Here is a 57671-nt window from a genome sequence, read left to right as displayed (position 1 = left end):
CCGTATGAGGGAGACTAATGTCTTTAGTTACAATCATACTTCCTGCGTATAATGCTGAAAAGACGATTGCAAGAGCGATACAATCAGCGCTTTGCCAGGAGTATTCAGATTTAGAGGTAATTGTAATCGATGACGGTTCCTCTGATTCGACTCTGAACGTTTGCAATGCCTTAGCTGATAAAGACAATAGGCTCAAGGTCTTGCATATAAACAATAGTGGCCCAAGCGCGGCACGCAACTACGGGCTATCACAAGCCAATGGTGAATTCATTTGCTTCATGGACGCAGATGATGAAATGAGCCCTACGATGATTTCACAGTTGGTCTCCAATATGCAGGACGACACAGATTTAGTGGTATGCGGATACAAGGTCCGATCCAATAACGGAGATTACGCTTTCGAGCAAAAGCTTGACGACAAATCATATCCCAATAATCGCTTATATGAATTTATCGAAAACCTCCAAGAAGCAAAAGCGTTCAATCCTTTATGGAATAAAATATTCCGTCGCAGTATTATCAACGATAATAATATAAAAATGGATACAAACGTTGATATGGGAGAAGATTATCTATTCGTTGTAGATTACTGTGCACATGCAACATTAAGTTTAAAAACTATCGATAAATTATTATACTACTACCAATTATCGCCCAACGGATTACAAGTCACTGCAAATAAAGGTAATAATTATATTCGTAGAATCTCCCAATTAAATAGGTTAAAGAATATATTTGAATATAAAAACTATCCTGTAAATTCATTAAATGGCGAATATATGAGAACGACATATACTTCATTGATAGAAGATACAGAAATAAATAATATAATAACTTATATCCAACAAAACAAGTATTTAAAAACAGTTTTATCGCCATCTTGCCAAAATGGTTTTAAATATAAGACATTAGCATTTGTCTTATCGACTAAAAATTCTTTTGTTATTAAAACTCTAATAGGAGTATTCTCGGCAACAAAAAGGAAAAAGTTTAAATGGTAAAGAATGCATTGCAGAGAATAATAATTAACAGAAATATTGGTTTTACTGCAAGTAATTTACTTAACGTTGATATTGTTCCATTTTTTTCTACCTTTGCTTATGTTGCTTTAATATTCCCTGCTTTGCTGTATCCCTTATGGAATAATTCACTAGCTTGGCAGATGGCTGAGATTATTGCATTCTTGATGATGAGCATCATAATGCTAACCAATAAAACCAATGTAACTAATAATCATTTAATTTTGATTATTAGTTTACTCCCTATTCTTATTCATAGTTATTCTTTAAGAATCGGCGAATATGGTTTTACGCTGCTGTGGACAATTTGCGTTATATTAACTATCTTTATTTCTCGTTACGTGAATTCAGAATTCATCCTTAAATACATCGGAGCTTTTTCTTTTATATACGCTTTTTTTACAGTCATTTCAAATTTTGGTTTAGGGCCAATACTTTCTCCGTTGGCACGAATGTACGCTGGACCTATAACTCAAGGCACCATTCAAACCGCAGGATTAACGCAACACTATACTCATAATTCTCTATTTATTTGTTTATCTATAATTATATGGTTTTCTTTCTGCTGTTCGACAAATAAATTAAGATATTACTTGTTGACAATTATTTCAATATTAGCATTAATATTCACGACGAAACGAGGGCCGCTTCTGGCGATATCTTTATCGCTGCTTATTACCATGTATTTATGCTCAAAAGGATCATTGAGTAAGAAAATTATTCGTCTTCTCCCTCCCGCAATAGTTTCACTTATTGGTTTCCTTGTTGTTTATATTATTAAACCGAGCCTTTTTTCCAGATTTGAAAATAAAGACAATATCTTATCTAATAGACAATATTTATGGAATTATGCTTGGGAGTTTTTTAAAGAAAGTCCTTTAATCGGTAAAGGATGGGGATATTACTCACATAACTTTAGTTTCTCATTAAGCGGCGTTGAAGTATCTAATCTAAATGCTCATAACACATATTTACAATTATTAGCCGAAACAGGTATTTTAGGGGCAACTATATTCTTATGTTTGTTTGTCTTTGGTCTATCAAAAATATATAGTAGATTAATAACACTTGTCAATAGAGATGAGGAATGCAAAACGGAAATAGTTTTCTCTTTTGCATATCAAGTCTTCTTCTTAATACATGCAATAACAGAAAATGCACTTTACGATAGAGTTACTTTTCTTCCTTATATTCTCGCTTTAGCTTTTTGCTTAAATGGAAATAATCATGACTAGTTTGAAAAAGAACCTTGTTTATAATATGGCCTATCAGATATTGGTCATATTACTTCCGCTTATTACGGCTCCTTACGTTTCTAGAGTTCTCGGAGCTGCTGGCCTAGGTACGTATTCGTATGTGTATTCCATTTCATATTATTTTGGTCTTGTAGGCATGCTTGGTATTACGAACCACGGTAGCCGAAGCATCGCATTGTACCGAACGGACAAGGTTCAGACTGCGCAAACGTTTTGGAATATCTACGCGATTCAGTTTATCAGTACAGGAATCGCCGTTCTTTCATATACTATCTTTGCTTTTGTCTTATTTAATGGCAACAAGATAGTTGCCTATATTAATATTCTTTTTGTCATTTCGTATTTGCTTGATATTAATTGGCTATTCTTTGGTCTTGAGCAGTTCAAAATCACTGTCATCAGGAATACGATTATCAAAGTTGCGACCGCATGCTCAATTTTTATCTTCGTAAAAGATCGCAATGACTTATGGTTGTATACGCTGATTATGGCTCTGGGGGCTTCTCTAAGTCAAATCTATCTTTGGATGAATGTTCATAAGTTCGTTTCATTCTGCAAACCAGAATGGTCTGAAGTGAAAAAGAACATCAAGCCAGTAATAATATTATTCATACCTGCAATTGCCTATAGCATCTACAAAGTGTTAGACAAAATCATGCTTGGCGCCATGTCCGACATGACTCAAGTCGGTCTATTCGACAATGCTGAAAGAATTGTAAATATCCCCGTCAGCCTCATTACTGCCTTTGGCACGGTCATGTTGCCAAGAATTTCCAACCTTATCGCTGCCGGAGACTCTAACCAAATAAAGAAATACAACGCCATCTCGTTCCGCTACTTCACTATGCTCGTCTGTGGTGCGGCTTTTGGTCTTGCAGGAATCAGCAATATTCTTGCTCCCGTTTATTTTGGAGACGAATTCAAGGGAAGCTCACCTATTATATTTGGCTTAAGCTTTAGCCTCATTTTTATGATCTGGGCTAACATCATACGAACCCAATATTTGATTCCAAATAAAAAAGATATGCCATATGTCATCTCAACATTGTTTGGCGCAGCTTTTAATATTTCGGTCAACTTGCTCTTAATTCCTCATTTGCAGGCAATAGGCACAATGATTGGCACCATCCTAGCCGAGCTGTCTGTATTTTGCGTTCAATACTTATTCACCAGAAAAGACTTTCCAACTCTTCAATACCTGAAATCAGGAATCATATTCTTCCCAATAGGGGCATTAATGGGTATCATTGTCTGGATTGTCGGTCAGATTCTTGGCCCAACGATTATCACTCTGATTATTCAAATTATTCTTGGTGCATTCATCTACGGGATTGGGTCTCTGATTTATCTAATTGCAATCAAAGACGACATATTCATCTCTATGCTCAAAAAGACTTTTCATATTAATGCCAATTCACGCCTACCGAAGCATCGAGCTGTTTGATTTAAGTATCAACAAAAAGGAGAAATAATGTCTCGTAATGACAAAACCGCTACTATTACATTCCATAATTCTTACAACTGTGGATCCATGTTGCAAGCATTAGCTCTTCAAAAAGTTTTAGTTGACAAATATAGTGTCGATAATGAAATTCTTGATTTCTCTAATCAAGGACAAAAGGAAATGTACAGCACTTTTTGGAAAGTTACTGGCTTGAAGTCATTTATCAAGAATGCACTTTGGGCCACAGTTTATAAGCGTATCAAGCAGCAGGCTGTCGCATATGAAGCGTTTGAACACAAATATTTCCGTCTGTCACAGGATACCTACACTTCCAATAAAGAATTAACCGCCACTAATTCCAAGTATCAGAAATTCATCACTGGCAGTGATCAGGTATGGAACATTCGATGCATGGACGCTGATGACGCATATTATTTGAACTTTGTTTCTGATTTCAACAAACGATATGCATATGCCGTGAGCTTCGGCGCTAACAATCCATTTGCGGACAGCTCTCTTAAAGATCACTACCTTAATCTTGTCAATAAATTTGACAAGATTTCGGTTCGCGAGCAGAATGCAAAGAAATGGGTTTCCACAGCCACCGGCAGAGAGGTCTCACTCTGTGTGGACCCCACCATGTTACTTTCTCAAGAAGAATGGGAAAAAACAGTACAGCTCGGTAACGCCCCAATCATCCAGGGCGACTACATCTTCTATTATTGCTTCAGTATCTCACAAGAGATAGCATCCTTCCTCCACCAAGTATCCAAGAAAACCGGTATGCCGGTATACTTCTTTGAACCTAAGGAATGGGCTCTTCGCTGCTGCTGGAAGAACAAGATTCGTCTGGTAAAGAAGTATGGCCCGGAGGCCTTCTTGAATTACATGAAATACGCAAAGATGGTCTTCACCACTTCCTTCCATGGAACAGCTTTCTCAACGATTTTCCATAAGAACTTTTGGTACATCGATTCTGGACATAATGATTTATCCAAGGACGATCGTGCTGTATCGTTCCTCACCCAGCTTAAGCTCACAGATCGTTACAAAACAATTTCTTCACTTCTGCAGACAGATCTGTCACTAATTCCTGATTACACCCAACCAGATCAAGCGCTTGCAAAGCTCCGTGAAGAAGCTTTTGAATATATTGAAGGCATAGTAAATGACTGATAAATCCGATAAGCAGGCGTACCTGCTCATGGCACACAGCAATCTTGAGCAGCTTAACTTCCTGATTAGATCTTTAGATTCAGAATTCAGTGATATCTTTCTTCACCTCGATGCTAAATCTAAAATCAATCCGGATGAGATTGTTAGACCTGTTTCTTCCCAACTTTATTTCTGCGATCGAATCAATGTATATTGGGCGGAATATAGTCAAGTGCAATGTGAGTTAAATCTATTGCGCCTCGCTACTCGGATTGGTAAGTACAATTACTACCATCTGATATCTGGTATGGATTTCCCTTTGAAGAGCCAGAAGGAAATCCATACCATGTTAAGAAATCGAAACGATATCTTTATTCATTTCACTACACATAAAAATGTTGAACTAACCATACCTTTTGTACGGTACTACCATTTATTCCAAAAACAACTTTGTGTAGCAAATAGGGATCATACTTTTTCCATCTACAAAGTATTCGAAAAAATATCGATTTTAATCCAGCGATTAATTCATTTGAACCGTATTCCGACCGATATCGTGATTAAAAAAGGAGCGAATTGGTTCAGTATCCCTGACGATTTCGCAAGATACGTCCTTGACCATCAGGATTGCATAAAGAAGCTGTTTAATAATACTCGCAGCCCTGATGAATTCTTTATACAGACTCTTGCCTTCAACAATCCCGATTACAAGAGACGTATATACAGATTCAAAGAAGATGATTCATCTGAATCATGCCTGCGCCATATCGATTGGCTGAGGGGTAGTCCTTACACATTCACCATAAAGGATTATGACGAACTCGTTAACTGCGGCATGATTTTTGCTAGAAAATTTGATTTGAACAAAGACAGACAAATCATCATAAAACTCATGAGCCGTCTTTCTGACTAAAAACAGTCAACAAGCTTGAGGCATATGTAATAGATGACCGCAATGTGGCCTGTTTTTGCTTTATGCTTCCTCTCGCTGGATAGGGGATGATGGAGCATAGCAGGCCGCATCTATATCTAAAATTAAATCATCAGTACAGCTGGGCTCTCCACTTGGAATCCGAATTCTTCAACGACGAGAATCCGAATCCACCGCGCTTGAATGCCTCCACCCCACCTCGGTGGCCTCTTCTAGCACTTTCAAGGTCTGCGGCTTGTCCTGATGCAGAGGCTCATCACAGAACGGTTCTACATGGTCAACGTCTTTTTCCCCATCGCATCTCCTCTTCCGAAATGGGATTACGCCACGATTCTCGTGTCAAATGTAGCTATCTTCAATCGATCTTCGAGCAGCAACTTGTGAAGAAGATTCCTTCCATGCGCTTCGGGCACTATGGTCTTCCCGTATTCTGTCATCAGTCGAATGATTGCATCGTAGTTGGCGGGATGCGATTTCGTACCGAAGAAGGTCAGTTTAGTTTCTCCACCGTATAAGTCGATTTGGTCGAAAAGCGACTGAAAGTAGGAGTAATCAGCTTCTCCTAAGGAATGGCCGAAAAACTTGACTTCGGCTATGCCGTTGCCATTGTTTTGCGCATCAAATATCGAGCGTCCAGCCATTTCCCCTATCAAATACTGTCGTCGCAATTTCAGTACCCTGGCGGTTTTTGTAAACTGATAGACGCCGGGCTCGTCCATATGAGCCTGGCCATCAATGCCAAATATGACATGATATTCATAGCCTCCAGCGTTTTCATCTGAGAAGCGATCGACATCGCCATGTACATTTCGGTGATAGTAAATGGACTTTTCTTGCGGTCTTTGGAGCAGAGGGGTCGTGTAGTTAAAGGACAGAATGACGTTCGATTGCTCGTCAAGCGGAATGTCAGTTCCGGTTTCCGCCATTGACTCATAGATATTCCTGCTGCCAGCATCATATGAAGGATTGTCCTGAACTCGTATCAGGTATCGAGCGAAAGCATCTTCAATAACATGAAGTTCGTTCGCAAAAAAATCGAGTATTTTCACTCGGAGAATTTCTGCTGGATCTTCTGCGTCTTCATCATCCCAATCTGCCGAGGCATTGAATGAGTTTAGAGCAGAGAAATCTATGTCGCTCGAATTCTCATTAACATACTTCTGAATCTTTAAATATGCGTTGACAACCGACTCAGGGCGTGACGGCTTTATCGAGAGGCCAGTCCAGTAATCTAGCGCATCATCAAGGCTGATATTACCTTTCCCGATGACCCACTCTTTGATTGCGCTTTCCACGTCTTTCCAATCATCGAGTTTTTTCGATGTATCATGCCAAGCAATGAAGAGATAGTCCCACACGCAGGGATCCTTGACATCCACCTGATAGGTAATCCTTGGCATGATTGTCTTCTTGAAGCTCTCACGGTACTTCTCATATCGATCTCGGAAAAATGAGGGATAAGACGATGGGATACTCTGAGCCAAGTCGAACCCGTTACCCAAAACTATGATTTGCGAATACGCCAATTGGAATCCTTCCTATGGAACTCGAGCGAGCTCAAATCTCCTGAAATCTTTTACGCCGGGATGGAGCGAGCAGATTGACCTGCGTTCCCTACCGTCATACGCATCTTTCTGCCTCTATGTTACAGCTATAGTGCGAACAAATGTTCGAGTGCGTTATCGGTGAAGGGGACGTGCCTCTATAGGCTGAGATCAGAATTGCTTGCGTCGCAGGATTTTGAGGTAGTTCTTGCGAAAGTCACGTCGGCCCTTGAACATCTTCCGGTCGGTGGCAATATCTTCGTCGGCATCGAACTTCAGCACAGTCGATTTCAAAGGTTTCGGTGCGTTTATGATGATTGTCTTACTTTAGTAAAGTACACATTAGTAGTGTGTACTTTACTAAACTGTCGAGAACATTAAGAATCTGTTCTTCCAAGTTTTTGGTGGTGATATATTCCTTGTGAGATGCTTGTTTCCCAAGCAGACTGATGACTGGACATGTGTGTCTTTACGCCTAATCGTAGGGGGTTACCCCTTTGTAAGATATGGGCTATGTCTGAAGTACTTTTCTCTCCTCGTAACATTATTGTGACCGGTGGTTGTGGTTTCATCGGTTCGAATTTCGTGCATTATGTGTATAACAACCATCCTGACGTGCATGTGACGGTCCTGGATGCGTTGACGTATGCGGGTAATCTGGAGAATATCAAGTCGATTCTTGGTGATCGTGTTGAGTTCGTGCATGGCAACATCTGCGATGCGGAGCTGCTGGACAGGATTGTTCCGGGTCATGACGCGATCGTGCACTACGCCGCGGAATCCCATAACGATAATTCGATTGCGAATCCGGAGCCGTTCCTGAAGACCAACGTCGAGGGCACGTTCCGTCTCCTGGAGGCGGCCCGCAGGTACGGGGTGCGCTATCACCACGTCTCCACGGACGAGGTGTACGGCGACCTGGCGTTGGATGATCCGGCGAAGTTCACGGAGGAGACCCCGTACCATCCGTCCAGCCCGTACAGCTCCACCAAGGCCAGCTCCGACCTGCTGGTGCGCGCATGGCACCGCACGTTCGGCATCCGCGCCACGATCAGCAACTGCTCCAATAATTATGGTCCTTACCAGCATGTGGAGAAGTTCATCCCCCGTCAGATCACGAACATCCTGGAGGGGTTGAAGCCGAAATTGTACGGCAACGGTCTGAACGTGCGTGACTGGATTCATACGGACGACCATTCGACGGGCGTGTGGACGATCCTGACCAAGGGCCGTATCGGCGAGACGTATCTGATCGGCGCGAACGGCGAACGCAACAACATCACGGTTTTGCGCGACATCCTGACCGTGATGGGCAGGGATCCGGACGACTTCGACTGGGTGAGGGACCGTCCGGGCCATGACCGCCGTTACGCGATTGACTCGACCAAGCTGCAGACCGAACTCGGCTGGAGGCCGACCCATACGGATTTCCAGAAGGGTCTGGAGCAGACCATCGCCTGGTATACGGACAACCGTGCCTGGTGGGAGCCGGTCAAGGCCGCGACCGAGGCCAAGTACAAGCAGCAGGGACAGTGAAGGCAGGTTCTTGGTAGGTGAGTGGTGCTCTGCACTCACCTACCTGCGTGCGTCGGTTCTTGAAGCAGGAAGATGTTATGCCATTATTAACGGATTTGTATCTGGCCGAAGATGATTCTGAAGAGCAGGACTATCTCCGTTTGTGCGATGCGCCGCTTTCCCGGGACGTAATGGACTATCTTCATGCCGCGGAACCAACTTTTGAATGATGCCACTTGCCTTGCGGCGAAGATGTTTGAGGATTCGTGGTTTTTGGAACTCGGTAGAAAGGGAGTCGTAGGTTATGTCGTTTGAGTTTGAGAAGGATTTGAAGGTCACGGAGACGAATATTCCGGGTTTGCTGGTGTTTGATTTGCCGGTGCATGGGGATAATCGTGGTTGGTTCAAGGAGAACTGGCAGCGTGCGAAGATGACCGCGCTTGGTCTGCCTGATTTCGGTCCGGTGCAGAACAACATCAGCTTTAACGCGACCAAGGGCGTGACGCGCGGCATCCACGCCGAGCCTTGGGACAAGTACATCAGCATCGCTGCGGGTGAGATCTTCGGCGCGTGGGTGGATTTGCGTCCGGGTGAATCCTTCGGCCAGGTGTTCACGACGCGTCTGGATCCGTCGAAGGCGATTTATGTGCCGCGTGGTGTGGGCAACAGCTTCCAGGCGTTGCAGGACGGCACCGTGTACACGTACCTGGTGAACGCTCACTGGAGTCTGGAGCAGAAGAGGACGTACACGTTCGTGAACCTGGCCGACCCGGAGCTCGACATCCGGTGGCCGATCCCGTTGGAGGAATCCGAGCGTAGCGAGGCCGACCTCAATCATCCGATGCTGAAGGACGCGAAGCCGATGGCTCCGAAGCGCACCTTGGTGACGGGCTGCAACGGCCAGCTGGGCCACGCGATCCGCGCGTATGCCGAGGCCCATGACCTGCAGGGCTTTGAATACACGGATATCGATGAGTTCGATTTCTCCGATCCGAAGGCGTACGAGGCTTACGACTGGAGCCTGTACGGCACGATCATCAACGCAGGCGCGTACACGGCCGTGGACAGGGCCGAGACCGCGGAAGGCCGTCCGATTGCTTGGAAGGCCAATGCCCAAGGCCCGGCTTTGCTGGCCAAGGTGGCTGCGGAGCATCACATCACGCTCGTGCATGTGAGCTCCGATTACGTGTTCGACGGTGCTGCCGAACAGCATACGGAGACGGAAGCATTCGCTCCGCTGGGTGTGTACGGCCAGACCAAGGCCGCCGGCGACATCGCCGTCGGGAACGCTCCGGAGCACTACATCCTACGCTCCAGCTGGGTGATCGGTGAGGGGCATAATTTCGTGAAGACCATGATGATGCTCTCCGACCGCGTGGCCGACGAGAACGACAAGCTGGAGCAGGTGACCGTGGTGGACGACCAGTACGGGCGTCTCACCTTCACCAGGGACATGGCCGAGGCGATCTTCCATCTCCTGGACGCCCATGCCCCGTACGGCACGTACAACCTGACGGGTTCCGGTGCGGTGAAGTCCTGGGCTGACATCGCCCGTGAGGTGTTCGACCTGACGAACGGCAATGGTGGGAAGGTCAAGCCGATCAGCACCGCCGAGTATTTCGCGAACGCGACCAGCCCGGTGTCCCCGCGTCCCACGAACAGCGCCTTGGACCTGACCAAGATCGGCGAGGCCGGTTACACTCCCGCCGACTGGGAGGAAACCCTCAAGACGTATGTCGCCAAGGAACTTGACAAGTAATCGAGAGTAGTAAGGAATAGTCTCATGAAGGGCATTATTCTGGCTGGTGGTTCGGGTACTCGCTTGTATCCGTTGACGACGGTGACGTCGAAGCAGTTGCTGCCGGTGTATGACAAGCCGATGATCTACTACCCGCTGTCGGTACTCATGATGGCCGGTATTCGTGACATCCTGATCATCTCCACGCCGAAGGACCTGCCGAATTTCGAGAAGCTCCTGGGGGATGGCAGCCAGTATGGTGTGAGGTTCTCCTATGTGGTGCAGCCCAGTCCGGATGGTCTGGCGCAGGCGTTCCTGCTGGGCGAGGAGTTCATCGACGGCGAGCCATGCGCGCTGGTGTTGGGTGACAACATCTTCTACGGCAATGGTCTGGGCGCCACGCTGCGCAAGGCGAGGGCGAAGGCGGAGAACGGCGAGGGCGCTTCCGTGTTCGGCTATTACGTGGATGATCCGGAACGTTATGGCGTGGTGGAGTTCGATGCGGATAAGAAGGCCGTCTCCATCGAGGAGAAGCCGAAGAATCCGAAGTCGAACTACGCGGTGACGGGCCTCTACTTCTACGACGAGCGTGTGGTCGAGTTCGCCAAGCAGGTCAAGCCCTCCGCCCGTGGTGAGTTGGAGATCACCGACCTGAACAAGATGTACTTGGAGGATGGTTCCCTGAACGTGCGCACGCTCGGCCGCGGCTATGCGTGGCTGGACACGGGCACCATGGACTCCCTGTACGAGGCGGGCGAGTTCGTGCGCACCGTGCAGCGCGCGCAGGGCCTGCCGATCGCGGTGGCCGAGGAGATCGCCTACGAGAACGGGTGGATCAGCAAGGAGGAGCTCCTCGAATCCGCCGAACGTTACGGCAAGAGCCCATACGGCCAACACCTCAAAGACGTAGCAGACAACAAAATCATCGTGAAAACCAATCAGTGATGAACTATTGGTCTAAATGATGCGCCGGAATGGTTACATAAAACCATTCCGGCGCTTTTGTAAAAAAGAGCTGCTCGATTTCAGGCAGTCTTCTTGCGGCCGCGGCGCTTCATGGTGCCGGCGGTGGCAGAGGTGGAATCGAAGATCACGGTCTTGCTTTCCGGGTAAGCAGCACCATTTACGGAAGCATAGGATTCTTCGCCTTCCGGAGCTTCAGGCAGAGTGAAGAAAGCCTTCACTGCTTCCACCAGCGTAGCCTCCTTAAGGCTTACGGAAGCCGGCTTACCATCAGCCTTGCTGAACTTCAGAGCATTATCAGCCTTAGCAGTTGCCGGCGTCACAGCAATCTGCTTGGTCTTCTCGTTAATCAATACCTTTACAAAAGCAGGAGAACCCAAGACCTCGGCAGTGGCCTTGTTGAAACGAATAGCAGAATCAGTGACGGTCAATACGGTCTTGCCAACCGGCTTAACCAGCTGAACTTCTTCAAATCCTTGAAGCAGAGAAGCCATGATTATTCCTCCTGTATTTGCATGAAGTTTTCAATTTATATTTCAGGAGTAATTGTAGGGGAATTGTTGGATAAATATATGATTTCTTCTCTTGGTTTTTGCTCCCCTCAGTCAGCTTCGCTGACAGCTCCTCTCAAGGAAGGGGGGCCGAAGGACATGGCGGGTTAGGGACCAGATGAATAGGGGGAGGGCGGCGAAAGCGTAGCCTTCGAACTGGATATATAAATAAGCAAGCAATATGAGCCAGCAGATAGTCAGCTTATTCCAAGTGTGGAAACGATTAATGAATCGCAACGTAATAATAAGGAATAGTGCAAAACCAATAATGCCGAATTCAGTGATGAAATTAGTGTAAGCGCACATAGTCCAGACAGTGTCTGAGCTAATAGACGAATACCAGTTCGATGCGCCGGTTGAATCAGTGTGCATTGCCTGCAAAATATGGGTTGCCATCGCATTGCCTTGGTGCACAGCTGAAGCAATATTACCCGCGCCGTATCCGGTCAGCACAGTCCAAGGATGTTCTATGAGCCCGCATATAGGGCCTAAAGACTGCCAAAAGCGCGCAAAGAACGATCCATCGCCTTCCATGCCATTATGCAAAATAGAATCTAATCGTGAATTAGCCACAAAACTAATCGCAGCTAAAATGCCGGATCCAATGAACTGCATGATGCCGCGTTTGCGTGATTCCTTATTATGCCAATATGTTTCAATGCCGATAACCGTTACTAAAGCCACCAAAGAATCCAGCACAATACGCGTGCCAGAACCCATAAGCACACTGTCAGCAGCAAACACCACAATAAGATGCTTCAATCGTTGCGCAAAAATACGATCACGAATACGCATAAACCAAAACAGTGGCAACAAAATACCAAATAAATGCATGCCAATATAACTTGGCTCGGCAAATAGGAATTGTGGGCGGCCGGCATTACCTCCCCAGGCCACGCCTCCAGTAATATACGAGCGGTACATCAAGTGCCCAAAGAACCCTTGCACACTGCCCAAACGCAGGCGAATCGCCAACCATTGCACCATACCGATAGCAAATGCAAACCAATATGTAGCAATCAATACGCGTACAGATTCCTGCCAACTGAGCTTTTTATGCACAAAAGCAATATCAAGTGCAGCCAATGTAGCGGGCACGGCAATCACACCAGTTAGCGACATAACAACCGCATTATTATGCAATCCAAACACAGCCCAGCCAGGCATCGAAAGCAAAACAAGCACCACGGGTAGCAGCATGAATGGCGCATACCGGTGCATTGCCAAACGGAGCAGGCGAGGATTCGCTATGCAGTAAGCAACAAGCAGCCAAGGGCTAATCGGAGTCCAAAAAGGTTGGAAAAAACCAAGCACAGTGCCGTCTATCGGCAACGTCACTAACGCCAAAAAGAACAGGTAATCAGAGTAATCACATGGAGTGAATAATCGGGGGAGTTGCATCGGGGGAGTAAGCGCTGCTGTGGCACTGGCAATGCCAGAAGCGCTGATCTCGCCACGTGCGGGGTCGCTAGTCTCGGCTGTCTGCAGCCTACTTGCTTGCTGCATGGTTGGCTTTGCAACGATTGCCTCAGTTTCAGGCATGCTTGAATCGCTCACGAAATCCCCTCCTTGATGTGCTGTTGCGTACTCTACCAACACAATGTGCGAGCAATGTGCAAAAACCGTGGTGATATTTTTCGGACACGTCATAACCACGTTTTTCTTCAAAAGGGGGTACACGATGGCTGATAGGATTCATGGTGTTTGCAACCCATCAGGATGTGTAGAGGGAGAAGCGGTTGATTTCCGCAGAGAATAACGAACAACAAAATCAAAGCGTTGCGGACTCTGCCGCGGCGCAGGCCGAGAGCGGCATCACCATCATGGACTTGCTGCGAATCATTCGCAAGCATGTCATTTCCGTCATTGTGACATTCGTCGTGGTATTTGCCGCAGTGTGCGCATACACCCTGCTGACTCCGCCGAAGTACACGGCCACCTCGCAGGTGTTTGCGACGTTCAGCACGTCTTCAAGCTCGGACAGCTCTCAGGATGATTTCAACAGCCTGAACAGCGCGGGTTCATACATTTCCAACCAGATTAAGTCGTACCCGACTCTGGCCACCACCGAAGCCGTGCTTCAGCCGGTGATTGACCAGTTGGGATTGAACTCCACGGTTAGTCAGCTCGCAGCTCAGCTCACGGTTACCAACCCTACGGACACCGCATTCGTCAACATTTCAGTGGAAGATACCAACCCTAAGGAAGCCGCTGATATTGCGAACACCGTAGCCAAGTCCATGAAGACTGTGGTGGAGGATTCCTTGTACTCCTCTAACAGCAAGTCTCCGGTTACGCTGTCCGTAGTGCAGCAGGCTCAGGAGCCGTCTGGTCCGAGCAGTCCGAAGATCACGCTGAACATGGCTATCGGCATTGTGGGCGGTCTGATTCTCGGCATTATCGTGGCTCTGCTCAAGGATCTCTTCTCCACTCGTATTGAGGAAGCCTTCGAACTGCAGGAATACATTGATGCCCCGATTATGGGCCGTATTCCGGAAGACGATCTACTCAAGGGTGAAGTGCCGGTGATTATCGCCAAGCCCAGCAGCCCGATTGCTGAAGAATACCGTCGTGTTCGCACTAACCTGTCCTTCACCGCTCCGGTTGAAGGCATGAATTCTCGTCTGATTGTGATGAGCTCCACCAGCCCGTCTGAAGGCAAGACCACCAGCGCAGTGAACACTGCCGTGGCTTTGGCAGAAAATGGTGCCAAGGTGCTGCTCGTAGACGCTGATTTGCGCCACCCGTCCGTAGCCAACCGACTGGGACTCGAAGGCAACGCTGGCCTTACCCACGTGCTTTCCGGCCAGGCCTCTGTGAAGGACGTGGTGCAGCGTTACTGGAAGCCGAACCTGCACGTTATGCCTGCCGGCCCGAAGCCGCCGAACGCTTCCGCACTGCTGAACTCTCCGGTTATGAAGGAACTGCTGAAGCAGGCGCTCACTCAGTACGACTACGTGCTGGTGGACACCTCTCCGCTGGTGGTGGCCAACGACGCTTACGTGTTTGGCGCTATGGGCAATGGCATTGTGATTGTGTCTGGCCGCGACGTAACCGATAAGCGTGATCTGCGCGAGATCGCCGCCCAGCTGGATACCCTGAACATTGCAGTGAACGGCTTCATCTTCAACTATGCCAAGGATTCCAAGAAGGATTATTCGGCCAAGTACAACAACTACTATTACTACGATGACGATTCCAACTCGGGTAATAAGAAGGGCCGGAACAAGAAGCGTCCGAAGCGTAGTGCGCCGCGTCGTGCTGCGGTGAAGCGGTAGGGAAGCTGTTTTAAATGAGAAAGCGGCCGAAGGCCGCGGGAAAAATGTATCGACTTGCAGTCGATTCTGATTTTCCCGCGGCCTTCGGCCGCTTTTCTACTACCCCTCAGTCAGCTGTCGCTGACAGCTCGTCCGCAATTAAGGTCGGACTTCGTCCGCATTTTGTTGGCTCGACTGTCGTCTCGCACATTGCCTACAAACAGCTCTGCTGTTTGCTTAACGGCAATGTCCTGGCAAGGGGAGCCAGGGTGAGGTTTACGCGGTGGCTTGGGCGATGAGGGTTAGGGCTTGGCGGATTTGGGTGTAGGCTTTTTGGAACACGGGGAAATCTTGATGATGTGGATCCTCAATGGTGAGGGGAGTGGGAAGCATCGGGCGAATCATTGAAGCATTGTCGATAACCGATTCCAGCTTCTCCTGGCGCGTGCTGCCCTCAATATAGCCTTCTTTGGCACAGTAAGCACACATGTTGGCAAAGTCAGTCAAAAGGAAGGTTTTACGAGCCGCCAGCGGTGCAATCGTAGCGATTTCCTGACGCTGATGGGCTTCAAAGCAAAGAATCAAATCAGATTCGTTAGCTAATTGCGGCGTGATGCGCTTGGAACGGAACTTACTGGAATCAATGCCAGCCTGCGTCATCAGCAGGGCGCTGGAAGGATCAATAGGATGATTCATAAGGCCGCGTGTGCCAGCGCTGTCGGACGAAATCTCTGGGTCGGTCAGGTAGTGGGGGAGCAGCAGCTCGCCCATAGGAGACCGGCAGATGTTGCCCGTGCAAACAAAAAGAACCTTCATAATGTCGATATGCCTCGATTTGTTATTTGGGGTATGACTTGAAAGTATGTGGCTTGTCGCTCAGCCATTTGTGAGTCAGTGCTCTGTGTGCTGAACTGTTATGGCTAAGCATAGAAAAGACCCTGAGGAAACCTCAGGGTCTTTTGCGTTAAATCAGCTCAGCGCCGAAAGATTCAGCGAACGCTGGTCTTGCGAACTGCGAACAGAGCAACGCCAGCAGCAGCCAGCAGCACAACAGCCACAGCGTACGGAGCCACGGAAGCGCCGGTGTCAGCGGTGGTAGCAGCACCGTTGCCGGTAGCCGGAGCAGAAACGGTGTAAGAAGCCAGAATGTTGGCACCGTTGGAATCGGAAGCGATCTTGACGTCGGTCTTAGCGCCAGCCTTCAGGGTAATCTTAACCTTCACATTGCCGTCAGCGTCGGCAGTGAACGGGCCCCAGGTCTTGAGGGCAGCAGCGGTGACGTTCTCAACCACGGTGTCGTCAGCCACAACGTAGTACTTAGCGCCCGGGGTCAGACCGGTGAAAGTAACGGTGGCAACAGAACCGGAGACAACACCGGTTGCACCGTACTCGTCAGCCATAGCGGTGTTAGCAGCGAAGCCGAAGCCCAGAACAGCAGCGATGGTGGCCAGCACAGCCATAATCTTCTTCTTCATATCAATAACCTCCTTATAGGGGTGAACTCCACCCCTGAAGTACATCTCGCAGTAGGCTTTTCAAGCCTTATCTCCCTGCGCAACCCCTAGAATACCCACCCCAATGACGTATATAGGGGGTGCGGTAAACGTAGTGAACGAATTGTGTGACATCGTTGTCACCCGGTGTGAGGGCATTGTCTCTTGACTCAATGTCAAAATTCGTCAATAAGAGCTCAGAATCGTTGCAATACCGCCGATTTCACGAAACAATGCCCGAGTTTGCTTTGAATTTACTTACGTGTCCGGGTTTCGGGCGTGTCGTCAACCTCATCGTCGAAGCTAAACAGCTCTTCCACCGTAGTATCAAACACTTTGGCAATATCCATGGCCAGCCTAAGTGACGGGCAATACTGCCCCTGCTCCAAACGGCCGATAGTCTCTCGTCGCACATTAATCAGATCAGCCAACTCAGACTGCTTCATACCGCGTGCCAGACGATGAATTTTCACGCTAGTCTTCATCATCATCCCCATTCGAGCCGTCGTGCTCAAGCCAGAGATAATACCCATCAGACAGTGCCAAAGCGCCCATAGCCAGCGCTGGCAGCACCATCGGCGGAATCATATAGGGAACAAACAGCACACGCAGATTCAATACCGTGTAAATAAAGCCCAGCGCCACAAGCACAGCAACAAGCACCCACATGGCAAACTGGTTGGCTTTGCTTTGATGTTGATCCGAGAGCTCATCGCGGCGTGGATGCTGCTTATTGAGCACCTGCACCACCCAGATTTCTCCGCAAGCCCACAGCAGAGCCACCACAGCCGTGACAATAACCCCGATGAAATTGTGGCCGATCATCATCATGAGCACACAGGCCAGCGCGCCCACGATTTCCACCGCGGCGCGCATCGCAATATATCGGTTAAAAGTCATGGCTCTCCACCCCTCTCATGTGTTGTGATTGATTATAGGGTGGATTTTCGGGGGTGTGCTTGCAGATATAGAAAAACCCCGCTGGAAGGCGGGGTTTGATAACGATAGTAAAGCTGACCGCTTATCAGTAGCTCTTGTACTGCAGCCAGTGGTTATATGCGGCGGCAAGAGAGCCGTAACGGCCATTGCAGTAGCTCACAAACCACTTGAACTGCGTCTGGTAATTCGTAGCCCAATCAGAGCCAGCAGAAGCCATCTTGCTGCCAGGCAAAGCCTGCGGCAAACCGTAAGCACCAGAAGGATTGGCAGCAGTCGGATTCCAGCCGGATTCATGATTGATGATGTAGTTGGCTGCGGTGAAATCATCCTCAGTGTAGCCATTGGCAATCAGATAATCATGAGCCCAAGTCTGCATCTCACCCACCGGCACAGTAGTACCCAAGCTTGCAGAAGAACTGGAGCTTGAAGAAGACGAGGATGATGAAGTAGAGCCAGTGCCCACCAGAATCACCTTATCCACTGGGGCTTTCTTAACCCAGGAGGTGAACACATTGGAAGATACAACCTTGCCACCAGCGCGCGTAACCAGAGACGTGGTTTCCATTACGCCGTTCTCACCCTCGGTCTCCACCTTTTCGGTACCCTTAGGCAGGTCAGAGGTTTCCTTGCGAACTTCGTTGAATGGAATATCCGTATCATTGGTTTCCACGTCAGCGCCAGCGCGCTCAATGGTGATAACCGTGGATTCGGTAACCTTGCTCTTCAGCGAAGGACTTACCGTGTCTGCTGGATCAAGAGTGATGTTGCCAACATCCAGCACAGCCTTCACCGTTTTCATTTCGCTTTTCTCGCCGAGCACCACACGGGAATCACCATTAATCTTCACGGTGACATACGTGGTGTTCTTATCGGCGGCATTCAAAGCGCCACGAGTGGCAGAACGGGAAGCTGCAGAATCTGTAGCAGAGAAAGCAGTGATATGCGTGGAAGGCTGAACCGTATCCGACTGGTAGAAATTGCGGGACACAAATCCAGCACCAGCGATAAGACCTCCAGCGGCGATTACTGCGCCGATCTTTGCCCACTGACGCTTGCTCAAGCTCAGGGACTTCAACGGAGAGGTCTTCTTAGCGTGTCTCGTCATTACGCTCCTTGAATTGATTGCAACTCAATGCACTGCCTACGTTATGAACTACATAAATCGTGCAGATTACATACTGCTGAGCTGCACACACTGCCATACATCATAGTTGGAGCGGTGGATGAAATGCAAATATGCCGACCCTGCACAACGGCAGAGGTCGGCATATGTAGTGGTTGCCTGCGTTGGAGAGTGCCAAATATTGTGGTTATGCTGCGGCTGGACTGCGGTTATGTTGCAGTTAGCGCAGGCAGTGCATAATCAGTTGGCGATTTTTATGATTGCTTAGTTCTGGGCTGCGGCCTGAGCCTTGGCGGCGGCAAGATCAAGAGCCTTGGCCTGGCTAATCAGATCATCCAAATCAGCGGCCTGCAGTGCGCCGGCCTGCTGGAAAATCACCTCGCCCTGCTTGGCGATCATCAGCGTCGGCACAGCCTGAATACCAGCGGCCTGAGCCAGATCCTGATTAGCGTCGATATCCACCTTCACAAAGGCAATATCCTTGTTTTCCGGCTTATCAGAAGCAGCCTCGAAAATCGGGCCGAATGCGCGGCACGGACCGCACCACGTGGCCCAGAAGTCCACGAACACAATCTCGTTATCGGTAATGGTCTGCTCAAAATCAGCCGAGGTAATGGCCTTGGTTGCCATGTGAGTCTCCTTTGGTAATGCTGCTGCAGCTACTGCAAGTGGTAGTGATTTCACATCTGCGCACCAGCTTGTCAGCACCACCCAACAAATACCGGCGTGTGGTGCCGTTATTGCGCCGCAAGCCAAACGTTTGCTCATATTTCGCTGGAAGGTGAAGGAATCGCCACACACTCGCGCGATAATGGGAAGCATGCCAGTCATGAATGATGAAGTGCCCGGCGAGGGCGACTTTGACGCGAACCGCAACCGTAGTGAATTCGATAACATCACTCCCGAGGACTTCATCCACGGAGGTGGTTCAGGTCACGGGAATCCTCCAGGGTGGCTCGGCCCGGCAGACATCAACCGCGCCCGCCATCAAATGCCTATCGCCTACGTGGAGATTGTGCCTGTGCGCACGGATGATATGGGGCGCATTGCTCAAGTGGGCTCGCTGCTACGCGTTTCCGATGACGGTTCAATCGAACGAACTGTGATTACCGGGCGTGTGCTGTTCCATGAGACGCTGCGCGAGGCGATTGCGCGCAACGTGGCCAAAGATTTAGGTGATATTGCGTTGCCGCTGTTGCCGGCCTCTTTGCAGCCGTTCACTGTGGCGGAATTCTTCCCAACGCCGGGCTTAAGCGAATACTACGATCCGCGCCAGCATGCGATTGCGCTGTGCTATGTAGTGGCGATTGCCGGCGATTGCAAGCCGCAGGATGAAACGCTGGACGTGGAGTGGGTTGACCCGAAGAGCGACGTGATGGATAAATTCGTGGAGCAAATGGTCAACGGACACGGGCGCATCGTGCGCCAAGCCCTAGCCTGGGCCGGCGTGTGAGCCTAGGCAGGTGTGCGGCAGCCCTCTCTGGCTCCCCTCCTAGAGGGGAGCTGTCAGCGAAGCTGACTGAGGGGAGTATTGCTTGTTCTGTCGAGTTTTGGATTCAAGGAAGTGCATATGGCAATCGAATTAGCAAATCATATTTATCGTGACGGCGAAGGCGTGCCGGTCGTGCTGATGAACGCCTACCCAGTGGACCACCGCATGTGGGATGTCTGCGCCAAAGCGCTCGCAGACTTCTCAGATTTGGACGATGTGCCACCGTTCCCAATCTGGGCCCCAGACATGGCCGGTTCTGGCGATTCTCCAGTGCCGAGTGCAGAAGATTCCGGCCCGCAGCTCGCCAATGGCGCATACACCGAAGCACTTGACCGCTTGGCGGACGCCTACGTGGACCTGGTAAAAGCCGCAGGATACAGCCAAGCCATCTGGGTCGGCCTTTCCATGGGCGGCTATGTGGCAATGGACATTCAGCGCCGCCACCCTGAAACCGTAGCCGGACTCGCCCTCTGCGACACCATGGCTGCCTCGGACGGCGTGGGCGGCGAAGGTCGCCTCGCCATGGCAGACGCCGCCGAGCAAACCAATTCGGTAGAACCAGTAATGCATTTTGCCAAGCCATCCGAAGGTGACTCCACCGTCAAGAAAACACCGGAATTCGTGGCAATCATGACCCGCTGGATCGAAGAGCAAAACCCAGCAGGACTGGCATGGCGCCAACGCATGACCTACGGCCGGCCAGACATGAGCACAGTACCGGAAACAATCAGCGCACCAACCGTCGTAGTATCCGGCGAACTCGATCCCACCAGCAATCCCAGTGTGATGCGCCCACTGGCAGAATGCATTACCGGCGCTGAATTCATCGACATTCCCGACTGCGGCCACTTCAGCGCAGTAGAACATCCAGACACCGTAGCCCGCGCGCTACTCTCTCTGGTCCGCCGCGTGCAAGCGCAATAGCAGAAGCGCAGTAGTTGCAGTAATAAGGACAAATCATGACCGCAGACATTCATTTTTCACCGCTTGCACTGACCCGCGCATTGCCATTCCTACCCTTGGCGCAAGGCGACATCGACTATCAAGTAGAACGTCGCAGTGAACCAGGGCTCATCGACGAACTCCTGCAAGACCCCAATACCAAAGTAGTGCTGACCCGCGGCGGTCTTATCGCAGTACCGCGCGGCCAAGGCGATCTGGTGGATTATGAAAACGTCAAAATGCGGCTCGCCACATTACCCGGCGGATATGTCGGCGCAGAACTCAAACGGTACCCACAAGCCGTAGCCATGTTCCTTGGCGCATACGGTGGCGCTCGCGGCGAATCAGTAATCGCCGTAGACATCACGCGCGTTCCAGAACCGGGCGCAGCAGTCTCCTCCAATGCAACAGAGGCAGATGTTTTAGGCGTGCAAGATTCCGGCACCATTGATGGAGCTCTCAGCGTACCGGATTCCGCAGGCCAAGGCGCAGACGATGCTTTTGACGAATCAGTCGACCTGCCGGGCAGCAAACAGCCAACTGCCAAGCCAACATTGCTGCAGCAAGCAGTCAACCGATTCGACTGGGTCGACTTACGCGGATTCGCACCTCACGCCAGCGCGCGCGAAGCCGGGCAAGCCACCAGCGCAATCACACTCAGCATTTGGCACTCCCGCCAACGCTTCTGCCCAACATGCGGTGCGCCGGTTGAAACCGCGCTCGCAGGCTGGGCGCAGCGTTGCTCCAACGCAGCAGATCGTAACCGCATTCTGTTCCCGCGCGTGGAGCCCGCGGTGATTACCGCCATCGTGGATGGGCAGGATCGTCTGCTGCTGCAGCACAACGCGGCATGGAAAGACGAGCGACTGTATTCAGTTTCCGCAGGATTCGTGGAAGCCGGGGAGAACCTCGAACACGCATGCCGGCGCGAAGCCATGGAAGAAACCGGTATCAAACTCGGCGAGGTGCGTTATCTTGGTTCGCAGCCGTGGCCATTCCCTGCCTCATTGATGATGGCATTCAAAGCACATGCCATCACCACCGACGTGCATGTGGACGGCGAGGAAACCATGACCGCACGCTGGGTGACGCGCGACGAATACACTGCCGAGCTAATTTCCGGGCGAATGGCCGCTCCAGGGCGAGCCACCATCGCGCGATACATGATTGAGGAGTGGCTCGGGCGCGAACTGTAAGGATTGCGAACTCTAGTCTAAGGATGTGGGGGCTGAACACAGTAAACAGCGGATATCGGAACATGGCAAACATAGGTTAGGCTTGTGTGTATGAGTGACGAAACTGAACAGCCCCTGAACCTGGACATTCCCGAACATCTCGAATACTCCGACGAACACGTATGGGTGGATCGTTCGGACGATGAGCTCGCCATCCTCGGCATCACCGAATTCGCTGCCGACCAGCTCGGCGAGCTCGTCTTCGTGGACCTGCCTGAACCGGGCTCCCGAGTGGAAGCCGGCGACGAAATCGTGGAACTCGAGTCTTCCAAGGCCGTGCAGCCCATGATCAGCCCTGTTGCGGGCACCATCAAATATGTGAACCGCGACGTTTCGGATGACCCGTCCGTAATCAACGGCGATCCGTACGGCGAAGGCTGGATTTTGAAGGTTGAGCTTGATGACGATGAGCCTGAACTGCTCACCGCCGAAGAGTATGCCAAGATCATCCGCTGAGGTTATTCGAGGGTATTCAAAGTTTTCTCATAGCATGCATGCCCTATAGTGGGGTGCATGAGAAGCCCACGCGAGGATTTTGAAGCCGCAGGCAAGCGCCTGGAAGCGTTGCATCTACTGCATCGCTCAGGCGCGTCTATGCCTGAAACGGCTGCAGCGGAAGCCAACGTCTCTAATACAACCAGTAGCGATGACATGCCTACCGTGCCGATTCCCGCGCGCACGGCTGTCACCACATTTGATGAGGCGTCCAAGCGCGAACGAATCGAAATCAAGCCGCCGCTGATTCGTTTCATGCGCCGCGCAATCACCAACACATTCGGCGTATGGTCACATATTTCCGCTGCCATGGCCCATCAATTGGGGTGGTATCCGCGCGTAGAACCATACGTTGGCTATGGCACCGGCGATTATTCGCGCCTTATCTGCCGCACTGTGTATGCGCCTGAACATGGGCAGTCAGGTGAACTGATTCGCGGTATTCGCGGCATGTTTACCATTCCGGCGCCGCGCACACACGTGCAGGCAAGCATTGACGACACCCCGCTCAACACCGTGCAGGTAGGCGCATCCGAAGTCTACGACAAAGTGGATCGCACCCGGGATTTAAGCGGCGAATACGCTATTTCAGATTCAGCCGGCTACCTTGATCTGGTAGCGGAACACCGGCTAACGCCGGGCATTCACCGCGTTTCCTACAGTGTGAAGGATCGCAAGCCGGTGAGCGCGAACCTGTATACGATTCCATCCAGCGCCAAAGTAGGCATCATCTCGGATGTGGATGACACCATCATGATCACCCAGGCGCCGGTGATATGGAAAGCCGCATACAATCTGCTGTTCTTGAATCCTAAGAAAAAGGCGTCCGTGCCGGGCATGAGCGTGCTGTTCACCCGCATTTCGGATCTGTTCCCGGACGCTCCATTCTTCTACCTTTCCACCTCACCGTGGAATGTGGAAAGCTCGATTCGGCATTTCATCACTGACCATGGCTTCCCTGAGGGGCCGCTACTGCTGCGCGATCTTGACCCGAGACCGAAGACCTTTGTGCCTTCCGGGCCGCAGCACAAGCTGGAATTCGCTGAACAGCTGATGGCTGATTTTCCGGATATGAAGTTCATTCTGGTAGGCGATGATGGGCAGAAAGACCCCACTACGTACGCCACCATCGTTAAGCGGTACCCGGGCCGCGTGCTCGCCATCGCCATCAGGCAGCTGAGCCCTAAAGAAACTCCGGGTTTGGCTGGCGTGGCGGGATTGACGTCCACGCAGCCCATGCCGGTTACGGAAGTGCCTGTATTTACTGGCACTACGGGGGCGAATATCCTCAAAACCATGCTGCCGTACTTGCGGGAGCATGCGGAGCAGATGCGTGTGAGTCGGTAGGTTGGCTTGCCGGGCTGGCTCGTAAGAGTGATTCGTTAAGCTGGCTCTCTAAGCTGGCTCGTTAAACTGACCCGTTAAGCTGCGGGGAGTGTCAGTTCGTCCCTTACTGGCGCGTACAATCGCGTGATATGACTGACATGACCGAACAAAATGCAGCAATGAAGCCGCCAGTGGCCAAGCGTGAGCCCGAGCGCCGTGAATTCCATGGCGACGTGTTTGAAGACGATTACGAGTGGATGCGGAACAAGGAATCCGCAGAAGTTCAGGATTATGTGGCCGCGCAAAACAAGTATTGCGAAGCCCGTATGGCGCATCTGGCCGGTTTGCGTCACACGCTATTTGAAGAATTGAAAGCGCATGTGGAAGAAACGGATATGTCCGTGCCCACGCGCATCAACGACTACTGGTATTTCACTCGTACCCAGCAGGGCAAACAATATGGTGTGCAATGCCGTATGCCCGTGCGCGGCGTGGACGATTGGGATCCGCCAGAGGTGGACCCGCAGGGCGCTCCTGGTTCCATGCCTGGCGAGCAAGTGGTGTTCGATGCCAACGTGGAAGCGGAAGGCCATGATTTCTTCCGTCTGGGAGGCATGGACCTAAGCCATGACGGGCGCTGGATGCTCTACGGCGTGGACGTAAGCGGCGACGAACGTTACGATTTCCGTATCCGCGACCTGAACGCCACCCTTGAGCAGGGCCAGCCCGTGGAACTTCCTGAAGTGTTCAAGGGCATCGGCGGTGCGTGCTTCACTCCAGATGGCCAGTGGGTGTTCTGGACCGAAGTCGATGATTCTTGGCGTCCATGTGCTATCTGGCGCCATCATGTAGGTACGCCGGTCGAATCGGATGTTTGCGTGTATCGAGAAGCCGACGAACGCTTCTGGGTGGGGGCTGGCATCAGTTTCGATGAACGCAGCATTGTGATCGGCACTGGTTCCAAAACCACTACCGAAGTGCTGATGCTGCCGGTAGCTACTCCGGAAGGTGAATTCCAGGCGTTCATTCCACGCAAGGAAAACGTGGAATACGATGTGAGCTTCGCTTGCTTTGAAGGCGCGGGCGAACATGGTGAGGACGTGCCGTTGGCTGTGGTGTACCATAACGCCACCAATCCGAATTTCGAAATCGACGTAATCGATATGCGTGCGCACAAGCCGCCATATCGTCTTGGCGAAGGCGTCTGCGTAGCGGCAGGTTCGCCATACGGCTGCGAATACGGCGAATCGGATAGGCCAATCACCGAAGCGTACTTCAATCCGGTCAACCCAGCGATTTTGCAGGGTGCACATGGTCTAGGCATTGAAGGTATCGCGCTGCATCGGTACTTTGTTACGTTGAGCTACCGTGCTGATGGCCAATCACATGTGGCATATACCACGAAGCAGGCAGCTGCCGATGATTTCTTAGCCGGACGCCCATGGCGATTCATTGAACTGCTGCCACCGCCGCTAGAAAACGACTGGGATATGGTCGCCGCCGATCGCACTGACATCACTGGCGATCATGGCGAGCAGCTGTGGACTGAAGATGCAGTCATTCCTCAGGATCACACATCATCATTCGATGGAGCCAGCGACGATCATTTACCCGGCGAAACCCGGCGTTTGTACACCATCGGCACCGGAGGCAATCCCTCATACGATGCGCCACGTATGCGCTACTCCTTCGCCAGCTACACTCGTCCCGGCGAACTGCATGAAATCGATCCCACTACTGGTACGGACACGTTGCTCAAGCGCGCCACAGTATTGGGCAACTTCGATCCGCGCGATTATATGGAACGCCGCGTGTGGATCACCGCGCGCGATGGCGAGCGAATTCCAGTCTCCTTGGTGTGGCGTCGTGACTTCCCAGCCCAGGATTCGCCGATGTTCATCACCGGATATGGAGCCTATGAGATTTCTTCCGACCCAGGCTTCTCGGTAGCTCGATTGAGCATGCTCGATCGCGGCGTGCTGTACGCAGTGCCGCATATTCGCGGCGGTGGCGAATTGGGTCGCGCGTGGTATGAGCAGGGGCGCAGACTCAATAAGAAGCATTCATTTGAGGACTTCGTGGATGCCACGCGCGCCTTGCAGGCCACTCATCTGGCTGATCCGCGGCGCACAGTGGCTAACGGTGGTTCCGCAGGCGGTCTGTTGATGGGGGCGGTGGCCAATATGGCTCCCGAATGCTATGCGGGTATCGAAGCGGATGTGCCATTTGTGGACGCGCTCACCTCGATTCTGAACCCAGACTTGCCGCTCACGGTGACGGAATGGGATGAATGGGGCGATCCGCTGCATGATTCGAGTGTGTACGAGTATATGAAGTCGTACACGCCGTATGAGAATGCGCCGGAAACTCCGAAGGATGCCAAGGACTTCCCGCTTATCTTTATCACTACGTCGATGAACGATACGCGTGTGCTTTATGTCGAGCCGTTGAAGTGGCTGGCGCGGCTTCAGTCGGCCGGTGTGGATGCCGTGGCGAAAATCGAAGTCGAGGCCGGGCATGGCGGTTTGTCTGGCCGATACAAGCAGTGGGAGGAAGTCTCCTACGAGAATGCTTGGTGCCTTGCCGTGATGCATATTATGCGGTAGTTCCGGGTGTGGTCTGGGCTGTGGGTTGGGTTGTGGTCTGGGCTGTGGGTTGGGTTGTGGTCTGGGTTGCGGACTGAGTGGCTCGGTGACCTGGGCTGCAGTTCTGACACCGATTCCAAATGTGTGTCCACGTGCTGAGCGGGAGATAACCGGCACGTGGGCACACGAGTAGGCTCCCGTTGCATGGCAAAGACATACAAGATTGCCGTCATCCCCGGAGACGGTATTGGCAAAGAAGTCACTCCTTGGGCACAGAAGGCTCTGGAAAAGGCCGCTGAAGGTGTGGCTGATTTTGAATATGAACAGTTTGACCTCGGTGCTGAGCGCTATCTGCGCGACGGTGCGATTCTGCCTGAAGAGGAAGAGGAGCGCATCAAGGCCAACGACGCTATTCTGCTCGGAGCTGTTGGCGATCCGCGTATCAAGGCCGGCATTCTGGAGCGCGGCCTGCTGCTGAAGCTGCGTTTCGACCTCGACCAGTACGTGAACCTGCGCCCCTCCAAGCTGTATAAGGGCGTCACTTCGCCGCTGGCTAACCCGGGCGATATCGATTTCGTGGTGGTTCGTGAAGGTACTGAAGGCCTGTACTGCGGTGCCGGTGGCGCTGTTCGCCGCGGCACTCCGAACGAAGTGGCCACCGAGGTGTCCATCAACACTGCGTATGGTGTGGAGCGCGTGGTGCGTTACGCATTCAAGCTCGCTATGAAGCGCAAGAAGCACGTGACGCTGGTGCACAAGAAGAATGTGCTCGTCAATGCTGGCGACATGTGGCAGCGCATTGTGGACAAGGTTGCCGAGGAATACCCTGAGGTTTCCCACGACTACCTGCACATTGACGCCACTACCATCTTCCTGGTGTCCGACCCGTCTCGCTTCGACGTGATTCTGACCGACAACCTCTTCGGCGACATCATCACCGACGAGGCCGGTGCTGTGGTTGGCGGCGTGGGTTATTCCGCATCCGGTTGCATCAACGCTTCCGACGAATACCCGTCCATGTTCGAGCCGATTCACGGTTCCGCACCGGACATCGCCGGCCAGAACAAGGCCAATCCGACCGCTGCCATCCTCTCTGCCGCCATGCTGCTGGAGCATCTCGGCTTCGACGATGCTGCCCAGAAGATTCACAAGGCCGTTGAGGCGGATATCGAGGAACTCGGCTCCACCGTGCGCACCACCGACCAGGTCGGCGAGGATATTCTCGCTCGCATGTGATTCAGTCGCGTCTCGACAGTCACGCGTCGATTCGTTGCACCCCAACATCGCGCGTCGACTGTCGTACTCTGACTGTTGCACGCTGATCGTCGTAGTACTCTGATTGTTGCACGTTGACTGTTACACGTTGACTGTTACACGTTGACCGTCGTAGTACTCTGACCGTTGCGTGTTGACCGCCGTACTCTGACCGTCTCTTCTTGACCGTTGCACGTTGACCGTCTCCTCTTGACTGTCGGGTTTCCAACAAAGACTGTAGGAATTCCAACATCGACTGACGGTTTTCTGACACTGACTGTAGGATTTCCAACGTTTTTCGTCGGATTTCCTACAGTCAGTGTTGGATTTCCTACAGTCTCTGTTGGAAACCCGACAGTCAAGGTTGGAAACCCGACAGTCAAGGTTTGCGAATTGACGCGTTTGCTATGGTGGGGGAGTGAGCGCAACGAAAATAAGCCGCGGCGAGGCAAAAACGCCGGGCGGCAAATTGGTGGCCGTAACAGTTCATATAGGGGAGAGCGGCAATCCAACACAATGCCGAATCGATGGTGATTTTTTCCTCGAAACTGCTGAATCCGCGGAGTCTGCTGAATCTACTGAGATTACTGAGACCACCGAATCAGCCGAAATTACTAAGTCCACTAGTACAACTGCAGCCTCATCATCCTTATTATCAGCACTTGAGCAGGCTCTGCTTACTGGGATTTCTGTGCAGAGCGTACTGGATGCACATCCGGAATCACAATTAATTGGCACTAATGCAGCCGCCATCGAAACTGCATATTATCGAGCGCTGCACAGTGACATATCCCTGAATAATCACAAGACAACTAACAGTACTGTGCAGGAGCATCCGGCACTGTATGAATCACGATGGCATAGTCTTCTTCCTAATCTCACTGTTATCCATGATGTGCCGCGGCTTCCAGCTGAGCAGATGGTGACTGACGAAACTTGGGCGCGCGAAGTAGCCCGAGGCACACGTCCGCCGACTCTGCGTATTTGGGAATGGGCGGCGCCGGCAGTGGCGATTGGTCGATTCCAGTCGGCACCGGATGAAGTGAATCTTGACTTGGCCGAGCATATGGGATTTGAGGTAGTGCGCCGGTGTACTGGTGGCGGCGCAATGTTTATCGAACCGGGGAACACAATTACTTACTCACTGTATGCGCCATTGGAATTTGTGGATGGCGTGAGTATAGAAGAGTCGTACCGGCTGTGTGATTGGTGGCTGGTCAGCGCTTTGCATGAACTGGGACTGGATGTGCGCTTTGCTGGTTTGAATGATATTGCTTCGCAACATGGCAAAATCGGGGGAGCGGCGCAGCGTCGTTTCCCTGTGGGGCGCGCAGCACATACTGAGGTGGCTCGGCACGAGGCGACCAGTGCTCGGGCGGCACATACTGAGATGACTCACAATGAGACAGTTCACACTGAGGCAGCGCATACTGAAGCACGGCAACATGCAAACACAAACACTGCAAACAGCAGCGCTGGAGCGGTATTGCACCATGTGACTATGGCGTATGACATTGATGCGGCCAAGATGAGTCAAGTGCTCAATACCAGTAGGGAAAAGCTCTCTGACAAGGCAGTAAAGTCCGCACAAAAACGCGTGGATCCATTGAAAAGTCAGACCGGATTGAGTCGCGAACAGATCATCGACCATCTGTTGGGCTGGTTTGCGGCTGGTTTGCGAGACCAGTTGATTGCGAACAAATCCTGACGGAAAGTGTGAGGCGCGTTACAATATAGCGAGTGGCCGAGGACTGCTATGAGCATAAGGATGGTGCATGAGCGTGGAAACTCCGAACGTGTTTTCTGATGAAGAGAACATTTTGTTGCAAACTGCACTGTTTAAACAGGTGTCTCCATCTGAGGCAGAGGAACTTATTCCGCATCTCAAGCGAGCCGTATTCGATAAAGGCGAATATATTTTCTCCGAAGGCGACACCGACCACCGCATGTATTTATTGGAGCGCGGCCGAGTCAAGCTGATTCGCACCTCCGCGGACGACCGCGTACAGCTGCTGTCTATTCATGCGCCGGGCGAGGTGCTCGGCGAAATCCCGGTATTTGACCCGCATGGCGGCCCGCGTACCGCTTCAGCTGTGGCCATGAGCCATGGCACGCGCGTGGTCTGGCTGGAACATGATGCACTGTTCTCCTGGCTGGATGAGCATCCGCGCGTGGCTATCGATATGTTGCAGGTTATGGCCAATCGCCAGCGCGCGAACAATGAGCGCATCTCCGACTTGGTCTTTATGGATGTGCCCGCGCGCTTGGCGAAAACACTGCTTAACCTGGGCTCCCGCTTTGGTGAACCGGTTGAGCAGGGCTTGAAAGTTCCGCATGATCTGACTCAGGAAGAGCTTGCGCAGCTGGTGGGATCTAGCCGCGAGACAGTGAATAAGGCGTTGATGGACTTCTCGAATCGAGGATGGATTGCCCGCGATGGTCGCTCGATTATCATCTTCCAGCCTGGCATGCTGATTCGCCGATCGCGCAGGTGATGCGCAGATAACGCGCATAATACGCATAATGTGCATGTAAAGAGCATGCATATTATGCTAGCTTTCAGGAAACATTACGCTAGTGCGATTCTTGTGATGATTAGCTGTTGTAACGGACTCGGCACTGGATTGGTACGCCGGGCCATTTAGAATGGGGCCCATGCCCAAAAAGAAGTCCTTGACAGTTCGTCGTGTGCTTGTTCTCTTGCTCGCCTACATTATGCTTGCCGTATCCGGCGGCGTGGTGGCCAGCGTCCTGTTCGTGCCGGGAGTAATCGGCGCCAACAAGGCCGCTAAGGCGGTTATTCCTTCCCTGAAGGTAGAGAACGTGGACTTCGACGTAACTAATTTGCCGCAGAAGTCCACCATGTACGCGAACGATGGCACTACCGTAATCGCCACGTTCTATAACCAGAACCGTATCGTGGTGCCGCTGAAGAAGATTTCCAAAGCCATGCAGCAGGCAGTGGTGGCACGTGAGGATCGTCGTTTCTGGAGCCACGCTGGCGTTGATGTGCAGGGTGTGATGCGTGCATTCGTGCAGACCTATTTGGTGGGTGGCTCCCAGCAGGGTGGTTCGTCCCTGACGCAGCAGTATGTGAAGAACGTGCTGCTGATGCAGGCCATCGAAGATGACGATTCCATCGCTCAGTACCATGCCACGGAAGACACGATTGCTCGTAAGATTCGTGAGATGCTGATTGCCGTGCAGATGGAGAAGAAGTACTCCAAGGCTGAAATTCTGCAGGGCTACCTCAACATCGCTCAGTTCGGTACCAACCTGTACGGCGTCGAAACCGCAGCACAGCGCTACTTCAGCGTGTCTGCTTCCGAGCTGACGCCGATTCAGGCAGCTACCATCGCCGCCATTACCAAGAACCCGAACAAATATGATCCTCTGATTGAAGAGAACCAGAAGACGAGCGAGGAACAGCGCAACATTGTGCTCGATCTGATGGCTCAAGAGGGATACATTACTCAGGCTGAAGCCACGAAAGACAAGGCCACTCCGCTGAAGGACACCCTGAAGGTGCAGGCCGTGAACGTGGGATGCCAGGATACCGGCGACTACGCCTTCTTCTGCGATTACGTGGTGCATCGTATCCAGAATTCCGAAGAGTTCGGTAAGACTCAGGCCGACCGTTACAAGCTGCTGCAGGAAGGCGGCTTGAAGATCGTCACCACGCTTGATCTGGATGCCAACTCGCTGCTTATGGAGACCGCGCGTAACACGATTCCGCCGGATGATTCCAGCGGTATGGAAATCGCTATGGCCGCAGTGAAACCAGGCACTGGTGAAGTGTTGGGCTTCGGCTTGAACCGTTACTATGACGCCACGCCTGAAGCCGCCAACGATGCCACTAAGACCAGTCAGAACTATGTGGTTGATTTGGCTGACGGTGGCGGTTCCGGTTGGACCATTGGTTCTTCTTGGAAGCCAATCAACCTCGTGGCTTGGATGGAAGCCGGTCATTCTATTAACGACAACCTCCAGACTGCTACGTCTTACCCGACCACTGACTTTGCTTGTGATCGATACTCTGGTGGTACTGATTCTTGGAAGGTGCAGAACGCATTCGGCACCACGGTGAACCCGGAAAGCCCGTTCTTGGGTCTGGTTCGCTCGCACAACACCACTCAGGCCTCCATGGGTTCGATTATGAAGCTGTGCAAGGTTGCGGATACCGCTACTGAGCTCGGCTACCATGATGCGAAGACCGGTGAGACGATTGATAAGACTTCGTCCTTCACGCCGTCCATGATGATTGGTTCGGTGAACGTCTCCCCGTTGACGATGGCTTCTATCTTCGCCGTGTACGCCTCCAACGGTGTGCAGTGCAACCCGATTGCTATCTCCAAGGTGACCGATGGCGACGGCAACGATCTCAAGGTGCCGTCCGCTAACTGCCATCAGGCAGTCGATCCGGAAATCATCCAGACTCTGGCATACACACTCAACCAAGGCGTGACGAGATCTGATGGTCAGGGCCATAACTTCCAGCTCAACAACGGTCGTAAATCCTTTGGTAAGACCGGTACGAGCGAAGATTTGGCCGTGTCCAGTGGTTCGTTCATTCCGAACCAGATTGCAACATTCGCTGTGGTCGGCGATGCTCAGAACCCGTACGCTCACCGTATTGCAAACATCCGCATCAACGGTGTGTACAACAGCTACTGGGATGGTTCCACGATCGCTGCACCGGCTTTGCGTAACTTCTTGAACTCGTATGCAGACAAGAAGCAGCTGCCGATTGACAACGATTATGGCCAGCCATCATCGAAGTACACGGCTAGCGGCACCACGCTCGGCATTGGCGGACGTGCCTACAGTGCACAGAAGTCGACCACCAGTAACAATAATTCGAATAGTTCGAGCAGCTCGAGCGGAACTACGTCGTCTGAAGGCGATAGCTCTTCGAGCAGCCAGAATTCAGACAGTGGACAGTGATATTGCGGTGATATCGCACGGCAATAATCACACTGCCACAATAATGCAGCGGTGACCATGTATTGAAATCACCGACTACATAGTTAGCGGGCGTTACCTCATTGAGGTGACGCCCGTTTTACAATTGAGCAGGTACAGATACCGGAGCCGGCGGTATCAGCGACGTGAGCCGGCCAATGGAGGGGACTATGGGCAGCGATGAGCTGACACATGAGAATTTCGATTTTCGGGGGTTTGATGTGCCCGAACTGAAGGCGGTGACATTGGCCGCGTCCAGTTCGGATGCAGATGATGCAGAGTCTGGTTCAACGCTTGAGACCAGCGGAAAAGCCGGGAAAAAGGCCGGCAAGAAGGCTGAGAAAAAGTCCGAGAAGACGTCTGAGAAGACGAAGAAAGGTAAGAACGTGGCAAAGGAATCTAAGGGTAAGAAGAATCGTATTGGTTTATTCACTCCAATGGGTTTGCGCGACGTGACTGTGCGCAATCGTATTTGGTTACCACCAATGTGCACGTATTCCGCGTTCGCCCGCGATGGCAAGCCCACGCCATTCCATTACCAGCATTATGTGTCCCGCGCGTTCGGCGGATTCGGTTTGATTATCGCTGAAGCTACCGCGGTAACGCCTGAAGGCCGTATTTCCCCATGCGATGTGGGCTTGTGGGAAGACGGTCAGATTGACGCATGGCGTTGGATTGTGGACGGTATTCGCAATGCCGGCGCAGTGCCTGCGATTCAGCTCAACCATGCTGGACGTAAGGCTTCGACCGGTTGCTTTGCTGTGGGATACGAAGGCCAGAGCGTGCCCGAGGCGGCAGGCGGTTGGTCTACGGTGGCTCCTTCCGCCATCGGATTTGGCGGACTGAACAAGCCTCGCGAACTGTCTGTGGATGAGATTCATGGCATCGTGGGTGCATTTGCCGCAGCTGCCGGCCGCGCAGTATCCGCAGGATTCCAAGCTATTGAAATCCATGCTGCCCACGGCTACCTGATTTCTGAATTCCTGGATCCGCTGAGTAACGAGCGTACCGATGAGTACGGCGGTGATTTGCAGGGCCGCGCTCGCTTCCTGCTGGAAGTTGTGGATGCAGTGCGCGCCACGATTCCGGAAGGCATGCCTGTGCTGGTGCGTATTTCCGCTACCGACTGGGCTGCCGGTGGCTGGGATTTGGATCAGACCATTGTGGTGTCCAAGATGCTTAAGGAGCATGGTGTTGACCTGGTGGATGTTTCCACTGGTGGCATCATGGCTGGTGTTTCGATTCCGGTCAAGGCCAATTATCAGGTGCCGTTCGCTGAGCAGGTGCGTCTGAAGGCTGAAGTGCCCACCACTGCAGTGGGATTGATCACGAAGCCTAAGCAGGCTGAAAAGATTGTGACTCGCGGCGAGGCGGATGCTGTGGAAATCGGTCGTGCTGCTCTGCGCGATCCGTACTGGCCGTTGCGTGCGGCTAACAAGCTTGGTATTCCGGCCACTGAGGCGCCATATCAGCCGCAGTACATTCGCGGTGCGTACTGATTTGCTGTTTTAGTGTGGTGCGTTGACGGTGCATTTGCGACGCATTCCCAGGAATGCGTCGCAAAGTAGGTTGCTCCGCGCCTCATTCCGGGAATTGCGTCGTGGAACGTATTGTGAAACGTGGGCTTTGCGACGCATTTCGGGGAATGCGGCTCAAAAGGTGCTCCTGGGCGGCGCATTTCGGGGAATGCGTCGCAAATGCGCCGCAATACACCGCAAAACGCGTTGTCCGCGCTTACTCCACGTCTACGCCGACGGCATCAGACACATGCTCGAAACCGTCGCGGCGCAGTAGCTCGGCGAGTCCGCGCTTGAGCACAGTAATCTGCTGTGGGCCGCGGTACATCAGCGCACTGATAAACATGATGAGGCTTGCACCGGAGCGGATGCGTTCGTAAGCCTGCTCCGGGGTGAAGATGCCGCCAATGCCGGCGAGCGTAAATCGATCACCATACTCCTGATATACCTTGCGCAGCAGTGCATTGCTAGCAGTAGTGCAAGGACCACCAGAGAGGCCACCTTCCCAATCGCGAGGAATTTCCAGGCCAGTGCGATCCTTCTGCAGATTGGCGAGCGACAATCCCTGCACATTATGCTCGGCCAGAACGTCAAGCAATTCCTTATATTCTGCCCATGGCTTGTTGAGCGGCATCTTTACTAGCGTGGGCTGCGGGCGGTCGATTTTGTCCAAAGCAGTGAACAAGCGGTCCAAAGCTTCGGGGGAGGACGTGAACGGTTCGCCTACGTGGGTGTTCGGGCAGGAGACATTCACCTCAACCATGGCAGTGCGTCCGGCTGCGCGGCGCATGGAGATGCAGTAGTCTTCAATGCCTTCGTCCAAATCGCCGCACAGATTGTCATTGGTGCGGGCGATGGACACGGAGATTTGCATTTGCTTGGCGTTGGTCCAAGCCTTTTCCGCGCGCTCAATCACCTTATCTGAGCCGATGTTGGCGAGGCCAACGTGCACCATCATCGAATCATATTCAGGCAGACGGTGGAACCAAGGCTTTGGATTGCCCGGGCAGGGGCGTGCGGTAGTGGAGCCGACTGTTTCAAAGCCGAAGCCGGCATTGTCGAGCACAACCGGCATATCGCAGTTTTTATCGAGCCCGGCAGATAGGCCGAACGGGTTGGAGAAATCGATGCCCATCGCATTGGTTTCAAGAATGGGATCGGTGTAATTCAGCATGGTGTGCTCGGCGAACAGCAGCGGCGGAATGTTGCGGACCACGTGGCAGAATTCGATCATCTGATCGTGTGCCTCGTCCGGGCGGTGGTTGAAGACGAAGTTCGGTTTGATGATGTGCTTGTACCCGAACGTGAACAGATCGGTGGTTGCCTTGTTGACGGCGTCGTGCCAGAAGCTATCGCAAACATAAGTCATAACGCCTATTCTCTCACGTTTCAGGCACGCCGAGTGGCGCAATATTGCGTCATGAATGTGTTTCACGACGTGTTTCACGTAATTGCAGTCGGTATGGCTGCTTTTCGATGCAAAGAATTCTCACGGAAACCTTGATTGCAAGGATTGATTGCACTGATATTGGCTGAGTACAAGGGTGCCTTGAAGTTGGAGATGATTGCAGGAAGCAGTTGCGCCGAAGGGAAAATGTTCGGTTTTGCGCGATTTTGCTTTGTGTGAAGGCTGAATATCCCCAAAAATGACTATTTGAACGGAAGCGAACGCAAACATTGGCTGAAAAACGCTCAACACGGTTTTGTTTGTGAGCTTTTGTGTGCGATAATGTTCGTATGATTTCGTCACAACGTCAGCACCTCATCTTGAGCAGGTTGCGCACACGCGGTGCAGTGCGCATTACCGCGCTATCCAAGGAGCTGGGAGTTTCGGCGATGACTATCCGCCGAGATATTGCTGAGTTGGCCGATAAAGGTCTACTCAAGCGCGTTCACGGCGGTGCCGTAACTACCAGCACTTTGTTGAGCGAGCCTCTGTTCTCTGTGAAGTCCCAGATGGACATTGGTCTGAAAGATGCCATTGCCCAAGAAGCCGTGAAATACGTGGCGCCCGGAGATGTAATCGCCATCGGCGGCGGTACTACAGCCTACGTATTCGCTCAGCATCTGCTTGAATCGCAGCAGTCCAGCGGTATCACCATTCTCACCAATTCGATTCCTGTTGCAGAACTGGTGCAAGCGCTCGAGTCCAAGGATGTAGAAGTGATTGTCACCGGTGGTGTCATCACTCGTTCGAACTCCCTGGTCGGACCGATTGCAGACAAAGTCGTCGCATCCCTGCGCGTGAACACCGTGTTCCTCGGCACCCATTCAGTGTCGATTCCCCGTGGCTTCCTGATGCCGAACTCACTGGAAGCTGCAACCGATATGGCAATGATGGATATTGCCGATCGCACCATAGTTTTGACCGATCACACGAAGTGGAGCTGTACATCGCTGTCTCTGTTTGCACGCTTCGACCAGGTGGACACGGTCATCACCGACGACGGTCTCGACCCTGATTCCGCCGCCAAAACAAAAGATTTGGTCAAGGAACTCGTGCTGGCCCACCAGAGCGAGACCAATGAGGAAAGTGAGTGAAGATGGCAGAGTTTGCCAATTACGAACCGGGTGAATACGCGAAGGAGCACATCCGCATCACACCGACCAAGCTGGCCGATGGACGTGACTTCTTCTACTTGGATGACGATCCGGAGTACGTGTCCGGTGCCAAGACCCGCGAGCTGAAGGATCCGCGTCCGTTGGATTACCGTTTCGCCCCGCATCTGGATGCTGATGGCAATGAAGTGCCGTACGCTGCTCCGCAAATGCGCCGCGACCCGCTGACCGGTGACTGGATTCCAATGGCCACCGCGCGTATGAACCGCCCGATCACCGCTGGCCCCGGCGCCACCGCTAAGGGCAACCCGCTGGCCGCTCGCAAGCCTGGTGATCCGTACCAGGATGGTGAAGTTCCGGATACTGATTACAACGTTGTGGTGTTCGAGAACCGCTTCCCGTCCATGGTTCGCGTTCCTGGCGAAGATGATTCCGTGAAGTTCGTGGATGGCAACCCGCTGTGGGAGCAGAAGCCTGCTGCCGGCCGTTGCGAAGTGATTTGCTTCGATCCGAACGAAGATGGTCTGCCTGCTGATCTGCCCGTTACTCGTCTGCGCACGGTTGTTGAGGCTTGGGCTTTCCGTACTGCTGAAATCTCCAAGATGGAAGGCATCGAACAGATCTTCCCGTTCGAAAACCATGGTGCTGAGATTGGTGTCTCTCTGGCTCACCCGCACGGTCAGGTGTACTGCTATCCGTTCATCGCTCCGAAGATGGAGAAGGAACTTAAGCACACTGAGGCTTACCACGAGAAGACCGGTGGCAACCTGCTGAAGGACATCATGAACGCTGAGCTCGAAGCTGGCGAACGCATCGTGATGCGTAATCACAGCTGGGTTGCTTACGTGCCGGCCGCAGCTCGCTGGCCTCTCGAGGTTCACGTGGCTCCGGTTCGCGATGTACTGACCCTGGATCAGCTCAATGACCAGGAGCGTTGGGACCTCGCTTCCATGTACTCCCACCTGCTCAAGCGTGGCAACGCCTTCTTCGACAAGGGCGATGGCAAGGGCATGGATTTGCCGTACATTTCCGCATGGCACCAGGCTCCGATTCATGATCCGCGCCGCGAGAACTACCGCTTGAACCTGCAGTTCTTCTCCTTCCGCCGTGCAGCCAACAAGATTAAGTACCTGGCTGGTTCCGAATCCGGCATGGCCGCCTGGATTTCCGACACCACTCCGGAACTCATTGCCAAGCGCTTCCACGAGCTCGGCGACGTGGACATCTCCGACTGATTCGGCTCTATGGCTCGCCTCAGTCCGCGTTTGCGGACAGCTCCCCTCACAGAGGGGAGCCAAAACCTTTTTAATAGAAAGAACACCAATGACTGCTGTTGAATTTATTGAGCCGATCTCCCATGAGGCCGGCGTGGAACAGGCCACGGCACTGTTCTCCAAGACCTATGGCGTGGAGCCTGCCGGCGTATGGGCTGCTCCTGGCCGTGTGAACCTCATCGGCGAGCACACTGACTACAACGCTGGCCTGTGCTTGCCTATCGCACTGCCTCACCGCACGTTCATCGCCCTGTCTCCGCGCGAAGACACCAAGGTGCGCGTGGTTTCCGATGTGGCTCCGGACAAGGTTGCCGAAGCTGACCTTGAAGGTCTTCAGGCTCGTGGCGTAGATGGCTGGTCCGCCTATCCGACCGGTGTGGCCTGGGCATTGCGCGAAGCTGGTTTCAGCAAGGTTCAGGGCTTTGACGCCGCCTTCGTCTCCTGCGTGCCACTGGGCTCTGGCCTGAGCTCCTCTGCTGCCATGACCTGCTCCACTGCTCTGGCGCTGGACGACGTGTACGGCCTCGGCTACGGCGATTCCGACGCTGGCCGCGTGACCCTGATCAACGCTGCCATCAAGTCCGAGAATGAGATGGCCGGTGCATCCACTGGTGGCCTCGACCAGAACGCTTCCATGCGTTGCACTGCAGGCCATGCGCTGCTGCTTGATTGCCGCCCGGAGTTGACCCCGCTGGAGAACGTTTCCCAGCAGGAGTTCGACCTTGATAAGTACGGTCTGGAACTGCTCGTGGTAGATACCCAGGCTCCGCACCAGCTGAACGATGGCCAGTACGCTCAGCGTCGCGCCACTTGCGAGGAAGCCGCCAAGATTCTTGGTGTGGCGAACCTGCGCGTTGCAGCAGATGGCATTGCCAAGGCTGATGACCAGTTCCAGGCTCTGAAGGAAACTCTGGATGCACTGCCGGATGAGACCATGAAGAAGCGTGTACGCCACGTAGTCACTGAAATCGAGCGCGTTCGTTCCTTCGTGCGCGCCTTCGCTCAGGGTGACATCGAGGCTGCAGGCCGTTTGTTCAATGCTTCCCACGATTCGCTCGCTGCGGATTATGAAGTCACCGTGCCCGAACTGGATGTGGCTGTTGACGTGGCTCGCCACAACGGTGCATACGGTGCTCGTATGACCGGCGGCGGCTTCGGTGGCTCCATCATCGCCCTGGTAGACAAGGGCCGCAGCCACGAAGTGGCACAAGCCATCGCCGACGAATTCGAAAAGCAAGGCTTCCACGCTCCGCGTGCTCTTGCCGCAGTGGCTGCGCCGAGCGCTAGCCGCGAAGCGTGACCTCCGCCCTTCGCGACACGCGCGGACGGACTTACGAAAAATCGAAAATCGTATTACGGTAACACCTTGTTTTGAACAAAACTCTGTCACACATGTGACTACCCCTCAGTCGGCTTCGCCGACAGCTCGTTCGCAATTAAGGTCGGACTTCGTCCGCATTTTATTGGCTCGACTGTCGTCTCGCACATTGCCTACAAACAGCTCTGCTGTTTGCTTAACGGCAATGTCCTGACAAGGGGAGCCAGAGGGGGCAGAGTTTTGAATAATCGCATGCCTCTGGCGTATTACTTGCCAGAAGGCATGCGATTTTTTGTTGCCGATTGTGACCCGGACGTTAGGGGTTTTCGGCGCCTGCCAATGAAGTCGCATACCGTGCTCCGCGGGTCATTCGCGGGACAAACGGCGTATGCGCTCATGCTTACGGTGCTGCGCGATGGCAACAACATCGACTCAAGAAGAGGTTCAGTTGTCCGCTCACCAGACAACCATTCGTAATATCCAATTGTCCGAATCATCGTTCGTTCATAATCAACCACAGCATTTCGAACACCCGCACAAGGTCATGCTCGGCCTGTATTTTGGCGCATTCCTTGGCATGCTGTCCGAAACATCCATGAATATCGCATTGCCGGATTTGATGGACGAATTCCATGTCTCCTCCGGCACCGTGCAGTGGATGGTTGTGGGATACATGCTGGCCATCGGCATCGTACTGCCATGTGTCAGCTTCCTGCTCAAGTGGATTAAAGCCAAGACGCTGGTTCTATTTGCCCTTGGCTGCTTCCTGTTTGGCGCAGTAGTGTGCACCGTGGCGCCAAACTTCCCGATTCTGCTTGCAGGACGAATCATTCAGGGCATTAGCACCGGTATTGTGCTGCCCACCCTGTATGCCGCTATCATGCGCGTGTTCCCGCCGCACAAGATCGGTGCCGCCAATGGTGTGGCCGGCTTGGTGGTTATGTTCGCGCCGGTTATCGGCCCGACCATTGCCGGCGCGCTGATTGGCGCTTTCTCTTGGCGTGCAATTTTCGCCCTGTTCGCTGTGGTTGCTGTTGTGGCGCTCGCTTGCACTGCCGCATTCTTCGTGACACCTATCGAACGCACGCGCCCTGCGGTTGACGTGCTCTCCATTGCGGCTTCCGCCATCGGCTTCGGCTGCTTGGTTGCCGGCGTCAGCATGATCAGCGATATGGGCTTCTCCGCCGTTGTGATTGGTTTGCTTGTTATTGGCGTGGCTGTATTGGCTTTCTACGCTCACCGTCAGCTCACGATTTCCGATCCGCTGCTTGACCTGCGCGCACTTGGCATGGCTGCATTCCGCATTCCGGCCATTATGGTGAGCTGCTCATTCGGCTGCACGCTGGCATTCATGTATCTGGTGCCGCAGGAATTGCAGCGCGGTCTCGGCTTGAGCTCCACGGTTGCCGGTCTGCTCATGCTGCCGGGTGGCATCGTGAATGCACTGTGCACACTGGGTGCCGGACGTCTCTTCGACCGTCATGGCGCGAAGAAGCTGGTGTGGATTGGCGTTGCGATGGCTGCAATCGGTGGCGCACTGTTCTTCTCCATCGGAACTGGTTCTTCGGTAGTGCTGTTCCTTGCGGCTCACATCATTGTGATGATTGGTATTCCGTTCATTCAGCAGTCCACGCAGTCCGCGGCACTCAAGTCATTGCCGGGCCGTATGGCTGCTGATGGCAGCACGATTCTCAACACGATGCAGCAGGTGTTCGGTGCGATTGCCACGGCTATCGCTACCTGCCTGCTGGGTTTGGGTGAAGGTCATTACACGGCTACGGGCGGTACCAACCCGGCACAAGGCTTCGTGGATGGTTCGCGCTACGGGTACGTCTTCGGTCTGGTACTCGTGGTGATTGTGCTGGCCTTCTCGTTCCTGCTCAAAGAACATAAGGAAGAGCCCAAGCTGATTCCTGTTCACGTGGATACTAAGGGTCTGGCTGCCTAACGTGCGCCAGTGAGACACGCCACATGCCGTAACGGGTGTTCCTCTATACTGGAGAGCACCCGTTTTTTCATATGTTCGAAAATGCTCGAGCTCGAGAAGCTCAAAAGTTTATTTCCGATCAGTCATCAATCAGGGAGCGCCATGAACAAGGCCATCATTACCGTTGTCGGTCAGGATACCGTCGGCATCATTGCACGAGTCTGCACTTATCTTTCCAACCACAATGTCAATGTGCTCGATATTTCGCAGACCATCATTGACGGTTTCTTCAACATGATGATGATTGTGGATTACTCGAACGCAGACAAAGAATTCAGCGCCATGGTGGGCAATCTGGAAGATCTCGGCGACGACATTGGCGTGCGTATCCGCTGCCAGCGCGAAGAGATTTTTACCAAGATGCATCGCATTTGAGCCGGCCTCGAAAGGACTAAGGAAACACCATGCTGAATATCATGGAGGTTCATGAGACCAATCAGATGATCGAGCAGGAAAAGCTCGACGTCCGCACCATTACCATGGGCATCTCACTGTTGGACTGCGCATCCAGCAGCGTGAAGGAAACCTGCGATAATATCTACCGCAAAATCACCACGTACGCCAAGGATTTGGTCTCAACCGGCCAAGCCATCGAAAACGACTATGGCATTCCGATTGTCAACAAGCGCATCACAGTAACCCCGATTTCTCTGGTGGGTGCGAGCTGCTGCAAAACTTCGGAAGATTTCGTTCAGATTGCGCATGCGCTTGATAAAGCAGCCAAAGAAGTCGGCGTTGATTTGATTGGTGGCTATTCGGCGCTGGTTTCCAAAGCTATGACTCCGGCAGAGGAACTGCTGATTAAGTCCCTGCCGCAGGCTCTTTCCGAAACCGATATCGTATGCTCTTCGGTAAACGTGGGCTCCACCAAAACCGGCATTGACATGAACGCAGTGGAACTGCTCGGTCATATCATCAAAGACATTTCCGAGCGCACTGCAGACAATGACTCCTATGGCTGCGTAAAGTTTGTGGCATTCTGCAATGTACCGGACGATAATCCGTTCATGGCAGGCGGCTTCCACGGCGTAACCGAAGGTGACGCCGTGATTAACGTGGGCGTTTCCGGCCCAGGCGTGGTCTCTCGCGCACTCGATGCAGCCAAGGGCAAGGATTTCGAATTCCTGTGCGAAACCATCAAGCGCACTGCCTTCAAGATCACCCGCGTGGGTCAGCTGGTGGCACAGGAGGCTTCTCGTCGACTCGGTGTTCCGTTCGGCATTATCGATCTGTCTCTGGCTCCAACCCCGGCCGTGGGTGATTCTGTGGGCGAAGTGCTCGAGAAGATTGGTCTCGAACAGGTTGGTGCTCCTGGCACTACGGCAGCGCTCGCCATGCTCAACGATCAGGTCAAGAAGGGCGGCATTATGGCGTCCTCGTATGTTGGCGGTCTGTCTGGCGCGTTCATTCCGGTTTCTGAAGACAAGAACATGATTGACGCGGCCGGCTCCGGATGTCTGACCATTGAAAAGCTGGAAGCCATGACCTGCGTGTGCTCTGTAGGCCTTGACATGATTGCCATTCCGGGAGATACCTCTGCCGCCACAATTTCTGGCTTGATTGCGGATGAGGCTGCCATCGGCATGGTTAACCAGAAGACCACTGCTGTGCGCGTGATTCCGGTGGCTGGTAAGGGCGTCGGCGAAATGGCGAACTTTGGCGGCCTGATGGGTTATGCGCCGATTATGCCGGTGAATCAGACTTCATGCGAGGCGTTCGTGACTCGTGGTGGCCGTATCCCGGCGCCGATTCACAGCTTCAAGAACTGACGGTCATGGATTGTTGATGACCGTGAATTGATGAGCGGTATCTGCTAGCGCAGGTACCGCTCATTTTTTATGAATGATTATGAATAATCATTCATAATCATCGCGAATAATCAGCGGCCGCCGGCAAAATTCAGCTGGCGCCAGGCCTCATAAATGGCAATGGACGCGCAATTAGTGAGGTTCAAGGAGCGCAGAGACGGGCGCATGGGCAGGCGAACCTGCTCTGCCACATGCGGGCCAGCCATAATATCCATCGGATCAGGAATATCACCAGGTTCAGGACCGAAAAGCAGAATGTCCGTGGGCTTGTATTCCACCTCGGTGTACAGCTTGGTGGCGTGTGCAGTGAACGCAATGATGCGTGAATTCGGCATCGATTCCACCAGATTTTCGAAATTCGGGTGCAGCACCACATGCGCCATATCGTGATAATCGAGGCCGGCGCGGCGCAGCTTCGTATCCTTCAAATTGAAGCCCAGCGGCTCCACCAAATGCAGAATAGTGCCGGTTACTGCGCACAAGCGGATAGCGGAACCGGTGTTGCCGGGAATACGGGGGGAGTAGTAGCACAGGTGCGGCGTCACCGTTTCGGTTTCAGCGGCCTTCTCAGCGGAAAGCATCGCATCCACTACACTGATCGGGTTGCCGTGCGCGTCAGTCACCAGCTCGTCCGGCCCATAATTCGACTTACGATAACCGTATTCGAACATTTTCTCGACTTTGGCCTCAGGATTGCTTGAGTTTTCAGGAGTCTGCGGATTCATTTCTGCCTCGTTCGTCATAAATGCTAAGAATAAGAACGATGAACGACAGTGATATTGCTTTGCGGCTTGGCGCGTGGTGGGAAGCAAATGCACGCGATTTACCATGGCGATTCGGCCGAGCCACACCATGGGGAGTACTGGTCTCCGAAGTCATGAGCCAACAGACACAAATGAGTCGCGTAGTGCCATATTGGCTCTCTTGGATGGAGCGTTGGCCGGACGCGCGTGCGCTCGCCGCCGCGCCCAAAGCCGAAGTGATTACCGCATGGGGAAGGCTTGGATATCCCCGTCGCGCATTGCGATTGCAGGAATGCGCGTGCGCGGTTGCGAACGACTACGCTGATGAGTTACCTCGTACCTATGATGCGCTTATCGCACTTCCAGGCATTGGTGATTACACGGCCTCTGCCGTATTGAGCTTCGCATTCGGCCAGCGGATTGCCGTTGTCGATACAAATATTCGACGAGTGTTGAGCCGTGTATTCCTTGGAGTGGAATCGCGCGGCGGGGCGGCAAGTGCTGCCGAACGAGCGCTCGCAAACCGTGTGCTGCCTGAACAAGTGCAGCAGTCGGTGACTTGGAATCAGTCGGTGATGGAGCTCGGTGCTGTAGTGTGCACGGCTAAATCGCCACTATGCGAAGCCTGCCCAGTTGCAGACGATTGTGCATTTCTTAAGGCTGGCCGGCCGGGGCTGGGGGAGAACAGGACTCGCCCACGGCAACGTTTTCGGGGAACCGACCGGCAGGTGCGGGGAATTGTGCTGGCTGCTTTGCGCGGATTGCCTGCGGGTGAGGTGCTCGCTCGCGCTGATGCGGAGAAATTATGGAATGATTCGGCACAGCTTGGCGCTTGTATTGCCAGTTTGGACGATGATGGTCTTGTCGAGATGCTGCCAGACGGCTCGTTGCGACTGCCTCGCTGATTACACTGGGAAACTGTTATGGTTCAGCAGGGTAAGAAGCGTATAGCGAGCGGAAGCGCACGGTCTGGCGCATCCGTGCGGTCTGGCGCGCCGAAAAAGCGTAAGCGCAAGATCAGTAAGAAGCAGCAGGCGATATATCGCCGCCGCCGTATTGTGGTCGGCGTGGTGCTGGTACTGGTGCTTGCCCTGATTGTGTTCTGTGTATATAGCATCGGTCGTGGTGTTGGTGCGATTAATACATTGATTCACCATGACGATGTATATGCCATCTCCCGTGATGCCACGCCGACGCCGAAAAGCACAAGCAGCGTCAAAGATTGTACGTATAAAGATTTGACGCTTGAATTAAGTTCGCAATCTCAATCTGTTGCAGTCGGTGGATCTCTGGAATTTACTGCGAAGATTATTTACGACGGGTCCAGCAGTTGTTTGGTCGACGGTTCGGATGGTAACCGTGTGCTGACTATCACTTCAGGCCAGGAGACCGTATATAAGTCTGATCTTTGCTCAGCAAGTTCGCGCATGCTGCTGATGTCTAAGGGAGATAAGGACGAGCAGAAGCTGACTTGGAACACTGATTACAACGCCACGCTGACCGAGTGCACAGATGAGGCCGATTGGTCCAAGGTAAAGGCCGGCACATATGTTGCGCAGATTGCGCTGAAGGATGCGCCAAAAGCCAAAAGCGATCCGCTGACGTTCACGGTGGAGTAGTATGCTGCCGTGTATTGTCCCGCAGTTGCGGGAGTGATCCGGTAGAGTAGACGGATTTTTCAAATTCCCTGCAGTTGCGGGGGTGTTTTTCATAATTGTGGTCTATGATAGTTATATCTAAAGTAGAATAGATTGATTTTTAATCAAACATTTATTCTGATATCTGTTATTACGAAGGGGTGATTATGACAGATAATGAGTTAGCACCTATAGATGTGCCTCCCATGGGCAAAGAATCACATTTTTGGCATCCGAGTGAGAGTGCACATCTTTCTCGATCAGAGCGGATGAGAGAAACAGGCGAATACTGGTCGGCTGTGCCGGCAAAAGTAGCAGACTTAACTATCAATATTCCTGCTGATATCAGTGCGACCTTGGAAGAATCAGCTCATGCACTAGGCGAGTTGGATATATATGCAGGCGCGAAATTCGGAATGAAGAGCCGTGTTCTTGGCCCTATGTCCGCAATCCTGCTTCGTACGGAATCCACGTCTTCTTCTCAGATTGAGAATTTGACTGTCGGTGCCAAAAACCTTGCTCTACAGGAACTAGGTGAGGGGAAAGGTGGTAATGCTGCGGTTGTAGTGGGTAATGTGCATGCCATGGAAGCTGCTCTAGCATTGTCCCGAGAATTCGACAAGTGTAATTTGCTGAACATGCATGAAGCGTTGCTGTCGGCGCAACCTGAATTACGAGCCTATGCTGGTCGATTCCGTGATCAACTTGTTTGGGTGGGAGGAAGTTCGAGCGGCCCGGTGCATGCGCGGCATGTCGGGCCACAGCCTGAGCTTGTTGAGCCATTGATTGATGACATATTGTCTTATTTGCGGCGGGATGATCTTCCTGTGATTCTGCAATGTGCCATTGCCCATGCTCAGTTTGAAACGATTCATCCATTTGTGGATGGTAATGGCAGAGTGGGGCGTGCGCTGGTTCATGCAGTGTTGCGCAATAAGGGTCTTGTTCGTAATGTGACGCCGCCAGTGTCAGCCGGACTATTGACAGATACGACGCGTTACTTTGATGCACTGATGTCATATCGAGACGGCGATGCGAGGGCTATCGTTGAATGCTTTGCATATGCTTGCCGTTTTGCATCTGCGACTGGCATCCAATTGATTGATGAGCTAGAAAATCAACTGGATCAGTCTCGTGAAGCATTATCAGGACTGCGCAGGGATGCCAATGCTTGGAATGTGCTCCCTTTGCTTATCGAACAGCCGATTATTAACCATGAGTACCTTGTAACTCATCTTGGATTACAGCCAGTAGCAGCGCACCGTGCTATCGAAACGCTTGCTGAACGAGGAGTATTGGATCAGATTACCGGAGGCCGCCGTAACAAGGTATGGATACATCGGGGGATTCTGCAGGTTCTAGATGATTACGCCGCTCAGTTAAGGAGGCAGTAATTATGGGGGTAAGTGGGCACTTCATGCCAGGTGTTCCTGATTTATCTGCTCGAGCGCTTTCCATTTGGGCAAAGAGTATATATCTGAACCCTCAGGATGAGCATTACCTTCAGCTTTGGCAGCATCTGGAGGATACCGGTGAAGTGGCCTTGCATGTATGGGATGAGTTTGTCCCTGATAATGCTAAAACACTGCTCGTCGAGGACATTGGAGATGAATGCCAGGCGAGAACGCTGTACTGGTTTATTTCCTCTATTCATGACATTGGCAAGGCATCGCCAGCCTTCGTGGTACAGGTTCCTCGTCTGGCTGATAAAATTCGTCAGTCTGGATTGTCAATTGACTATTCGATCAGCGGTGATGAATTACGTTTACAGTACCGACATGAATTGGTTGGATGTTGGTCTCTTGAATCATGGTTTGCGCAGCAGAGCTTGCATACTGGGGAGGGAACACTGGCTCATGGTATTGCGAGCATTGTTGCCGGGCATCATGGTACTTCGTTAACTCAGTCCAAGCAGGAATTGAGAAACTGTTGGCGCTATGAACGATTTGCTGGTGATTCCTCGTGGGAGGCTGTACGGCGCGAAATCATCGATTGGTTTGCGAAATCCACAGAAGTGATTCCAGTCCTTCAGAATTTACATGAGCGTCCATTACGTCGCAGAACGCAGATTATATTGACGTCCTTGGTGATTATTGCTGACTGGATTGCCAGTGATAGTAGATTGTGCACATTGAATGAACCGTCGTTAGACAATAAAGATGAACGCAGATTTTAATGCACAAACTCGCGCAACGCGGGCATGGCGCATGTTGAGTCTGCCGAAACCATGGCAAGTTGGGCGAATATCTGAAACACCGGATGAGTTATTCCGCGACCAGTTCGATATTTCACATGCGCATTTGCGTCCAGTGCAGCAGGAGGCTGTTCGTCTGGCTCAAACCATGAAATCGCCTGGACTGATGATTATCGAGGCCAATATGGGCGAAGGAAAAACCGAGGCTGCCCTATTATCTGCGGAGATACTCGCCTCACGTTTCCATTGCGGAGGTATTTATTACGCTTTGCCGACTCAGGCGACGGTTAATGCGATGTTCGGTCGTGTGCTTGATTGGATTGGACATTTGCCTGCTGCTGATCGTTGCATGATGACATCTCTCTTTTTGGCACATGGCAAACGTGAATTAAATGATGAATATGAAGAACTGCGTGAACAATGGTTTGATGACAATCATGGATTAGATGCGGCGTTTTCAGAGCGCTCGTCAACCGGATTCGTCGATGGCGAAACCATGGGGTCTAACGCAGCTGCATCTTTGCAAGCTGTAGTCAATTCTTGGCTCACCGGACGAAAGCGAGGCAACCTTTCTAGTTTTGTCGTCGGGACCATAGACCAGGTACTCATGGCCGGATTACGATGCAAACATGTGGTGCTAAGGCATCTAGCGCTTGCCGGGAAAGTAGTGATTCTTGATGAAATTCACTCGAATACCGCATACATGAATGTGTATATGGAGACCGTACTGTCATGGTTAGGGTCGTATGGTGCGCCGGTCATTATGCTGAGTGCCACGTTGCCGCAATCGAAGCGTAAAGCGTTTCTTGAGGCATATCAGCAGGGGATGAATGCCGCTGACGCGGTAGAAAATATTCAAAGTCTATGGATGGATAATAATGACGAACAACATCCAAAAACTCGCAAGAAATTAACGGATCGTATGAGAGGGAAGCGCCAATTAGCTTCCTCCGCTAGTTCTGCCACAAAGTTAGCTCCCGTGGCACTTGAAGAAGATTCAATGCTGGAGGCCGATTGTCTGCGATCTCTGCCAAATCCTGATTTACGATACCCGTTGATTTCAGTGTCTGACTCAAGTGGAGTGCATGATTCATCTCCTGCGCCTTCCGGTCGTACTTTGAGCATCGAAGTATCGCTGATTGATGACGATGATGAAACGTTGGTCTCTGTACTGAAAGAAAATCTGCGTGAGGGTGGATGCGCGGTCATTATTCGCGACACTGTGGCCAGGGCACAGCATACGTATGACGTTTTGTCGCAACGAATGGATGCGGATATTATGCTGGCGCATTCCAGATTTCTTGCTTGTGACCGTGCCCGTATAGATCGGGAACTCATTCATCGTTATGGCAAGAATGGTGATACGAACAAGCGCTCCGGAATTGTTGTTGCTACACAGGTCGTAGAGCAATCATTGGATGTCGATTTTGATGTGATGGTCACTGACATTGCGCCAATTGATTTGATATTACAGCGCGCAGGTCGACTGCATCGTCACCATCGTGGAAACGACGAAAGCGAGCGCCCTGAGCCATTGCGATGTGCTCGCATGTTCATCACTGGTGTGGAGAAATATGCTGAACATTGTCCTCCCAAATTTGCTCGAGGGCTGGAACAGGTGTATCAGCGTTATCTGCTCATGCGCTCGCTGGCTGTTCTACATATCGCTCCTCAGATGCCTGCGGTTATCCGGATTCCGGATGGCATTCCAAACCTGGTGCAGACTGTGTACGGAGAAGGCGATACTTGCCCTACAAAGTGGAGGAGTGGCACTGACGGTGAGTATGCTGCGCGCACCGCTATGAAAGACTCGATTGCTAATAGCGAAAATGCGGCTGGTCAACTGAGAATATTCAAGCCTATGGAACGTAAGAGTCCATTCTCGTTGGATGGTTGGTTATACATGAATATGTTGGACCCTGATGCTCCAGGTGGCTCTCAAGAACAATTGGTGTCAGCAGGGGTGCGTGAATGCGATGACTCAATAGAGGTTATTGTTCTCCAACGTGACGCGGACGGTAATCTACAACTGCCGTCATGGGGCACATTCCAATCCTCTGAGTCATTACCTTCTGGCATCGGCTCTCCTGATCGTCAGCAAGTTAGAGACATTCTATCTTGCACGATTTCCTTGGGGCGCTCGTTGTTGAAAAACTGCAGCGTGGATGCCTTTATCGAATCTTTGGAACTCGCCGTGCCGGAACAATGGCGAACTTATATGTCGCAAGATCGCAATCTGGAAGGTCAACTGCTTATTGTTCTCGATAATGATGGCAATGCGGTATATGAGGTGCGCGACAAAGATAAAAACGATGAGACAATTGTAAGAACATTACGATTCCGCTATTCAATGGAGAAGGGATTGATGACGGATGTCGAACAATGAAGTTTCATTTAACCTGATGGATCGGCCTTGGATTCCAGTTACAATGCTGGAAGATGGTGAACGCCGAGAGATGTCTATCATCGAGGTATTCAAGTTTGCTGGCAGTATTCGCAGTATCGATGGTGATATTCCCCTACAGCGATTTGCGATTTGTCGTTTATTAATCGCCGTGTTGTATGGCTGCTTTGGCAATGATATTACCGCTGAAGAGTGGAAAGAGGATTTACTTGAACATGGGGTAGCTGATCCTGATGTTTTACAAGCAATCTTGGAATACTGCGATGAGTGGCGATATAGTTTCGATTTGTTTGACGATAAGGCTCCGTTCTATCAGGTTGCCTGTCTGCATACGGCAAAGAATGAGATATCTGGATTGGAACGCTTGGTGTTGGATGTTCCAAGTGGAGAACCGTTCTTTACGACGCGGCTCGGCGACGGGCTGAAGGCTATTAGTGCTGCCGAAGCGGCACGATGGCTCGTGACTATGCAGGCATTTGATGCGTCAGGCATCAAATCTGGAGCTGTTGGCGATCCGCGTGTAAAAAACGGCAAAGGATATCCCATTGGAGTTGCATGGTCAGGCCATCTTGGCGGTTATTTGGTAGAAGGCAGAAATCTATGGCAAACGTTGATACTCAACTATGTGGGGCATGATGTATTCGAGTCCGGAGAGATCGATGCACAGTGGTCGGATGATGCTCCGATATGGGAACGAAATCCATTGGCATCGCATTCTGCTGCTGGATTTGATCAGCCGATAGAGCGTACTGGAGATACCTCATTTTTCCATGGTCCTGCAACGTTAATGACTTGGCAGTCAAGGCGAGTGCTGTTGGCTCATGACGGAGAAACAGTCACAGGTGTGCTGGTCTGTAACGGTGATCGTTTGAAACCGCAAAATGGACACCACTATGAGACCATGACTGGTTGGCGGCGCAGCCAGACTCAGGAGAGGGCATTGAAACGACCCTTGGTATATATGCCGCGTAAGCATGACCCATCACGAGCGTTATGGCGCGGTCTGCCTACTCTGACCAGCGGAACCCAGAAAGAGAAAGCTAGCAATAGCGGTGTTGATTTCCTTCGCCCATATTCATTGAAATGGCTGAGCGGTATGCGACAAGAAGGCACAACTCCTATTCGGCTTCATGCATTCGGTGTCGAATATGGTAATAACGATGCGGTTATCGATGCGGTTGTAGATGATGTTCTTGATCTGAATCTTGTTGTAATCACATCGCAAAATCCGCAGATGGCACAGATGCTGCAGGAGGCGGTTGATCGCACTGACCGAGGAATCAAAGCGCTAAGTAGAATGGCAACCGGCATTGCTTTGGCTGCAGGATTACCTACTGACTCGGCGCAACGAAGGGCGCTGGAGCTTGGATACACAACATTCGATAGCGTTTTCCGTCAATGGCTGCGTGGCATTGAGCGGGACGATGATTTTGAACACTACAGCTTGCAATGGTGCCAAACGGCGAGAAAGACACTGTTGCATCTTTCGGCACAGGTTGCTGCTCAGACATCGTCTCGTGCCATAGTCGGTCGCGAGGTACCCATAGGTGATGGAAAAAGCCGACACTATAGTGTCGCGTTTTCAGAACTTCAGTTTAGACGGGATCTAAACGACATATTCGGCAAGCAGAATTCGCAGGAGAAAGGAGATGAGTAATGTCAAGTAACAGTGCTGATTCACAATCTACACGTGTGCCAAAGTTGACTGCATTTGGGTCATGGGTTAGCGGACAAGCTCGACGTCTAGCTACTGGAGGACGTGACAACGCTGGTATTCAGCGTGGAGGTTATGTGCGCAACGATTCGTACGCTACGGCTGCAATCGCGGAGCTGCGCCACGCTGCTGGGCATGATGTAGGAGTCGATCCAGATGTATTTGTCTGGACGATGCCTGATCCTACAGACTCTGACATTTGCGGGTTGGACGCTACTCGTTACATTGATGAACCTTCTCCACGTGAACGTGCGGCTCATGCAGCTCTTACTTTGTTCGCGACGCATCAGCAGTCTATTCATGAAGCTTCAATGCACACGGATGCTGATGTGTCGTTGGGGCGCGCAACAGGACTCATGGCTTATGGCAATTTTAACGAGTCCGGTATCAGACGAGTATTCGATCAATTGCAGACATCCAGCAGCTGGAAAGAACTTATTCGCCATTCTCGTCGTCTGATTAGTTTGTTGAAACGTGAACGAATTGCACTGAATTACGGCCTTTTGGCCCAAGATTTGTTGGCCTTGCGATCCGATCGCAATCAAGCAAATGCTGTTCGCACCAGGTGGGGGCGGGATTTCCAGTATGCCTATTTGCATAATGCTGCAGACGATACTCGGGAATCTGACTAGTCTTTTCTGCTTTATCTGCCATATTTCATGCCAGCGTAGTTAGTACATCATTATTTATTGGAAAGGAACCTCTTATGTCAAAGATGACCAACTCAAGTCGCACTATTGTGGAGATTCATATTCTGGAGACAACCGCAGCGAGCAATCTGAACAGAGATGATACGGGCAGTCCTAAAACAGTGGAATATGGAGGCGTGACTCGTGCTCGTGTGTCCAGCCAGGCATGGAAACGTCCGACTCGAGAACTATTCAGCAAACTGCTCGATCCTCGTGATTTAGGAGTACGAACCAAACGTGTTGTGGAACTACTAAGAAATCGTATTCTCGACCGTGTTCCGCAAACGGATGAGGCTCTTGCGATTAAGATGGCAGAAAGCATCATCAGCGATGGTGCCGGTATCAAACTGACTAAGCCACGTGCAAAGAAGAATGCTTCAGGGAATACTGATGATGAACTTCAGCAGTCGGGCTACTTACTGTTTATGGGGAACCGTCAGTATGATCAACTGGCGGAGATTGCTGCAGAGGCAATTGAACAGGACGATCCGATCAAATATGTGAAGTCAGAGAAAAAGCATATCAAGCAGATTGTGGCTAACGATCGATCCATTGACGTTGCATTGTTTGGACGTATGGTCGCGGATGCCGCTGATTTGAATGTAGATGCAGCAGCCCAGGTTGCTCATGCGATTAGTGTGCAGGCTATCGACTCGGAATCTGACTTCTTCACTGCTGTGGATGATGTTAAGCAAAGCAATGATGAAGAGGGCGATGCTGGTGCGGCCATGATGGGGCAGATTGAGTTTAATGCGGCTACATACTATCGGTATGCAAACGTGGATGCGAACCGTTTGAATGATACGTTGGGGAACTCCAATGTAACAGCAAAAGCTGTTGCCGCATTCGTACAGGCATTCGTGACTAGTATGCCGCAGGGAAAGATCAATACATTCGCGCAAGGAACTTTGCCGGATTTAGTAGTAGTCAACATACGTGATACGCAAGCGGTAAATCTTGTCGTCGCCTTCCAAAAGCCGGTTGAACCTGATTATGTGAAGCATGCGACTGAAGCTCTAGTCCGGCGTCAAAAAGAATTCGATGAGGCGTATGAAATTACGCCAGTACATACGTGGGTGGTTCGCGTTGGCGATTCGACGGAAGCTGCTGAAGGTCCTAGCGGATTGGTTGGCCAACGTTCTACTATGCGGCAGATGCTTGAGGGCATCGAAACAGTGGTAGCACAAAGGCTTACCCCACAAACTGTTGTGTCGTCTTCGGCGACCGATTCGCAGGAGTAATCCATGCCGGTGTTGTTAATACGGCTAGCTGCACCAATGCAGTCATGGGGTGCAAGTAGTAGATTCACCCGTCGGGAGACTGAAACGATGCCCACGAAAAGTGGTGTTATCGGTATGCTGGCTGCAGCTTTAGGCATTAGACGAGATGAATCTTTAGAGCGTTTTTCGGGACTGCGCTTCGGAGTGCGCGTTGACCAGCCAGGGACCATAATGTCAGATTTTCATACCGCAGAAGATTTGAAGAATGAACGTCCTGGCAGCTCCCAAAAGGAGATGTTGCCGTTGTCTATCCGATATTACTTACAGGATGCTGTTTTTCTGGTTGGACTGGAAAGCTCTGATAAAGACGAGCTTGAGCAATATTGTCAGGCTTTAAAATCGCCGTATTATCCGATTTTTCTGGGGCGGCGCTCTTGTCCTCCTGACGGTCCGTTGCAAATGTGGATGTCGGGAGAATCGTTGGAAGATGCTCTGCGCCATGCGCCATGGCGTGCCGCTGAATGGTATCAGCGTAAGGCCTTGCGAGGTGCGGTGATATTTCCTGAGCGCTGTTTTGCCAGGATCGTGGTGGAACCGTTAGCAGGCAAAGACGTTGATGTTGATTTTATAGACACCATTGCCGATGAACCTGTGAGTTTCGATCCAAGGGGACGCCGCTGGAAGTCTCGGGAAATGGTGCAACTCAATGATGAACGACCGACTCCAACAGTGGACATCGAACCTACTGAAATCGAGAACGGGAAGTCTTCTGTGAAGAAGTTTGGATTGCAGTCGTATGACGACATGATATTCGATGTTGTTTTTGACGCTGCTTGTGAAGTGAAGGAGGAACGTTCATGACCCAATTCACTCGAATTATGGTAAATCCGCTGAGCAGACATGCAAGATGGGCGATGGCATCTTTGGAGCGGCAACACGCAATCATTTCGCGATCTCTTGACCTGACTCATACGGGAGAGGCCCGTTGCCTATGGCGGCTGGACAAAGGAAAAGCAGGTAAGCCAAGTCGGTTGTACATTATTTCGGATGTGATTCCTGACAAAAAGGTGCTGCATGATGAACTTGATGTCATGGAACAAGGTATGGTCTCCTGCGAGTATGAGCCGTTCCTGAATCGTTTGGACATAGGACAGGAGTGGGGGTTCCGGCTTAAGGCTAATCCGACTAAATCCATTCCATCGGACGGGTATGTGCGTCGGGGGCGTCGTGTGGGCATATTGAATCTTAATGAGCAGCAACAATGGCTTGAAAAAAAAGCGCGTGAGTGCGGTTTCCATATGCCTATTAATCGCTTGGAATTGCCAGAAGTGGTAATTAGGGATTCACGAAAAGTTGATTTTGCGAGACAAGGATCGACAGTTACCTTGTCATCGGTCGTATATGACGGAGTGCTAGTGGTAGATGATCCGGTGCTATTGCGAAGCGCCTTACTGGAGGGCATAGGACGTGCCAAAGGATATGGCTTTGGCCTGCTGACATTGGTTCCGTTGATGAGTAATCGGTTATAGGAGTATAGGAACATGCTATGAGTGCTATTCCAGGTATTAAGTCTCCTCCATTAACTGCTTTGGTTCGTATGCAGGATCGTATGACGTTCCTCTATGCTGAGCATTGCGTGGTTAACCGTGCAGACAATGCTGTGACTATTACCGATTCACGGGGCACGGTCCATGTACCTGCTGCTGCGCTCAGTGTGCTTATGCTGGGCCCCGGCAGCAATATTACGTATGCTGCGATTTGTCTTTTAGCCGAATCGCGGTCGACCTGCATTTGGGTTGGTGAGCGAGGGGTTCGATATTATTGCCACGGTGCATCTCTTGCTCAATCCACTCGACTGTTGGAAGCACAGGCAAAACTAGTTTCATCTGAGCGCACACGAGTGAAAGTTGCTCGTCGTATGTATGCAATGCGATTTCCCAATGAATCGACAGACGGGCTTACTATGCAACAGTTGCTTGGCAAAGAGGGGACTAGAGTGCGGCGTGCATATGAGAGGGAATCTGCACGTACTGGTGTTCCATGGAGCGGCAGGTCATACAAGATTACAGATTTTGATGATGCAGATGATGTGAATCGTGCATTGTCTGCTGCAAATACATCGTTGTACGGAATTGTGCATGCAGTAATTGTGTCTCTAGGGTGCTCTCCTGGATTGGGTTTTGTCCATGCACATAACGAAAAAAGTTTTGTCTACGATATTGCTGACCTGTACAAGGTCGACATCACTGTGCCTTTGGCATTTGATTTGGTTGCTCATCAGATTTCGGATGTAGGAGCAGCGGCTCGTAGAGGTGTCCGTGACCGTATGAAAGACGGCAAGTTTTTGCAGCGCTGTGTACGAGACGTGAGGTCATTGTTGTTGACGCCAGAAGAGTTGGATGAATCGCCAGTGGAAGTGCAAGACATTACCACTCAATTGTGGGCAGGTGCCTCTGGGTATAAAAATGCTGGGCGGAACTACTCTTCAGATACTATCAGCGCTGCTGTTAACGATGATCAAGATGCTGTACCTTTTGAAGAATTCGCTGAGCAATTCGATGTTAATTCTTTCTGACTGGGAATTGCTTAGGTGATTTGAATGATTGTAGTTGTATTGACGGTGTCTCCTCCAAAATTGCGGGGACACTTGACTAGATGGTTGATGGAGATTTCGGCCGGGGTTTATGTAGGAAAAGTATCCGCACGTGTTCGAGAATTGTTATGGGTGCAGATTCAGGAGAATCTTGGTGCAGGGCGTGCGGTCATGGTGTATCCGGCAGACAATGAGCAGGGAATGTCATTTAAAGTGTGTGGGCAAGAGTGGCAACCCGTTGATTTTGATGGACTTGAACTTATTATGAGGCCGAATGCTAACCAGAAACAACGTAAAAATGCGGAGCGGAAAACGGGGTGGAGCAAGGTATCTCGATACCGTCGATATGGGAGATAGATTGAAATGAATGACATCGTCGCTGAGAATGAGGTGACGTTTTTTCTGCATTATTGAGAGAATGAATTGCTGTGAAGTTCCCCTCGACACGCCGGTATGAAACATATTTGGGGCAGTTTGCGGTTGTTTTGCAAGCTATGGTGGCGTTGATGATGCGAGAACCAGCGTTTTCGACACGCCGGGCGAAGCGTGTCTTTCCAATGGTTTTCGTGGTTTTTGGTTTGGTGGGTTTGCGTTGTTGTTTGGTTTCGTGTAAGTTATTCCTTCGCTGCCGCTGAGCGGTTCGGATTCCTCCCGCAAGGGAGAATACGGGTCCGGATCGGTTTGTGTGTGGTGGTGGTTTGAGAACTCAAGAGCGTGTTTGTACTACTTCTTTATAGTCAATGATTGCCAGCTTGTTCCGAGCCTGATGGTTTGTCCGTCGGGTCCTTGGTTGGT

General features: G+C 51.7%; 51 protein-coding genes (1 of these 51 running past the window's edge). 40 read left to right on the top strand and 11 right to left on the bottom strand.

The genetic code is table 11. From position 1 onward, the window contains the following. The 6 genes in view from AC1AY0_RS09835 to AC1AY0_RS09810 are tightly spaced (at most 27 nt apart) and all read left to right on the top strand, a layout consistent with a single transcriptional unit that may run on beyond the window. Positions 1-18, top strand: partial view of a serine O-acetyltransferase gene (locus tag AC1AY0_RS09835; protein ID WP_476523905.1) — the final stretch only. It extends 522 nt beyond the left edge of the window; 18 of the gene's 540 nt are visible here — the last part of the coding sequence; the start codon falls outside the window, past its left edge; it ends in the stop codon at positions 16-18. After that, positions 18-1001: a glycosyltransferase family 2 protein gene (locus AC1AY0_RS09830; protein WP_476523904.1), complete on the top strand. Its 984-nt coding sequence runs from the start codon at positions 18-20 to the stop codon at positions 999-1001. Before AC1AY0_RS09835 ends, AC1AY0_RS09830 begins: the two co-directional genes overlap by 1 nt. After that, positions 995-2254, top strand: coding sequence for an O-antigen ligase family protein (locus AC1AY0_RS09825; RefSeq protein WP_476523903.1), 1260 nt, complete (start codon positions 995-997; stop codon positions 2252-2254). The genes AC1AY0_RS09830 and AC1AY0_RS09825 overlap by 7 nt, the downstream gene beginning before the upstream one ends. Continuing rightward, entirely contained in the window at positions 2247-3719 is a 1473-nt protein-coding gene (locus tag AC1AY0_RS09820; protein ID WP_476523902.1) for an oligosaccharide flippase family protein, read from the top strand. Before AC1AY0_RS09825 ends, AC1AY0_RS09820 begins: the two co-directional genes overlap by 8 nt. 27 nt (positions 3720-3746) lie before the next feature. Next, positions 3747-4895 carry a polysaccharide pyruvyl transferase family protein gene (locus AC1AY0_RS09815; RefSeq protein ID WP_476523901.1) on the top strand — a complete coding sequence of 383 codons (1149 nt, stop codon included), beginning with the start codon at positions 3747-3749 and terminating at the stop codon, positions 4893-4895. Beyond that, positions 4888-5787: a beta-1,6-N-acetylglucosaminyltransferase gene (locus AC1AY0_RS09810; RefSeq protein WP_476523899.1), complete on the top strand. Its 900-nt coding sequence runs from the start codon at positions 4888-4890 to the stop codon at positions 5785-5787. Before AC1AY0_RS09815 ends, AC1AY0_RS09810 begins: the two co-directional genes overlap by 8 nt. Before the next feature lie 338 nt (positions 5788-6125). Here AC1AY0_RS09810 and AC1AY0_RS09805 read toward each other — a convergent pair whose 3' ends face one another. After that, positions 6126-7307, bottom strand: coding sequence for an AbiH family protein (locus AC1AY0_RS09805; protein ID WP_476524033.1), 1182 nt, complete (start codon positions 7305-7307; stop codon positions 6126-6128). A gap of 555 nt (positions 7308-7862) precedes the next feature. Here AC1AY0_RS09805 and rfbB point away from each other — a divergent pair. The 4 genes from rfbB to rfbA all read left to right on the top strand — a co-directional run bounded on the left by rfbB (position 7863) and on the right by rfbA (position 11547). Continuing rightward, positions 7863-8885, top strand: a complete 1023-nt coding sequence (rfbB, locus tag AC1AY0_RS09800) for a dTDP-glucose 4,6-dehydratase (RefSeq protein ID WP_476523898.1) — start codon at positions 7863-7865, stop codon at positions 8883-8885. A 77-nt stretch (positions 8886-8962) separates the two neighbouring features. Continuing rightward, a complete protein-coding gene (locus AC1AY0_RS09795) occupies positions 8963-9094 on the top strand; it encodes a hypothetical protein (RefSeq protein WP_476523897.1) in 132 nt (43 codons plus the stop codon). A gap of 74 nt (positions 9095-9168) precedes the next feature. Continuing rightward, the gene (locus AC1AY0_RS09790; protein WP_476523896.1) at positions 9169-10623 is read left to right on the top strand and encodes a sugar nucleotide-binding protein; all 1455 of its coding nucleotides are present in this window, start codon (positions 9169-9171) and stop codon (positions 10621-10623) included. Positions 10624-10647: 24 nt separating this feature from the next. Next, complete coding sequence (gene rfbA / locus AC1AY0_RS09785) at positions 10648-11547, top strand: glucose-1-phosphate thymidylyltransferase RfbA (protein ID WP_476523894.1); 900 nt, start codon at positions 10648-10650, stop codon at positions 11545-11547. A gap of 80 nt (positions 11548-11627) precedes the next feature. Here rfbA and AC1AY0_RS09780 read toward each other — a convergent pair whose 3' ends face one another. Then, on the bottom strand, positions 11628-12059 hold the full coding sequence (locus AC1AY0_RS09780; RefSeq protein WP_476523893.1) for a hypothetical protein: 432 nt from the start codon (positions 12057-12059) through the stop codon (positions 11628-11630). Between the two features lie 111 nt (positions 12060-12170). Continuing rightward, on the bottom strand, positions 12171-13673 hold the full coding sequence (locus AC1AY0_RS09775) for a hypothetical protein (protein ID WP_476523892.1): 1503 nt from the start codon (positions 13671-13673) through the stop codon (positions 12171-12173). 182 nt (positions 13674-13855) lie between these two features. Here AC1AY0_RS09775 and AC1AY0_RS09770 point away from each other — a divergent pair, with 182 nt between their 5' ends. Then, the gene (locus AC1AY0_RS09770; protein WP_476523890.1) at positions 13856-15394 is read left to right on the top strand and encodes a tyrosine-protein kinase domain-containing protein; all 1539 of its coding nucleotides are present in this window, start codon (positions 13856-13858) and stop codon (positions 15392-15394) included. 255 nt (positions 15395-15649) lie between these two features. On the opposite strand, the gene AC1AY0_RS09765 is transcribed toward AC1AY0_RS09770, so the two are convergent. The 6 genes from AC1AY0_RS09765 to trxA form a co-directional block, all read right to left on the bottom strand. After that, positions 15650-16189, bottom strand: a complete 540-nt coding sequence (locus AC1AY0_RS09765) for an arsenate reductase/protein-tyrosine-phosphatase family protein (RefSeq protein ID WP_476523888.1) — start codon at positions 16187-16189, stop codon at positions 15650-15652. Positions 16190-16362: 173 nt separating this feature from the next. Continuing rightward, positions 16363-16848: a hypothetical protein gene (locus tag AC1AY0_RS09760; protein WP_476523886.1), complete on the bottom strand. Its 486-nt coding sequence runs from the start codon at positions 16846-16848 to the stop codon at positions 16363-16365. 272 nt (positions 16849-17120) lie between these two features. Continuing rightward, positions 17121-17339 carry a helix-turn-helix transcriptional regulator gene (locus AC1AY0_RS09755; protein ID WP_476523885.1) on the bottom strand — a complete coding sequence of 73 codons (219 nt, stop codon included), beginning with the start codon at positions 17337-17339 and terminating at the stop codon, positions 17121-17123. A gap of 1 nt (position 17340) precedes the next feature. Further along, the gene (locus AC1AY0_RS09750) at positions 17341-17766 is read right to left on the bottom strand and encodes a hypothetical protein (RefSeq protein WP_476523883.1); all 426 of its coding nucleotides are present in this window, start codon (positions 17764-17766) and stop codon (positions 17341-17343) included. 124 nt (positions 17767-17890) lie between these two features. Further along, complete coding sequence (locus AC1AY0_RS09745; RefSeq protein ID WP_476523881.1) at positions 17891-18910, bottom strand: aggregation-promoting factor C-terminal-like domain-containing protein; 1020 nt, start codon at positions 18908-18910, stop codon at positions 17891-17893. Between the two features lie 282 nt (positions 18911-19192). After that, positions 19193-19558, bottom strand: a complete 366-nt coding sequence (trxA, locus tag AC1AY0_RS09740) for a thioredoxin (protein ID WP_476523880.1) — start codon at positions 19556-19558, stop codon at positions 19193-19195. A gap of 190 nt (positions 19559-19748) precedes the next feature. On the opposite strand from trxA, the gene AC1AY0_RS09735 reads away from it, so the two are divergent. The 11 genes from AC1AY0_RS09735 to AC1AY0_RS09685 all read left to right on the top strand — a co-directional run bounded on the left by AC1AY0_RS09735 (position 19749) and on the right by AC1AY0_RS09685 (position 34718). Then, a complete protein-coding gene (locus tag AC1AY0_RS09735) occupies positions 19749-20381 on the top strand; it encodes an NUDIX hydrolase family protein (protein ID WP_476523878.1) in 633 nt (210 codons plus the stop codon). Positions 20382-20498: 117 nt separating this feature from the next. Then, entirely contained in the window at positions 20499-21344 is an 846-nt protein-coding gene (locus AC1AY0_RS09730) for an alpha/beta fold hydrolase (RefSeq protein ID WP_476523877.1), read from the top strand. Positions 21345-21379: 35 nt separating this feature from the next. After that, positions 21380-22558, top strand: coding sequence for an NAD(+) diphosphatase (gene nudC, locus AC1AY0_RS09725; RefSeq protein WP_476523876.1), 1179 nt, complete (start codon positions 21380-21382; stop codon positions 22556-22558). A gap of 90 nt (positions 22559-22648) precedes the next feature. Continuing rightward, positions 22649-23053: a glycine cleavage system protein GcvH gene (gene gcvH, locus AC1AY0_RS09720; protein ID WP_476523875.1), complete on the top strand. Its 405-nt coding sequence runs from the start codon at positions 22649-22651 to the stop codon at positions 23051-23053. Positions 23054-23191: 138 nt separating this feature from the next. Then, the gene (locus AC1AY0_RS09715) at positions 23192-24439 is read left to right on the top strand and encodes an App1 family protein (protein ID WP_476526384.1); all 1248 of its coding nucleotides are present in this window, start codon (positions 23192-23194) and stop codon (positions 24437-24439) included. 128 nt (positions 24440-24567) lie between these two features. Further along, positions 24568-27024, top strand: a complete 2457-nt coding sequence (locus AC1AY0_RS09710) for a S9 family peptidase (protein ID WP_476523873.1) — start codon at positions 24568-24570, stop codon at positions 27022-27024. Between the two features lie 183 nt (positions 27025-27207). Continuing rightward, positions 27208-28239 carry a 3-isopropylmalate dehydrogenase gene (locus AC1AY0_RS09705; RefSeq protein WP_476523871.1) on the top strand — a complete coding sequence of 344 codons (1032 nt, stop codon included), beginning with the start codon at positions 27208-27210 and terminating at the stop codon, positions 28237-28239. A gap of 436 nt (positions 28240-28675) precedes the next feature. Next, positions 28676-29965: a lipoate--protein ligase family protein gene (locus tag AC1AY0_RS09700; RefSeq protein ID WP_476523869.1), complete on the top strand. Its 1290-nt coding sequence runs from the start codon at positions 28676-28678 to the stop codon at positions 29963-29965. Positions 29966-30032: 67 nt separating this feature from the next. Then, a complete protein-coding gene (locus AC1AY0_RS09695) occupies positions 30033-30752 on the top strand; it encodes a Crp/Fnr family transcriptional regulator (RefSeq protein ID WP_476523867.1) in 720 nt (239 codons plus the stop codon). Between the two features lie 151 nt (positions 30753-30903). Further along, complete coding sequence (locus tag AC1AY0_RS09690) at positions 30904-33201, top strand: transglycosylase domain-containing protein (RefSeq protein ID WP_476523866.1); 2298 nt, start codon at positions 30904-30906, stop codon at positions 33199-33201. 188 nt (positions 33202-33389) lie between these two features. Beyond that, a complete protein-coding gene (locus AC1AY0_RS09685) occupies positions 33390-34718 on the top strand; it encodes an NADH:flavin oxidoreductase/NADH oxidase (protein WP_476523865.1) in 1329 nt (442 codons plus the stop codon). A 235-nt stretch (positions 34719-34953) separates the two neighbouring features. Here the strand turns inward: AC1AY0_RS09685 and AC1AY0_RS09680 are convergent, their stop codons facing one another. Then, entirely contained in the window at positions 34954-36105 is a 1152-nt protein-coding gene (locus AC1AY0_RS09680; RefSeq protein ID WP_476523863.1) for a quinone-dependent dihydroorotate dehydrogenase, read from the bottom strand. A gap of 368 nt (positions 36106-36473) precedes the next feature. Between AC1AY0_RS09680 and AC1AY0_RS09675 the strand changes: the two genes are divergently transcribed. The 6 genes from AC1AY0_RS09675 to AC1AY0_RS09650 all read left to right on the top strand — a co-directional run bounded on the left by AC1AY0_RS09675 (position 36474) and on the right by AC1AY0_RS09650 (position 43643). Continuing rightward, positions 36474-37277, top strand: coding sequence for a DeoR/GlpR family DNA-binding transcription regulator (locus AC1AY0_RS09675; protein WP_033891309.1), 804 nt, complete (start codon positions 36474-36476; stop codon positions 37275-37277). Between the two features lie 2 nt (positions 37278-37279). Continuing rightward, positions 37280-38530, top strand: a complete 1251-nt coding sequence (gene galT / locus AC1AY0_RS09670; RefSeq protein ID WP_476523861.1) for a galactose-1-phosphate uridylyltransferase — start codon at positions 37280-37282, stop codon at positions 38528-38530. Between the two features lie 88 nt (positions 38531-38618). Then, positions 38619-39869, top strand: coding sequence for a galactokinase (gene galK, locus AC1AY0_RS09665; RefSeq protein ID WP_476523860.1), 1251 nt, complete (start codon positions 38619-38621; stop codon positions 39867-39869). Positions 39870-40302: 433 nt separating this feature from the next. Next, a complete protein-coding gene (locus AC1AY0_RS09660) occupies positions 40303-41835 on the top strand; it encodes a DHA2 family efflux MFS transporter permease subunit (protein WP_476523858.1) in 1533 nt (510 codons plus the stop codon). A 141-nt stretch (positions 41836-41976) separates the two neighbouring features. Then, positions 41977-42249, top strand: a complete 273-nt coding sequence (locus tag AC1AY0_RS09655; protein ID WP_476523856.1) for an ACT domain-containing protein — start codon at positions 41977-41979, stop codon at positions 42247-42249. Positions 42250-42278: 29 nt separating this feature from the next. Then, entirely contained in the window at positions 42279-43643 is a 1365-nt protein-coding gene (locus tag AC1AY0_RS09650) for a DUF711 family protein (protein WP_476523854.1), read from the top strand. 110 nt (positions 43644-43753) lie between these two features. On the opposite strand, the gene AC1AY0_RS09645 is transcribed toward AC1AY0_RS09650, so the two are convergent. Then, positions 43754-44425, bottom strand: a complete 672-nt coding sequence (locus AC1AY0_RS09645; protein WP_476523852.1) for a tRNA (cytidine(34)-2'-O)-methyltransferase — start codon at positions 44423-44425, stop codon at positions 43754-43756. A 20-nt stretch (positions 44426-44445) separates the two neighbouring features. Here AC1AY0_RS09645 and AC1AY0_RS09640 point away from each other — a divergent pair, with 20 nt between their 5' ends. From AC1AY0_RS09640 to cas2e, 12 genes are all read left to right on the top strand, one after another. Then, positions 44446-45330 (top strand): HhH-GPD family protein, encoded by an 885-nt coding sequence (locus AC1AY0_RS09640; RefSeq protein ID WP_476523851.1) that lies wholly within the window; start codon positions 44446-44448, stop codon positions 45328-45330. Between the two features lie 18 nt (positions 45331-45348). Then, positions 45349-46044, top strand: a complete 696-nt coding sequence (locus AC1AY0_RS09635; protein ID WP_476523849.1) for a hypothetical protein — start codon at positions 45349-45351, stop codon at positions 46042-46044. Positions 46045-46229: 185 nt separating this feature from the next. After that, the gene (locus AC1AY0_RS09630) at positions 46230-47456 is read left to right on the top strand and encodes a Fic family protein (protein WP_476523847.1); all 1227 of its coding nucleotides are present in this window, start codon (positions 46230-46232) and stop codon (positions 47454-47456) included. A gap of 2 nt (positions 47457-47458) precedes the next feature. Further along, positions 47459-48238 (top strand): CRISPR-associated endonuclease Cas3'', encoded by a 780-nt coding sequence (locus AC1AY0_RS09625; protein WP_476523845.1) that lies wholly within the window; start codon positions 47459-47461, stop codon positions 48236-48238. Then, complete coding sequence (gene cas3 / locus AC1AY0_RS09620) at positions 48222-50642, top strand: CRISPR-associated helicase Cas3' (protein ID WP_476526324.1); 2421 nt, start codon at positions 48222-48224, stop codon at positions 50640-50642. Before AC1AY0_RS09625 ends, cas3 begins: the two co-directional genes overlap by 17 nt. Then, positions 50629-52317: a type I-E CRISPR-associated protein Cse1/CasA gene (casA, locus tag AC1AY0_RS09615; protein WP_476525111.1), complete on the top strand. Its 1689-nt coding sequence runs from the start codon at positions 50629-50631 to the stop codon at positions 52315-52317. Before cas3 ends, casA begins: the two co-directional genes overlap by 14 nt. Next, positions 52317-53006 (top strand): type I-E CRISPR-associated protein Cse2/CasB, encoded by a 690-nt coding sequence (casB, locus tag AC1AY0_RS09610; protein ID WP_476525113.1) that lies wholly within the window; start codon positions 52317-52319, stop codon positions 53004-53006. Before casA ends, casB begins: the two co-directional genes overlap by 1 nt. 74 nt (positions 53007-53080) lie before the next feature. Further along, positions 53081-54304, top strand: a complete 1224-nt coding sequence (gene cas7e / locus AC1AY0_RS09605) for a type I-E CRISPR-associated protein Cas7/Cse4/CasC (protein ID WP_476525115.1) — start codon at positions 53081-53083, stop codon at positions 54302-54304. 3 nt (positions 54305-54307) lie between these two features. Further along, entirely contained in the window at positions 54308-55144 is an 837-nt protein-coding gene (gene cas5e / locus AC1AY0_RS09600; protein WP_476525117.1) for a type I-E CRISPR-associated protein Cas5/CasD, read from the top strand. After that, positions 55141-55812 carry a type I-E CRISPR-associated protein Cas6/Cse3/CasE gene (gene cas6e, locus AC1AY0_RS09595; RefSeq protein ID WP_476525119.1) on the top strand — a complete coding sequence of 224 codons (672 nt, stop codon included), beginning with the start codon at positions 55141-55143 and terminating at the stop codon, positions 55810-55812. Before cas5e ends, cas6e begins: the two co-directional genes overlap by 4 nt. Before the next feature lie 17 nt (positions 55813-55829). Next, the gene (gene cas1e, locus AC1AY0_RS09590; RefSeq protein WP_476525121.1) at positions 55830-56858 is read left to right on the top strand and encodes a type I-E CRISPR-associated endonuclease Cas1e; all 1029 of its coding nucleotides are present in this window, start codon (positions 55830-55832) and stop codon (positions 56856-56858) included. A gap of 24 nt (positions 56859-56882) precedes the next feature. Next, entirely contained in the window at positions 56883-57233 is a 351-nt protein-coding gene (cas2e, locus tag AC1AY0_RS09585; RefSeq protein WP_476525123.1) for a type I-E CRISPR-associated endoribonuclease Cas2e, read from the top strand. Positions 57234-57671: the final 438 nt, after the last annotated feature.

The organism is Bifidobacterium sp. LH_416 (genome assembly GCF_056357055.1).
This window is presented reverse-complemented; position numbering and strand designations above follow the sequence as displayed.

Bases quoted from the DNA above. Each gene is read 5' to 3' on its own strand.
- AC1AY0_RS09730 (WP_476523877.1), top strand. From the start codon at position 20,499: ATGGCAATCGAATTAGCAAATCATATTTATCGTGACGGCGAAGGCGTG.
- AC1AY0_RS09650 (WP_476523854.1), top strand. From the start codon at position 42,279: ATGCTGAATATCATGGAGGTTCATGAGACCAATCAGATGATCGAGCAG.
- AC1AY0_RS09780 (WP_476523893.1), bottom strand. From the start codon at position 12,059: ATGGCTTCTCTGCTTCAAGGATTTGAAGAAGTTCAGCTGGTTAAGCCG.
- AC1AY0_RS09815 (WP_476523901.1), top strand. From the start codon at position 3,747: ATGTCTCGTAATGACAAAACCGCTACTATTACATTCCATAATTCTTAC.
- AC1AY0_RS09695 (WP_476523867.1), top strand. From the start codon at position 30,033: ATGAGCGTGGAAACTCCGAACGTGTTTTCTGATGAAGAGAACATTTTG.
- AC1AY0_RS09705 (WP_476523871.1), top strand. From the start codon at position 27,208: ATGGCAAAGACATACAAGATTGCCGTCATCCCCGGAGACGGTATTGGC.
- AC1AY0_RS09685 (WP_476523865.1), top strand. From the start codon at position 33,390: ATGGGCAGCGATGAGCTGACACATGAGAATTTCGATTTTCGGGGGTTT.
- AC1AY0_RS09625 (WP_476523845.1), top strand. From the start codon at position 47,459: ATGGGGGTAAGTGGGCACTTCATGCCAGGTGTTCCTGATTTATCTGCT.
- rfbB (WP_476523898.1), top strand. From the start codon at position 7,863: ATGTCTGAAGTACTTTTCTCTCCTCGTAACATTATTGTGACCGGTGGT.
- cas2e (WP_476525123.1), top strand. From the start codon at position 56,883: ATGATTGTAGTTGTATTGACGGTGTCTCCTCCAAAATTGCGGGGACAC.
- AC1AY0_RS09715 (WP_476526384.1), top strand. From the start codon at position 23,192: ATGCCTGAAACGGCTGCAGCGGAAGCCAACGTCTCTAATACAACCAGT.
- AC1AY0_RS09810 (WP_476523899.1), top strand. From the start codon at position 4,888: ATGACTGATAAATCCGATAAGCAGGCGTACCTGCTCATGGCACACAGC.
- AC1AY0_RS09690 (WP_476523866.1), top strand. From the start codon at position 30,904: ATGGGGCCCATGCCCAAAAAGAAGTCCTTGACAGTTCGTCGTGTGCTT.
- cas3 (WP_476526324.1), top strand. From the start codon at position 48,222: ATGAACGCAGATTTTAATGCACAAACTCGCGCAACGCGGGCATGGCGC.
- AC1AY0_RS09630 (WP_476523847.1), top strand. From the start codon at position 46,230: ATGACAGATAATGAGTTAGCACCTATAGATGTGCCTCCCATGGGCAAA.
- AC1AY0_RS09795 (WP_476523897.1), top strand. From the start codon at position 8,963: ATGCCATTATTAACGGATTTGTATCTGGCCGAAGATGATTCTGAAGAG.
- AC1AY0_RS09655 (WP_476523856.1), top strand. From the start codon at position 41,977: ATGAACAAGGCCATCATTACCGTTGTCGGTCAGGATACCGTCGGCATC.
- AC1AY0_RS09735 (WP_476523878.1), top strand. From the start codon at position 19,749: ATGCCAGTCATGAATGATGAAGTGCCCGGCGAGGGCGACTTTGACGCG.
- cas5e (WP_476525117.1), top strand. From the start codon at position 54,308: ATGCCGGTGTTGTTAATACGGCTAGCTGCACCAATGCAGTCATGGGGT.
- cas1e (WP_476525121.1), top strand. From the start codon at position 55,830: ATGAGTGCTATTCCAGGTATTAAGTCTCCTCCATTAACTGCTTTGGTT.
- AC1AY0_RS09830 (WP_476523904.1), top strand. From the start codon at position 18: ATGTCTTTAGTTACAATCATACTTCCTGCGTATAATGCTGAAAAGACG.
- AC1AY0_RS09635 (WP_476523849.1), top strand. From the start codon at position 45,349: ATGGTTCAGCAGGGTAAGAAGCGTATAGCGAGCGGAAGCGCACGGTCT.
- AC1AY0_RS09645 (WP_476523852.1), bottom strand. From the start codon at position 44,425: ATGACGAACGAGGCAGAAATGAATCCGCAGACTCCTGAAAACTCAAGC.
- AC1AY0_RS09820 (WP_476523902.1), top strand. From the start codon at position 2,247: ATGACTAGTTTGAAAAAGAACCTTGTTTATAATATGGCCTATCAGATA.
- AC1AY0_RS09750 (WP_476523883.1), bottom strand. From the start codon at position 17,766: ATGACTTTTAACCGATATATTGCGATGCGCGCCGCGGTGGAAATCGTG.
- AC1AY0_RS09790 (WP_476523896.1), top strand. From the start codon at position 9,169: ATGTCGTTTGAGTTTGAGAAGGATTTGAAGGTCACGGAGACGAATATT.
- AC1AY0_RS09660 (WP_476523858.1), top strand. From the start codon at position 40,303: ATGGCAACAACATCGACTCAAGAAGAGGTTCAGTTGTCCGCTCACCAG.
- casB (WP_476525113.1), top strand. From the start codon at position 52,317: ATGTCAAGTAACAGTGCTGATTCACAATCTACACGTGTGCCAAAGTTG.
- cas6e (WP_476525119.1), top strand. From the start codon at position 55,141: ATGACCCAATTCACTCGAATTATGGTAAATCCGCTGAGCAGACATGCA.
- nudC (WP_476523876.1), top strand. From the start codon at position 21,380: ATGACCGCAGACATTCATTTTTCACCGCTTGCACTGACCCGCGCATTG.
- AC1AY0_RS09640 (WP_476523851.1), top strand. From the start codon at position 44,446: ATGAACGACAGTGATATTGCTTTGCGGCTTGGCGCGTGGTGGGAAGCA.
- AC1AY0_RS09825 (WP_476523903.1), top strand. From the start codon at position 995: ATGGTAAAGAATGCATTGCAGAGAATAATAATTAACAGAAATATTGGT.
- cas7e (WP_476525115.1), top strand. From the start codon at position 53,081: ATGTCAAAGATGACCAACTCAAGTCGCACTATTGTGGAGATTCATATT.
- AC1AY0_RS09710 (WP_476523873.1), top strand. From the start codon at position 24,568: ATGACTGACATGACCGAACAAAATGCAGCAATGAAGCCGCCAGTGGCC.
- gcvH (WP_476523875.1), top strand. From the start codon at position 22,649: ATGAGTGACGAAACTGAACAGCCCCTGAACCTGGACATTCCCGAACAT.
- galT (WP_476523861.1), top strand. From the start codon at position 37,280: ATGGCAGAGTTTGCCAATTACGAACCGGGTGAATACGCGAAGGAGCAC.
- casA (WP_476525111.1), top strand. From the start codon at position 50,629: ATGTCGAACAATGAAGTTTCATTTAACCTGATGGATCGGCCTTGGATT.
- galK (WP_476523860.1), top strand. From the start codon at position 38,619: ATGACTGCTGTTGAATTTATTGAGCCGATCTCCCATGAGGCCGGCGTG.
- trxA (WP_476523880.1), bottom strand. From the start codon at position 19,558: ATGGCAACCAAGGCCATTACCTCGGCTGATTTTGAGCAGACCATTACC.
- AC1AY0_RS09765 (WP_476523888.1), bottom strand. From the start codon at position 16,189: ATGAAGGTTCTTTTTGTTTGCACGGGCAACATCTGCCGGTCTCCTATG.
- rfbA (WP_476523894.1), top strand. From the start codon at position 10,648: ATGAAGGGCATTATTCTGGCTGGTGGTTCGGGTACTCGCTTGTATCCG.
- AC1AY0_RS09745 (WP_476523881.1), bottom strand. From the start codon at position 18,910: ATGACGAGACACGCTAAGAAGACCTCTCCGTTGAAGTCCCTGAGCTTG.
- AC1AY0_RS09680 (WP_476523863.1), bottom strand. From the start codon at position 36,105: ATGACTTATGTTTGCGATAGCTTCTGGCACGACGCCGTCAACAAGGCA.
- AC1AY0_RS09675 (WP_033891309.1), top strand. From the start codon at position 36,474: ATGATTTCGTCACAACGTCAGCACCTCATCTTGAGCAGGTTGCGCACA.
- AC1AY0_RS09760 (WP_476523886.1), bottom strand. From the start codon at position 16,848: ATGAAGAAGAAGATTATGGCTGTGCTGGCCACCATCGCTGCTGTTCTG.